This is a genomic window from Lachnoclostridium sp. An169 (assembly GCF_002160525.1).
Taxonomy (GTDB): Bacteria; Bacillota; Clostridia; order Lachnospirales; family Lachnospiraceae; genus Mediterraneibacter; species Mediterraneibacter cottocaccae.
This window is the reverse complement of record NZ_NFKT01000027.1, coordinates 1-55,377: the sequence shown is the minus strand read 5'-3', so window position 1 is coordinate 55,377 and position 55,377 is coordinate 1. Positions and strand designations below refer to the sequence as shown.

Here is a 55,377-nt window from a genome sequence, read left to right as displayed (position 1 = left end):
CCCACGCTGACTTTTGCTCAACCGATACAGCCGGAGGGCTGGATAACAAGAAAAGGCGGTATGCGCCCCGTAGAGGGGTAGCGTACCGCCTTTTCTTGTGGGGGGTTTCCAAAGGGGGCAACGCCCCCATTTGGCACACGACTTTGCGAAGCAAAGTGTAGTGTGTTATACGCTCTGTCGGCGTTGCCGTGAAAATGCCGTTGCCGCCGGGGAGGGGCGGCAGGAAAACAGGGCTGTGCTTGTGTGGCGTGGAGCCGCAAGCGCAGGTCTGTTTTCATCAGCAGACAGGGCGTATATGAAAGCCCCCGTCCCTCGTCCTACGCTCCGACTTGTGGACAAAGTGTCCCGAAGTTGTGGCTACACTCCCGGAAAAGTAACAGGACAGCGGGTAACCGTCAAGGCTGAAATGAACGGGTTTACACCCGGCCTTGACCGCCACCCGCCGTCCCACTGAATGGGTGGACAAGGCGGCCAATCCCTCAAAGTGCTTGTCCGCGCTCTTTCTGATTTTGAGGTATTCAGTTTTTCAAAATTGAATAATCAAAATAAATTTTTTCGATTGAAAAAATTTTATTTGTTATCATCTTCAATGCCATATTTTTTCTTTTGCCGAATCACATAATTACTGATTTTTTCATCATATAGTGGATACTGGTAATCCAACTGGCATGCCACTTCTGACGAAACCTCCCGGAACAATGCCATACATTGTTCAAAGGATTCCCACATATGGGGATAGGAATCCATATTATAAGTGGACATAAGTCGTTCCCACAATTCCTCTGGGACATATTGCTTCATAAATTTATAGTTTTTTCCCAAACTGAAATGAAATCCCTGTTTGATACCAATCAGCCAGGAAATCATGCGAAGCAATTCTTTTCGTACTATATCATTCATATGGTCAATAGCAAAAAGAATTTCTTTGCGGCATAAGCCCTTTACTACATATGTTGTAGTATTCCAAAATTCATTACAGCAATCGTCAAACATTCTTTGAGTAGGCTTCTGCAAGTGGTAGTCTATATCCGTTGGTATTGGCGGCTTTACGATACGGTTGTCTTTATCCAACAGTAACTTTACCAGTTTATCCCATGTAAAATACTCGTCTATCAGTTCCAGCGGCAGCAAAGTTAAATCTATCTTAACATCATCAGTAAACAGCATTAAATATGAAAATCCCTTTTCTACAGCTGGAAATAATTCCATATCTTCCGGCTTTTGCAGAATCAACCTTTCACCAAATATATCTAGCCATTTATCATCACTTGTGAAGCTGTCCATATCCGTAACAAAAAAAGTAATATCAAAATCCTGAAAATCATCAGGCGGAATATTTGTATTTGTTCTAGATCCTTCCAAAGTAACCATGCGAATGCGGTTGTCTGTTTTTGCAAAATTCAAAACAATATCATAAACTTCCTTTTCTGATCTCATTTTTATCTCCTCCAATTATTGAAATAGGTGTGAAACCATTTTAGGGCTTTCCCGCCTTGATTACCCTTTAGCAAAGACGGGCGGGACTGTCAACGGCGGCGCATGAAATGCGCCGTTCATCTTGACCATTGACTGGCTCGGCTGGCTTTGCTATTTATTTTCTAAACTTTTATGCTTGTAGTTTTCGAGTTTCTTTCAGAATTGTTTAAGAATTTTTCAAATAGTATTCATTCAATATATCTGCTAAGGCTTTTGGATTTTCTTCATTGACAACATGGCCTGTATTCTCAATAATTTTCAATTCTGCGCTTCTAATACTTTGTGATAAGTAATCCGCTGATTTCATATTTGCACTGTCTTTCTTTCCGCAAAGAATTAAAGTGGGGCACTTAATATTTTTCACCCTATCACTGAAATCTAAATTCTTCATAGTGTCCCCTAAAGCAAATGTGTTCTTTTTATCAAATGCCATAGTTTCAAAAATAGATTTTGGTAAAAATCTGAAAATTATATTTTGAAAACTAAATGCTACTTTCGGGACTTTATATGGCGTTCCGATTAAAACTAATGTTTTCACTTTTTGCGGGAAATCCAAAGCAAAATTCAGAGCCAAAATACCACCTAATGAAAGACCGCATAAATGAATTTGTCCGTCAAATTCGTTACAATATTTTACAAATGAAGAATATAGATTTTCGTAGCTTGCCTCTTTCCCTTCAAGGATGGAGGATAAATTTGGACATACAATATCTTCGTTGTTTGTCATGTATGAAATTGTTTTTTCCCAACTTGTTGCTTTGTGTCCTGAGCCGTGAACAAATATTTTTGTTGCCATAAGTATCTCCTTTGAATTTTATGTTTTATTTTCCTGCCTGCTCAATCATCTTCTTCGCCAACTGTTGGAACAGGTCGGCAGTTTCTTTGTCCATCGGCGCAAGCTGTCCGATCTGTCCGGCTATCATCGCTGTTACATCGTCAATGGAAAGCGGGTTTTGTTTCTGCTCCGCCATAGTGTCCCGCATGGCTTGGAACATAGCGGCGGTCACAGCTTCTCCCGGCTGTTCCCCGTTGTCAATGTCTTTCTTAATGTCCCGCAGGATAGCAAGGAACACATTTTTGATTTTCTCTATCTCCGCTTCATGTTCCCCCATCTTCTGAGCGTTCAAAAGCTGTAAATCCTGCTTTGCTTCCGCCCGGTGTTCCGGGTGTTCTTTCATCAGGTCGGACAGGGAAGCCGTTGCCATCTCGATAAGCTGGTTTCGTGCCATTATCCCCTTTGCCGCCGTGTCCTGAAAATAAATCCGTATCAAATCTATCAGCTTGGGAAAATTCCTGTGTTCCAGTAAGCGATTGAGTATTTGCACATCAACAGCACCCGTCACAAGCCCCCTCACGGCTCCCTCGGACAAGCCTAATTCAGAAATATCGTAGCTTTTGCGGACGCTCACGGTAGACAAGCCCAGTATGTAGTCTGTCGATACCTTAAATTCCTTTGCCACACCTATGAGAATATCACTGCTGACCGTTCTCGTTTCGCCGCTGACAATGCGGCTCAACTGGGAAGCGGAAACGCCTATCTTCTCCGCAAGTTCCTTTTGTGTGATATGGTTTCCGTTGCATAAATCGGAAATCCGCTGTCCGGGTGTTCCGGGTAAAGCCATAGACACGCACCTCCTCCGCATACTTCCATTATACAGGATGATTGCAAAAATGCAATTTCCAAAGTGTAAACTTCATCAAAATGCAATTCTCGCAAAATTCCGGGGATTGCATTTTTTTCGTGTAGACTTAGGATAGTTCATCGATGGACAGCACCTTGAAAACAGAATGACCGTCCGAAAAGGAATACCCCGGCTGGGGAAGCACCGCAAGGAACCGGACTTCGGGACAAAATGTCCCGAAGCTGCGGGGAGCGTGCCAAAGCTGGAAATCCTTTCGGGGAAAACGGCAACGGAAAGCAAAATGGAGGGAACGCATGAGAAATAACCCCTATAAAGACTTGCCGCCGCTGGAACGCAGGCCGGACGGTTCCCTTTACCGCATGACACCGGCACAGAGGAAACAGGCGGCCAGCCTGATACGCCGGGAGTGCTGTTGCTGTGAGGACGGCAACTGCATTGTCCTTGACGATGGGGACACCTGCACCTGCCCGCAGACGGTTTCTTTCTCGGTCTGCTGTAAGTGGTTCCGCTGGGCGGTCTTGCCGCTGGACGGGACGCTGGAAGCGGAGATTTTCCGGGATAAGGACTTGAAACGCTGTGTGGTCTGCGGCGGTGTGTTCGTCCCCAAATCCAACCGGGCAAAATACTGCCCCGGCTGTGCCGCCAGAGTTCACAGGCGGCAGAAAACAGAAAGTGAACGGAAAAGGAGGTCTGCTGTGGACAGTTAGGAGCGAAAAAAGCCTTGATTTATCAGGCTTTGCAAGCCCCAAACCGGGGCAGGTGGTATAAAGTATCGCCCGCCCCGGAAAACGGGCTTCTAACCGTCCACAAAACGCACTATGACAAATACCATCTATATCCATCAGCCGGAAAAGGCGTTCAGCTTCACCCGGCTCCCGAATTTCCTCTTTGAAGCCCCCACATTCAAGCCCCTGTCCAACGAGGCAAAGGTTCTGTACGCCTTTATCCTGCGCCGGACAGAGTTGTCCCGCAAGAATGGGTGGGCGGATGACTGCGGACGGATTTTCCTGTATTACCCCATCTGCGAGGTGGTTGACCTGCTCCACTGTGGGCGGCAGAAAGCGGTGAACACCCTGCGGGAACTGCAATACGCCGGACTGGTGGAAATCCAGAAGCAGGGCTGTGGAAAACCCAACCGCATTTTCCCAAAATCCTATGAAGCGGTTCCAAACACTGACTTCAAGAAATCCCGTTCTGGTACGCCGGAGGACTGAAAACCGTACCCATGAAGTACGGAAACCGCCCCTCTTGAAGTACGAAAACCGGACGGTATATAGAAATACAAAGATTAAAATGATTTATTTATATCCATTTCATTCCTATCGTATCAGAGATAATTCCGGCGGGATTTTCCCTGTGGAAAACCCCGGATAGGAAAGGAATGGGGAAAGGAGCAGAATGGCACAACACGCAATTTTGCGGTTTGAGAAGCACAAGGGCAACCCGGCAAGGCCGCTGGAAGCCCATCACGAAAGACAGAAAGAACAATACGCCAGCAACCCCGACATTGACACAAGCCGGAGTAAATACAACTTCCATATCGTCAAGCCGGAGGGACGCTATTACCACTTCATTCAGAGCCGTATCGAGCAGGCTGGATGCCGGACGAGGAAAGACAGCACACGGTTTGTCGATACGCTGATAACCGCCAGCCCGGAGTTCTTCAAGGGGAAATCCCCAAAAGAGATACAGGCGTTCTTCCAAAGGGCGGCAGATTTCCTCATTGGCCGGGTAGGACGGGAAAATATCGTGTCGGCGGTGGTACACATGGACGAGAAAACGCCCCACCTGCATTTGACCTTTGTTCCGCTGACAAAGGACAACCGCCTGTGCGCTAAGGAGATTATCGGCAACCGGGCAAACCTGACGAAGTGGCAGGACGATTTTCACGCCTATATGGTGGAGAAATATCCCGACTTGGAGCGTGGGGAAAGTGCCAGCAAGACAGGCCGGAAGCATATCCCCACCCGGATTTTCAAACAGGCGGTTTCCCTCTCCCGGCAGGCAAGAGCCATTGAAGCCGCCCTTGACGGCATTAACCCGCTGAACGCCGGAAAGAAAAAAGAGGAAGCCCTCTCCATGCTGAAAAAGTGGTTCCCGCAGATGGAGAACTTCTCCGGGCAACTGAAAAAGTACAAGGTCACAATCAATGACCTGTTGGCGGAGAATGAGAAGCTGGAAGCAAGGGCAAAGGCCAGCGAAAAAGGAAAGATGAAAGATACGATGGAACGGGCAAAGCTGAAAAGCGAACTGGACAATTTACAGCGGCTGGTTGACCGTATCCCGCCGGATATACTGGCGGAACTGAAACGTCAGCAGCGGCACACGGTAAAGGAAAGGTGATAGATATAAGCAGAAATTTTCGCCGCCTTTGTGCGGCATTGTACCTTGAAAACTGAATATGGAGGACACTGGATGGCAAAAAGCGAAAGCGATATTTTCACACCCCGGACAGGGCAGGTCATACAAGCAGAGAACGGCACGCAGTATTTTGTATGTGGGAACAACCGTATAAAAATCTCCGAACACTTCGCCGCAGGCGGGAAGCCCCTCGGTGATCTGATTGTAGATGTGGTGCGGCATACCGCAGAAAAAGCCGCTTCAACCTGATAGCCCATCATTGATAACACGCCCACGCTTATGATATAATTGCCATAGAGCAAAAGTATTGTAAGCGTGGGTTGTTTCTTTAGAAGGAGGATTTTTAACGGTGAAACAACCTTACAATACTACGATTTACAACACGGCGCTTTATATGAGATTGAGCCGGGACGATGAAAACTATGGTGACAGCGTAAGCATTGAAACACAGCGGACAATCCTGCAACAGTACGCAAAGGAACAGGGGCTTCATGTAGTCGGTGAGTATGTGGACGATGGCTGGTCGGGGACGAACTTTGCTGAGGTTAGATAGCGATACTTTTTACATCTACCATGTTGCGGCGGTCATGGTTGACAACTTGCGTCGGCTCCTGCTCGGTATCAACCTGTCCGACAAAGCTGTAATGGATTTCGATTTTCCGGGTGTTGGTTTCCCGGTCTAATTCATGTATCAAAATACGGTCGATAAACTCATGGACGTTTTCATAGGTCAATTCCTGTATGTCGCTGTATTTCCCGACAATCTGAATAAACCTTGATATATCCCTTTTTCGCTCGGTAACGGTTGCGATCTGCTGTTGTAACTCGTCTATCCTTGCGGCAAGGGATTTCTTTTCGTCCTCATAGCCGGAAGTTAGAAACACAAACCGTTCATCTGTCAGTCTGCCTAATGCGTTGTCCTCATACAGCTTGCGGAAAAGCGTGTCAAGTTCGGTCATACGCGCCTGTGCTTTGAAAAGTTCCTTTTGCTGCTGCGCTAATGCCTTTCTCGCTTCCATGTCGCCGTACTCGGTAGCTTTACAGATAAAGTCCTGTTCGTGTTCCTTAACATACCGCAAAACCCGCCGCATATCTTCCAGCACTAAATCAAGAAGTACGTTTTTGCGGATATAATGAGAGGTACACTCGCTGCCTGTCCTTGCCCTGTTGCGCCATGCGCCGCAAGAATAGGAAAACTTGCGCGGCTCGATATTTACGCCCTGTTGGTAATACATCTTATGTCTGCAACCAGCGCAAAACAGCAAGCCGGAAAAAATATCAATCTCCGCTGCTTTTGTCGGGCGGTGGCGGGTAGCAATCCGCTTTTGCGCAAGTTCAAAGGTTTCCTCGTCAACAAGCGGCTCATGGGTGTTTGGGAAGAAATAGCGTTGTTCTTCTTCGTTCTTCCGGGTCTTTTTCGACTTGTAGGATACCTTGTGAGTTTTCGCGGTTATGGTATGCCCTAAATATTCCTGCCTTGCTAATATGTCATAGAGCGTTTTGTCCGGCCAAGTATAGGGGGCGATCATTGCCCGCTGATACCGCGCCTGTCCTGTACGCTGATAGCGCAACGCTCCAATCGTCAAGACTTTGTTTTCCGCAAGCCATTTTTGGATTTCGCACATACGCACACCGCTAACAAACATAGCGAAAACCTGTTTGACAATCGGCGCGGTTTCCGGGTCGGGTATAAGGTGGTGGCGGTTGTTCGGGTCTGGGATATAGCCGTATGGATATTCCCCGTTGACGCGCTCGCCTTTTTGCGCCTGTGCCTGTTTAACTGCGCGGATTTTCTTGCTTGTGTCGCGGGCGTAAAACTCGTTAAACCAGTTCCGCAAGGGGGTAAACTCGTTATCCTCCCGCGCTGTGTCAACTCCGTCGTTGATCGCGATATAGCGTACTCCGTTTTCGGGAAATACAATCTCTATGAGTTCGCCCGTTTTCAGATAGTTTCTGCCAAGACGGGAAAGGTCTTTGGTAATGACCGTCGCCACTCGTCCGGCTTCCACTTCCTGCAACATCGCTTGCAGCCCCTCGCGCTCAAAACTCACGCCGGAAAATCCGTCGTCCACAAAAAACTTTGTGTTCAAAAAATGGTGTTCGTCCGCATAGCGTTGAAGTATCATTTTTTGGTGCTGTATGCTTCCGCTTTCTCCGGCTTGCATATCCTCTTGACTTAAACGGCAGTAAAGGGCGGTGATTTTATTCGACTGTAACATTAGTCCTCCTTTCCGACAGCCGAATAAACAGGTATAATGTGTTGCTATCATTATACCATATCCCGCCGCCTAATGCACTACTCGGACGCTAAAAATCCCGGATTTCCGGGCTTTTTCTGCAAATCCTTTACAATGAGTTTCTCAATCTTTTTATGGATTGTATCGGTTGCCTTTTCACTCGGCAACGCTTGAACAAGATAGGTGATTTTCCCTATTTTGCGTTCGGTTGTAATTGTCTGTTTTTTATCCATTAGAAAAACCTCCTTTTCCTGTATGGATAAACTATATTCGTCAAAAGGCAAAAACGGGCGGTTGTTAGCTGCAACCTCACGGGAGTTTCACCCCGGCCCATGCTTATGGGTGCGCCGCGCAATACTTTGAGGGTGTTCAACGCGGGAGTATCATTGTGCCGCCTTGTATGTCGTCGCCCACAAGCTGCTAAACCTGTTTTACGGCGCGGTAGTTCTCGCTCGGCTTTTCCCCTACGGGGAAAAGCTGTCATGGCGTACCCGCCGACTGGCTCGGTACAGACGGAATGTACCCGTTTGCCTGTTATGCTGCGCACCAAAGGCCGCTTTCTTTGTCAAAGAACAATAGGCTTTGTCGGCCTGCAAAAGCACATCAACAGCGGATATGCTTTTGCGGAACGACAAATAGCCCATAACGGGAAGCGTGGAAAGGGGACACGCTCCCCGCATGGGCTAAAAGATTATCCTACATGAAAAGCAAGGGTGCGGGTAATAAGGCGCACTTGCAGCCTGTTACGCATTTCCTCGTCCACATAGGAATAGGTATTGCCCGCGTCGTCTTTCAGCGTGCGGGTACAAAGTTTCGCTATGTAACCCTCGTAGTGCTTCAAGATCGCGCACATGGCGGTTGTGTCGCCGTTTGCCGCTGCGGAAATGACAGGGAACGGCAACAGATTTTCAGACTTCCTAACGGTATTCATCATCTGCTTTTCCCTCCAAATACTGTTTGATTTTCGCAAGCGCGGATTTCCTGTGCCGGAAAACCGTCGTGCGTACAACATTCAGCAGTTCGCCAATTTCCGCGTCGCTCATATCCAAGAAGTAGGACAAAAGGATAATGTCGCGTTTCCTTTCGGGCAAAGCGTTAAGGGCTTCGGCAAGCAGTTCATTTTTGACGAGTACATCAAAGCCGGACACTTGAAAACGGAAATAATCGCTTTCGTATTCGTCCGTTGTGAAAAGCTGCGCGAGTTCGCTTTCGCTCAAATCCGAAAAAGTAACTTCGCGTGCTGCGCGTTTCGCAAGAGTGCGGCGGTGGCTTTTCGCTTCGCCGACCAAAGTTTTCTTTGCTAATGCGTCGTACTGATGTTGTATTCTTTCCTTGTCGGAAGAAGATAGCTCCATAGAGTTCACCTCCTTCCCGCGTGGAGTAGAGGACGGGAGTTAAGGGCTTGTCCTCTCTGCCCCTTTCGCTCCGTACCCGTTCGGGAGATGGCTCTTGAGTGCGCTTTTCAGAAAAAAGTTGAAAAAAGCAAAATGCGCCCGTCCGCAAGACGCGGACGGGCGCAAAGGAAATGTAAGCAGTAGCTAAATGTATTGACAGTTCACATTCATAGCCGGAATATCCCGCTTGCGGAGCATAGCTTTTTTTGACCGCAAAGCATTAGGCGGGTTACAGTAAATAAAAATGGACACGGCGATACCTCCCCGATACCGCCGTATCCTTAAAAAAGGGCGACTTTAATACACTACCCGCAATCCATTCTATAATAGGGAACAGCGGCTTTTGCGCAATATTAAATAAAAAAGCCGATAACACATAGGTTTTTTGACCTAATGCGTTATCGGCTCTGCGTCTATGCGTCTGGCACTTTTAATCATTTTTTTTTGAATTTATTATATGTGTTAGCTAACTGTCCACAAGCCGCGTTAATCTCTCTGCCATGAGAAACTCTCATAGTAACTTCAAGTCCTGCTTGCTCTAATTGATGTTTGAATGCAACTATTTCCCGTTTCTGTGGTGCTTTAATTCTTGAATTGCTTGTTGGGTTGTATTGTAACACGTTAATCATAACTTTTTTGCCCCGAAACCATTTTGCAAGTTGTCTTACATCTGAGGGCCGGTCATTTATACCCGGTAAAAGCAAATACGCAAAGACAATTTTGCGATTATGCCTTTCAGAATAGGATAAGGCTTGCTTAACAACATCTTCAATAGCATATATGCGCATGTGAGGAATAATACGATTTCTTGCAGATTGTGTTGCTGCGTGTAAAGATATTGTCAACTGAATTTTAAGATGTTCCTCGCGCAATTTTTTTAATTGATCGACCGGACCAACTGTTGATATGGTAATGCCGTCGGTTGGAAAGTTGAGCCCATATCTATCTCGGAGAATATGGATTGCTTTTATCAAGTTGTCATAATTGAATAAAGGCTCTCCCATACCCATAAAAACGATACGGTTTACTTTTCGACGCAACAATATAATCTGTTGTACGATTTCTGACGATGTTAGATTACGAACAAAGCCATTTCGCCCGGACTCACAAAAAATACAACCAACAGGACAACCGACTTGTGTGCTCACGCAAACAGTTCCACCATCTCGCCGCTTGATAAAAACCGTTTCAATGTATTTGTTGTCTTTCAGTTCGTAAACATACTTTTCAGTATCACTGCTTTTGCAAATATTTTTTACCAACATTGATAGATTTTTTTTGCGTGGTAATTGCTTATATAATTCTTCATATAAGGCTTTTGCTTCATTCTCGCCAATAACTTCCGACATTTCTTTGTAAGTAAATCCGTATGGATCATTCCGTACTTCCGCAGGCGTATATTTAGGTAAACGTTTCATTTTTATATCCTTTCTTCTAAATAATAAAAGTTTGTTTTTCTGTATTTTTGATTACAATCTCTAATTTTTCTACATCAATGATATGCGTCAATTTGCATTTAGGGCAGAAAAGAGGAAAATCTTTTAATACAGTATTATGAAATACTTGAACTCTCGTCTTTCCGTTACAAATCGGACATTTTATCCAATATTTTTTAAGCATTATATTTCACTCGTCCTTTTTACACAAAAAAATGCAGGTCAATCCTCAACATGAGCATTGACCTGCATTTATAATGCACAGAGCAGTACAACAAAACTAAGGCATAGCTTGCACTATGTCTATACTATATCTATACGTCGTTAGTTTTTTGTATAGCATCCGCAAAATAAGCATGACAAAAAAGCCCATGTTGAAAATGGGAAAATCCTTTTTTTCAATGCTTATCTAATACGCATGCTATGCAACATAAACGCCGCCTCCTTTTACATAAATTTTATTTTATCAGAAAATCAGTCTACTGTCAATACACAACAGGAAGTATTTAACCTAATGATATGAATTGTGTGGACATATCCAAAAAGAAAGGTGAACTGTAAAATGTAACAGGGTGAATGAAAATGGCAAAAAGACCCGTACCATTGTACGACTTTAAGGCTTTCGGGGCAGCTATAAAAGCCGCGAGAAATGAATACGGCGAGAGCCGCAAAAAGGTAAGCGACGAGTTATATATTTCCCCGCGCTACCTTGCGAATATCGAGAACAAGGGACAACAGCCGAGTTTACAGGTATTCTATGACCTTGTAACCCGGTATCATATTTCGGTAGATCAATTTTTCTTCCCGAACAGCAATGCGGAGAAATCCACCGGGCGGCGGCAGCTTGACGCGCTGCTGGACGGTATGAGCGATAAAGGCATACGGATTGTAACCGCAACAGCAAGGGAGATAACGGAAGTCGAAAAAGCAGAGGATTAACCTCACAATATGAGAAATCGGGAGATTGCAGCGCATGGCGGCTGCAATCTTTTTTTGCGTCCAAAATCAAAGGAACGCGCAACAAATACCGCCTTTCGGTGGGGGTATGGAGTAGATAGCAAGCACAGCAAACGAGTACCCGTTTGCGGAAAATGCTTGTTGGGATAATCCCAAACCCTTATACCGAAAGGCGGTGCGGAAATGGAAAACCGAAAGAGAAATATACAGATGAAGTTTTACGTTACGGAAGAAGAAAAGCGGCTGATCGACGAGAAGATGAAGCAGCTTCCCATAAAGCAGTATGGGGCATACTTCCGTAAAATGGCGATAGACGGGTATATTCTTGTCGTTGACCGAAGCGACACAAAAGCATATATCCGGGAACTGCAAGCGGTGAGCCGGAACATCAACCAAATTGCAAAACGCGCCAATGCGACGGGGACGGTTTACAGGCAGGATATAGAGGACATTAAAAAGGCGGTGGACGAGATATGGCGGTTACAAAGACGCACCCTATTAAATCAACCTTAAAGGCTGCGATAGACTATATCTTAAATCCCGAAAAGACAGACGGGAAGCTGCTTGCGTCCTCTTTCGGCTGCGGGCTGGAAACCGCCGATATTGAGTTTGCATGGACGCGGGAAGCTGCCGGAGATCGCGGCACACATTTAGGGCGGCACTTGATACAATCCTTTGCGGTGGGAGAAACCACACCGGAAGAAGCGCACAAAATCGGCATGGAACTTGCCGGGGCGGTATTAGGCGGCAAGTATGAGTTTGTTTTGACAACTCACGTCGATAAAGACCATCTGCATAATCACTTGATTTTCAACGCGGTTAGCTTCGTTGACTACAAAAAGTACCATTCCAACAAGCAAAGCTATCACTTTATCCGGCGCACCAGCGACAGGATATGTAAAGAGCATGGGCTATCCGTCGTCGTACCGGGACAGGACAAGGGAAAAAGCTATGCAGAATACACCGCCGAAAAGCAAGGGACAAGCTACAAAGCAAAGCTGAAAACGGCGATAGATACTCTCATTCCCCAAGTGAAAGATTTTGACGAACTGCTGCGCCGCTTGCAGGAAATGGGGTATGAAATCAAACAGGGCAAATACATTTCCTTTCGCGCTGCCGGACAGGAACGGTTTACCCGCACAAAGACGCTCGGCGCGGCCTATACGGAAGAAGCGATAAAGGAGCGTATCAAGGGCGTGTATGTTGCCAAAACAAAAACGCTGCGGGAAGATAAGAAAATCCGGCTTGTCGTCGATCTTGAAAACAGTATCAAAGCCCAACAATCGGCGGGCTATGAACGGTGGGCGAAAATCCATAATCTGAAACAGGCTGCGAAAAGCATGAACTTCTTGACCGAAAACAAGATTGAATATTATAGCGACCTTGAAAGCAAAATTGCGGATATTATGACCGCCCATGACGCGGCGGCAAAGGCGGTTAAGGAAGTGGAACAGCGTATGTCTGATTTGTCGCTGCTTATCAAGCACACCACCACATACCGACAGTTAAAACCGATTTACGATGAATACCGAAAATCGCCGGACAAGGAAAAGTATCTGCGGGGGCATGAAAGCGAAATTATCCTGTTTGAAGCTGCGGCAAGGGCATTAAAGGAAATGCAGATAAAGAAGCTGCCCGATCTCGCCGCGCTGCGCAAGGAGTATAGAAGCTTAAACGACAGGAAAACCAAATTGTATGAAGATTATCGGCAAGCCAAGAAGCAAATGCAGGAATACGGCGTTGTCAAAAAGAACGTCGATAGTATTCTTTACCCGTCCCAAAGCAGGGCGCGGGAGCAGGAGCGATAAGGCGCAAAACATGGGGTGGCAAGTGGAATGTTAAGGGCTGAAAACGCCTGTGTTTCTGCGGCTTCCAGCGCATGAAAACGACATAGACGATAAAGTATATTCAAACCCGCAAAAACGGCTTTCTAATTGTCCACGCAAGGACAAAAAAAGAACAGGGGCGCGGTGCCGGAAATCGGCAACCGCGCCCCTGTTCTCTATGGGCTATTCCTCGTCGGTCAAGATAAACTCCCTTTCGGAAAACTCGCTGTCCGTCATGGCTTGCAGCTTGTTCACCGCTGCGGCGGCAAGCTGGCGCATATCCTCGTCCATGTAGGGCATGGCGGCAAGGATATTTTCAAGCGTTGTTTCCCGGCTGTCCTCGGCGTAGATCGCAACAATGTTTTCTTCCTCAATGGTAAAGCGGGTATTCATGCTATCAAACCTCCAAATCCTTTTTATGCTCTTTCTGTTTATCTTTCGGCTGCTGCGCCGCCTGTTTCTTGTATTCGTCCAGCTTCTTCAAAATGGACGGTTTTTTCTGCGGCTGTTCCCGTTTCTCGGCTTTTACCGCTTTTGCAAGGTCGGTAACGGAAATCGCTTCCCCCGCCTTTGCCCGCTGCTCAAAATCTGCAACGGTGGGCGTTTGCGGCGTATTGTTGATAAGCCCGTCAAAATTGTTGTCGTTCTGCTCTATGGTGTCCTCGACGTGCTTTAAGGGATTATCCCGCTGCGGCTGCTCGGCGGCTATGGCATAAGCCTGTGTGCCATTCCCCATAATGAGATACTTCCCGTCCTCCGACGCATGGTGAAAACCAAATCCCGCCGCTTCGATCTGTTCACGGCTCATATCGGTAATATGAAAATTGCCCCTCGGCGTTCTAACGGTTTCACCCGTCAAAAGGCTGTCGGGGGTCGCTTCCGGCTGCTGCTTTTCAAGCTGCCCGTCCTTGTAGGAATATCCTTGCGCCGCGATTGCTTCAAGGGTCTTGCCCGTAACGTCGCCATAAATCCGCTTGTCTGCGTCAACCAGCATTTGCAAAGTGTCTTGTACGGTGTCGGACAAGGCTTGCTGCTGTTCGGGCGGCAGCTTGTCAAATACGGGGGTCTGCTGCTCCTGCAAAAACTCCGGCACTTGCTGAAAACCGATACTGTCTACATAGTGGGCGGTGTCCTCGTCGTTCTGATGAAGCACAACAATGTCGGAAACGGAAAGGCTATGCCCCTTAAAGTCGGCGGGGTGGTCGATATTAAACCTTTCCCAAATGTCGCCCAGCGTCATATCCTTTGTAAGCGGTGCAGTATAGACGAGTTCATAATTTACCCGGTCAATGGTAAGTCCAGCCGCTTGCAGACGGTCATAAGGCTCAAAGCGCAAGTCCCTTGTTTCGTCCCCGCGCTTTAACTGATAAATGGAAAAGGTATCGCCCTGCTCCTGCTCGGCTTGCCGCTGCTGCTGCAACTCGGTAAAATGCCCCTCAATCTCGGTAATGAGTTCCTTTGCGGTGGTCTGTATTGTTTCAAGGGACGCTTTTAACTCGGTCATTTCCTTGCCGCTGCTCCAACCAGCCACATAGCCGAAAGAGTAATCGGAAGTATCAAGGCCGAAATGCTGGCAAACCGTATAAGCGACGCTTTCCGCTTCTACCTCGCAGGTATGGCGGTCAACGCGGTTTTGCTGCTCCGGCGGGGCGTTTAAGTCTACGTCGTGCAGCTTCGCATGGGCGATTTCGTGAATGGCGGTCTTTACCGCCTGTAATTCACTCACGCCCTCTTTGATTGCAATACGCTTGTCGGTCAAACTGAAATACCCATTTGCGCCGTTTGTGATCTGCTCAAATGCAATCGGGACGGGGGACGCTTTTTCAAGGGCGGCGAAAAAATCCTCGTACTGCTCCACATCGGCAAGCAGCGGTTTAACGGAAAGGTCGGGAAACTCCTTGCCCTCGGTCTGCGAAATATCAAAGACGGTTATAACCTTAAAGGCGGGGACGGTGATTTCCTTTTCTTCCTTTACCACTTTTCCCTCGCGGTCAAGCATGGGCTTTCTCGTTTCGGGGTCGATTTTATCAACCAGCTTTTTCACCTTGTAGGGCGCGGGGGCAAAGATTTTAATGCCTTTCTCGCCTTTCTTTACATGGCGGTCAAACTCCTTTTCCCATTGACGGAAGCCCATTACCAAATTGCCGCCCTGCATAGCAATTAGGATAGTGTTATTCAAACTATAATCATGGAACTTTGACATAGCGGTTAGAAACTCTTTGTAGCGGTCGCTGTCAAAAATCGCCTGTACGCCCTGTTCCAAACGCGCGGTGATCTCCTTTACCTTTTCGGCGGGCTTTTCGGAAGTAAGGATAATGGGGACGACGGGGCGGGGCTGCTGCGGCTCTGCGGCCTGTGCGTCTGCTTGCTGCGTTTCGGCTGCGTCCATATAGGCTTTGTCCTGTTCGCCGCGCTCCGGCTGCGGGTAACTCATAATGCGGTATTCTTCCGGCACTTCGCGCCCCTCAAACTGACGCTCCCACTCGTCGCCGCTTTCCACGATATAGCCGTACTCGGTAAACGCGCCTTTTTCCTGCGCGGCAGCGTTCCTGCCAAAAGTAGAAAGGTCAATGCCGCCTTTCCATTCTTCGGGCATTTGTACCATGCCGGATTGATTTAAGTAATAGTCGCCCAAATCGTGGTAGTTATGTACTTCGGGGATATGGACGTAAAAATCCACGTTGTAGGTGAAGTCAATTACCTGTCCAATATTTGCAAGCCCGTTTTTCTGCTGCAAAGCTGCGTTCAGCTTGCCAACCTCGGCGGGGTCAAGCTGTTCGAGCCGCGCCGCAAGAAAATTGAGTTCGTCCACGTCGGCGGCGCATACCATTTCATAAGGCAAGGCAATATGTTTCTCCGGGTCGTCGGAAAAGCCGCGAATGGAAAAATCCTGCGGGTTATCGGCGGTAATGCCGACGCTCTGCATGGCTTCGTGAAGCTGCTCCTTTGTGGCGGGCATATCCAGCCAATAGCCGCTTGGGTCGCCCGCTTCAAAACGGCTGCGGTTGCCAATCATAATAGAAAACTGTTCGCTCATGTGTTCACGCTCCTTTTCCTGCCCGGTAGTTTCGGGGATAGCTGCCGCCTGTTGCTGCTGCTGCGGGGGTTCTTCGCCCTCTATGGTGTAGTCCGGCATGAGCATACCGTTTACTTTGAAATAGTCGGCGTACTCCTGCGGGATAGGCGGGGAGATTTCCGTAAACAAGCGGTCATACGCTTTGATACGCCCATTCAGATACTTTTCCATAGCTGCCTTGTCGGTGAAAACCTTTCTATCTTGTCCGGCAATCTTCGCTTGGGTTCTGCTTGGGCTGTTGGTGCGCACGCTCCATGTAAGCGTCCATGAATACGGGATAGATTTCTGCGCTTCTTTGTCGTAGCGGGTATTCTCGTAAATGTAGTAATTCATCTGATATACCCGGTTGCTGCGAATATGGCGGTTATGCTCGGTGGTCTGCCACTCGTTAGCGGTGTGCTGCACAACGGTTGTCCTTGTGTATTCAATCGCTTTGTCAAGCAAAAGCGTTTTGCCCGCCTGTTCCTCCCATGCGGCGGCGCGGCTTGAGAGATCGTTAAAAATCGCCTGTTCCGCTGCCGCGCTTTCCTCGCGCATGGCGTGTAGCTGCTCCGGCGGCAAGGAAACATAGGGGGCAATATCCCCGTCCTTTGCTTCAAAATATATCCGGCGTTCTATCCGCATGGTTTCGGCGGTTTCCAATTTGTCATGGTCGTATGAAGAATACGGCATATTGTTTCATCACGTCCTTTCTCGATTTTTAAGGGTTTGGGACTATCCCAACAAGCAAAATGCCCGCGCTCTCTATGGGAAGCGCGGGCATTTCTCGCAAACGGGTACTCGTTTGCTGTGCTTGCTATGTAGTTGTTTTTATCCGTAAACGCCTGTTTCTCTCGCTTTGGGCTTTCTGTCTGCGGCGTATCTTTGCCGCGCAATCGGGGCAGTATTTCGCCCGGTTGCTGCCCGCCGCAAACGTGCTGCCGCATACCGCGCAACGCTTCAAATCGGTTTCCCCGCTGCGGGTGATCTGTTCGCAAAGCTGCCTGTCGGCGGGTAATACCGCTTCGCGGAAATAGCGGCATAACAGCGAATAGCTGATACTCTGCACACACACGCAAGTTTCCCCGTCGTCCAGCAGCAGACAATTCCCGCAATCGTTGTTTGCACAAGCGGCGCGGGTCATTTTCTTTACGGCGCGGTATTGCTTTTCATCAAGCCTTATCATTTTCGGTTCTGCTCGACGCGGAAGTTTACATACTTGCCGCCTGTGTCGGCAAGCAGCACAACTCCGTCAAAGGTCTTTCCCGTCTTGGTCGAGTACATACCTTTGATTTTTACCTTTCCGTCTTTCAAAAGGGCGGCGGCAATCGCCTTTGTGAAAGCCTTTTTGCGCTGCTCAAAAAAGCGGTCATTCTTCCACATCACAAAGCTGCAAGCCCTGTCGGAGCAGTAAAAGTTTTTCTTGCCCTCGTAAACCGCCGCGCCGCAACGGGGGCAAGTGCCGATTGCTTCCCGCTGCGGGGTAAACAGCTTCGCTTTATCCTCGGAAATCGCGGAATAGGTCTTGACAAGCCCCGCTGTCATTTCCTCAATCCCGCGCATGAAGTCGGCGGGGCTGTCGCTGCCCTTTGCAATCCCGGTAAGGCGCGTTTCCCATTCTGCCGTAAGCTGCGGGGACGTAAGGCTGTCGGGCAGGATAGCGGCAAGGTTATACCCGTCCTTTGTGGGGATTAGCTTTTTGCCCTTGCGCTCGGCAAAGCCCGCACTAATGAGTTTTTCAATGATACCCGCCCGCGTTGCGGTAGTGCCTAACCCTTTGCGCTCTGCGTCCTCCGGCGTTTCTTCCTTGCCCGCGTTCTCCATAGCGGACAGAAGCGTATCTTCGGTATATGCTTTCGGGGGCTGCGTGTAACACTCGGAGATCTCCGCTGCCGGATTGTCAAAGGTCTGCCCCTCGGCAAGCGGCGGCAAAACGGTTTCCGGCTCTGCGTCCTCGTCCTGTTCCTCGGACGCGGCGCGGGACAGCTTTTCAATCTCACGCCACCCCTCGCAAAGCGTCGTCTTTCCCTTTGCGGTAAAGGTATAACCGCCGCAAGAGATAACCGCCGTAACCGCTTCATATTCATAGGGCGCGGCTGCGGCGCAAAGCAGCTTCGCGCATACAAGGGTCATAAGTTTTGTTTCGCTGTCGGTAAGGGAAGAAAAGCCCGTTTTCAAAAACTCGGCTGTCGGCAAAATAGCGTGGTGGTCGGTTACTTTGCTGTTGTCGCAAACCCTTGTAAGGTCTGCTTGCAGCTTCACGTCCCGCATAAAGGGAAGCAGCGAACAAAGCCCGGTAATGAGTTCCTTTGTGCTGTCCTGCATATCGGAAGTGATATATTTGCTGTCGGTGCGGGGATAGGTCAAAAGCCGCTTTTCATAGAGGGCTTGCGCATAATCAAGGGTCTGTTTCGCCGTAAACCCGTACAGGCGGTTGGCTTCGCGCTGCAACGCGGTAAGGTCAAACAGCTTCGGCGGTGCAACGGTCTTTTTCTCTTTTTTGAGGGAAGTACAAACGGCTTGCGATTTCTCGCAAGCCGCTTTCATCTGCTGCGCTGCCGCTTCGTCGTTCAACCTTTCGGACAAAGCCGAAACACCGCCCGCGTCCAGACGGACAACATGATATTTTTCTTTCTTAAAGCTGCTGATCGCATAGTCGCGGTTTACCAGCATGGTAAGGGTGGGCGTCTGCACTCTGCCGACATTCAGCGTTTTGTGATAGAGGATAGAGAAAAGGCGGGTCGCGTTAATCCCGACAAGCCAATCTGCCTTTGCTCTGCAAAGCGCGGATTGATAGAGGTTGTCATAGCTGCGCCCGTCTTTGAGGTTTGAAAAGCCCTCGCGGATTGCGCTTTCTTCCATACTGCTAATCCAAAGGCGGGAAAAGGGCTTTTTGCAATTTGCCTGTTCATAGACAAAGCGAAAAATGAGTTCTCCCTCGCGCCCGCTGTCGCACGCATTGACAATCTCGGAAACGTCGCTGCGGTGCATAAGGTCTTTGAGTACGGAAAACTGCTGCTCCTTGCCGTTGGCAACGGTAAACTGCCAATCCTGCGGGACAATGGGGAGATCGTCATACTTCCATTTTCGGTACTGCTCGTTGTAGGTCGCCGCGTCCGCAAGGCTAATCAAATGCCCGATACACCAGGACACAAGGTAGCCGCCGCCCTCAAAATATCCTCTGCGCTTTTCATTCGCGCCAAGTACGGCGGCAATCGCCGCCCCGACGCTCGGTTTCTCTGCAATTACAAGTTTCATACTTTCTCGTCCTCCTGCTCGGTTTCTAATTCTTCCTCGTCCTCGTCGTCCTCGTCAAAATCGAGATCGTCAAGGTTGCTGCTGCCTTTTGCCGCGTCCTTTTTGGGCTTCATAATCTTAAAGTAATAGAACGCGCCGCCGCCCACTGCGGCAAGAAGCAGCACGACAAGCAGAATAGCACCGCCCATGCCGCCGCCTTTATCTTCCTCCGGCTCCGGCTGCTCGGTTTCTTCCGGCTCCGGCTCGGCTTCCTTGCCCGCGCACTCGCTCATATTGACGCTGCAAACGGGGCAATCGGTGTTGACGCTTCCGGCAACGCATTTTTCAGTACAGCTACAAGCGGGGGCTTCGGTCTGTTCGTCCTCCATAAGCTGCAAAAGGTCTTTTTCATCAACTTGATTGAGGAAATGGACGGTGTTTTCTCCGTCCTCGGCGCGGTCAATGATGATGTAAAAATAGTTTCCGTTTTTCGTAACGACGGTAATAAACTGCTTATCGCCGGACGCTTCGCCCGTTATGTCGTCCACAAGGCTCATGTTGCCCTCCGGCGTTAAGGGCTGCGGCTCATAGCCGCCCGTCGTTTCTTCCGGCTCGGTTTCGGTTACGGGGGTAGGCGGCTCGTCGCTCACATCACCGCCGCCCGCAAAAGCGGTAACAGAAAAGCCGCCCATGAGTACAAGGGCGGCAAGCAAAGCGGTAACGCTGCGGAACAGTTTTTTATGCTTCATCTTCGGTTTCCTCCTGTTCGTCGGTATAGTCTGTGTCCGGCTGCGGCAAAATGATTTCGCCGTTGGCATAGGCGGAGAGGAACGCGGCAAGCTGCGCCCCGTCAAGGTGTACCGCTTTCACCATTTGAACGATCTGCGCGTTTTCTTCCTCGATTTTCTGCGCTTCAAGGTCTTTCAGCCTTTTTTGGTATTCAAGGACTTTCGCCCTCGTTTTCTCAATATCCCTTTCGATACGGTCAAGTTTCGTGTTTGCCATAGAAATAAACTCCTTTCAAAGTCAGTTGTAATGTAGCCGCCCATAGGCGTAAAAATGGGATTGCCAATAGCTTGTATCAAGTTTTGCGTATTGTATCGGGTCGCCACAATGCAGCATGACGGGGCTTCCGTCCCCGTCCTCGCCAACGTAGATACCCACATGAGATACCCCCGGTGTGTCATATGTACCCGTAAAGAAAACCAAATCCCCCGGCTGCGGGTTGGAAACGCGGGTTGAAATGTTGTAAAGCCCCTGCGCCCCAAGTCTGCCCGTATTGTATAAGCCGCTGTTCGTCAGCACATAGCTAACAAAACCGCTGCAATCAAAAGAGGTTTCCGGGCTGCTGCCGCCCCACACATAAGGAAAACCGACATACTTTTCCGCTTCCTCAATGAGCCGCGCAAACTGTTCATCTTCCAGATAGGCGGGCGGGATTTCATAATCCGCTGGCGGGTTTTCATAGTATTTTGAAATATAGCCGGATTGCGGGAAAAGATCGGGTCTGTTTCCCAGCGACGACATATACATAGCGTACATGGATAGCTGTTCCTCGCCCATAATGTAAACGGGAACATGGGAGAGGTTGAAGTTTTCCAAATCCACATTGAGAATGTAATAGTTATAGGCTACTTCAACGTCGTATTCGTTGCCTTCGCTGTCCGTCCGCGTTTCGGTGCGGTAGCGTACCTCGACTTCCTCCGTAACCGTCAAGATATACTGTTTATCAAAGAGCATTTCAAGGGTGCTTTGCGCTTCATCGAGAGTAAACACGCCCTCATGCCAAGCGGAGAGGATAGAGATTAGCACATACGGGTCATGCTCGATCTCGTCAGCCGTTACCCGGTATTCGTCATAGCCGGGGTATTCGCTTTCGATGTTATCCAGCATATCCTGTAACTCGGCTTCCATAGCGACATACGCGCTTTCTGCGCCTGTAATATCCGCGTCCTCGGAGAGATAGGACGACGCAATCAAGCCGCTGCCGCTGTTGCCGCCGAACAGGGAACAAGAGGACAAGCCGCCGAAAAACAGAAGCACGATAAAGGCAATCCCGCCCACAATCAAACAGCCTTTCCAATGCCGGACGACAAAGAACGTCGCCCGTTTGGTTTCCTGCGCCGTTTTCTTCGCCGCCTTTGCGGTGGCTTCGGCGGTCTTTTTCACCTTGCCGCCCGTTTTCAACGCCTTTGCATACTGCTTTTTAATGCGCTGTTTTTGCCAAAAACGGGAAATCGGGTTGGAGTGCGCAAGGGCGGGGTTATCATGCAGCGCCTTTTGGTAGAGGAAATCGGCGTTTGCCTTTGCTGCCTTTTTCTCGGCTGCTGCCGCCGCCCGGTAAGGTTTCAGCTTATGGCTGCGTATGCCGCGTTTTACTGCCCGCGTCGTCATGCCGCCCGCTTTCTCGCCCACAAGTTCTATCCTGTGTCCGCTTTCCACACCGACGTTTTCTTTCTCCACCTCATAGATTTTTCCATGTACGGCGGCGTCCAATTCCTGCGCCGGACGGGATAACGGGTTATGACGCAACTTGCCGTTTGGGGGCTTATCCGTTTTTTCAAAAGCAAGGCGCGTCTTTGCTTTGCCTTTGGCTTCGTCAAAAACGCGCTCTTTTGTGATTTTGGTCTGTTTGGGGATAGCTGCCCGCGCTTTGTCTAAACGGTCAGCCGCCGTATCGGATTTTTTGATTGCCTTTTGCAGGTCCGGCGTTGCCCGTTCCGCTTCGGAAAACTGCAAGCGGGACGTATGGGTTTTAAGCTGTGCTGCGTCAAGGGTCTTTTTCTCCGCGCCCTTTTCAAAGTGGCGGCTAACCTCTGTGCTGATACGTTGGGTTGTCTTTTCTGCTGCTCCCGCTACGGGGGCTGAATAGTTTTCCTCCGGCGGTCTTTCGCTGATACTCGTTGTTTCGCCCGTCGTAAGGTTTTCCGCAATCGCCCCGTCGCGGGTCATTTTCTGCGTTACCTTGTCGGGGGCTTTTAATTCCTTGCTCAATGTTCATCACCTCCAATACGCTGTTTTGCAAGGGTGCAGTATTCGGGGTTGATCTCTATACCCACATAGCGGCGGGAAAGGCTTTTTGCCGCCGCTGCGGTCGTGCCGCTGCCTAAAAACGGGTCAAGCACAATCCCGCCGACAGGACAGCCCGACAAAATGCACGTTTCCGCAAGTTTGGGCGGGAACGCTGCAAAATGCCCGCCGCGATAGGAAGCTGTGTTGATCTGCCAAACGTTGCGGCGGCTGCGGACGGGGGAAATCATTTCGTCGGTGTATGCGCCTTTCCTGCGGGGACGGTTGATTTTCTGCGGCTGGTTTTGCCCCGGAACGGTAGCGGCATATTTGTTGCCTTTCCCAACTCCGCTTTTCAGCCGTACCGCCGTTGTGGGGGCTATCGGCTCGGCTACTGCTTGCCAATCATAGTAATATTTCTTTGACTTGGTAAGCAGAAACACATATTCATAGCAGCGCGTCGGTCTGTCCCGCGTGCTTTCCGGCATGGCGTTTCCCTTGTGCCAAATGATAGAACTGCGCAAATACCAACCGTCGCCCCGCAAGGCAAGGGCTACAAGCCACGGAATACCGATTAGGTCTTTCGGCTTGCAGCCGGGGGCGCGGTGGTTTACCGCCACTTGCTGCCCGTTCCTGCCTTTGGGGTATTTCGGGTCTTGGTGGTCGGCTTTGCTGCCTGTGCCGCAATAAGTGTCCGCGATATTCAGCCAACAAGTACCCTCCGGCGTAAGCACCCGCTTTACCTCATGGAAAACCGCCGTAATGCGGGAAACATATTCCTCCGGCGTTGCTTCCCGCCCGATCTGCCCGTCTGTGCCGTAATCGCGCAAAGCATAGTAGGGCGGGGACGTTACGCAACAATCCAAACAGTTATCCGGCAAGGTTTGAAGCACCTGCAAGCTGTCGCCGCAATAGATTTTATCCGTTTCTATCCTCATGCCGACACCTCGCCGGGCTTGGTCGTCATTACGCGGTAGAGTTCCGTATCTTTCGGGAAACGGTCAATAAAGGGCAAAATCACGTTGCCATAGAAGATAAGTCCCTCGCCCGCTTCGGAATGGGTTACATAGGTCATTTGCTGCTGCGAAATGTTAAGCTGCTTGGCAAGGATTTCCCGGTCGCCCTGGGCTTGGTTGAGCATATAGACAAAATCGCTGTTTTCAAAAACGTTTGAAACTTCTCTGCTCGTCAAAAGGTCTTTGACGTTCTGCGTGATACCTGTCGGAATACCGCCCCACTTGCGAAAACGCTTCCAAATCTCGACGGAATAGGCGGCGGTCTGTTCCTCTTTCAAGAGCAAATGAAACTCGTCGATGTAATACCGCGTCGCCTTGCCCTCGCTGCGGTTTACCGTTACTCTGTTCCATACTTGGTCTTGGACGATAAGCATACCGACTTTTTTAAGCTGCGTACCGAGTTCCTTAATATCAAAGCAGACAAGGCGATTATGAATGTCAACGTTTGTCCTGTGGTTAAAAATGTTCAAGCTGCCGTTTACATAGAGTTCCAATGCCGCCGCGATACGCTGCGCTTCCTTTTCCGGCTGCTTCTTGATTTCGTCGTAGAGGTCGCCCAAAATCGGCATATTTTCAGGCTTCGGGTCGGCAAGGTAGTTGCGGTACACGCTGATAACAGCGCGGTCAATCAAGGTCTTTTCAACAGCTTCCAGCCCGTTTTTACCGCCCATAATCAACTCACAAAAGGAAAGGATAAAATCGCTCTTTAAGGCTATGGGCGTGTCGCCCTCGCTGTAATTGAGGTTAATATCCATAGGGTTAATGTACTGCGTGCTGTTCTGCGAAACCTTGATAACCTGTCCTTTCAAACGTCCGACAAGGGGGTAATATTCGGCTTCGGGGTCGCAAATGATAATATCATCTGCCGTAATAAGAAAAGCGTTTGTGATTTCGCGTTTTGCAGAAAAACTTTTGCCGCTGCCCGGTGTGCCGAGTATCAAGCCGTTGGGGTTTTTCAGCTTCTTTCGGTCGCACAAAATCATGTTGTTGGAAAGGGCGTTTAAGCCGTAATACAATGCTTCGCCGCTTTGGAACAGCTCTTGCACCGTAAAGGGAACGAAAACGGCGGTGCTGCTGGTCGTCAAGCCGCGCTGGATATGGATAAGGTTTTCCCCCAACGGGATAGAGGACATAAGCCCCTGTTCCTGCCGGTAGTCAAGGCGGGTCAAAATGCAGTTGTATTTCTGTGCGATTGCCGCCGCCCCAAATACTTCGTTATCCAATTTCTGCTTGGTATCTGCAAGGTTTAAGACAAGCAGCGTGAGCAGAAACATTCTTTCGTTGCGGCTCTGCAAATCGCGGAGTAGGTTTTTTGCTTCCCCGCCGTAGGTGGCAAGGTCGGACGGAATAATATCCATGTCATAACCGCTGCGGATTGCTTTCTTTTGTTCTTCAATCTTCATGCGGTCAAGGTCGGTGATCTTGCGCTTAATCGTCTTGATTGCTTCGTTGTGGTCGATACTCTGAATGTGCAGATTGACGATAATCCCGTTTTCCGCGTCCATGAAGTCGGCAAGCATACGGTCGGAGAGTTCCGGCGCGACGATCTGCAAAAAGGAAACCGCACCAAACTTGCCGCCCATTTGAAACATTCGCCCGTCGCCAAATCGGAAAGAGGACGGGGCGATAAAGTCCTTGACGGAAAGCCCGCTTGCGGGTAGCCATTCCCACGCAAAGTTAAAGCGTTCCCCGTCCGGGTGAAAAATCCCATGCAGCACTTCAAGACGCTGTTTCCCGTCCAATACCCGCGCCGCCGCGCCGATCACCTTAAAATGGTTGAGGGTGTCCGTTTCAATGCGGGCAAGACGCGCCCGCGCCGATCTAATGTCCTTTGCTTCAACGGTAAAGGTGAGAAACTTGGTTTTGATAAGCCCGTTGTTTCCGCGTTCAAGCTGCGTCCTAAGCATTTCGGTGTATTCTGCTCTGATACTGTCGAAGTCGTCATTCTGCGGTGCAATCGTGATACTGTTCTTAAAATCGTCCTTGTTCGCATGGCGGCTGATTAGGGAAAGCTGCACGCTGATAGAAGCGTCGAACGAGTTATACATATCGCAAAGGGCTTCAAAAATGGCGGTTTTGTCGTCCGGCTGCGCAAGCTGATAATTTATATCCTCAAACTCAATGCACTTGGAATACCGCCCGTTTGCAAGGCGGCAAATCCCGTCCTTATACATTCGCTCAAACGGTATGCTGTCCTGCGCCGTATGGGGCTTCCCGTCGCCCTTTGCCTGTCGGATAAGGGTATCTATCTGTTTTCTTTCCTGTCGGGAAAGTTTACGCTTTTCGTTTTGGGTGTTTTTCTTTTCCTTTGACAATCGCCCGTACCTCCTTATCTAATTGCTCTTGCCGCGCAAGGGCGGCATAAAAATTGTTGGTCTGATAAGGTCGCTCTTTGGGGCGAAGAAACTTCACTTCCACAAATTGCCGAATAATCACTTCCAGCGGTTGCCCGTTTTTCTCGTACATGGCAAGCAAAAACATAGGCAGCATGGCAAGCACCATGCACAATGCCGCTGCGCTCGTTCCAACGCTGCCTTTTACCAAAAAGAACAGCGGCAGTCCGATTGCCACCGCCGCGCTGAAACAAATTAGCTGTCGTTTCGTAAGGTTGAACATTACCTTGCTTTTGATTTTTGTTAAGTCCTTTGGGACGGTTACATACGCCATTTCATACCTCCTTTCTGCCCGGAATGTAATCTTCAAAGCGGGGAACAGCATAGAAAAGCCGCTTGTTGTTTACCCATCGTTGCAAATGGCGGGTAACAGGCGGGGCGGTTGGACGCTCGTAAATCATCACATACGGGTCAAAGCCCATAGCCCGCAAGGTGTTCACGCGGTATAAATCCTGTTCGTGAGTGCTGCCGTAGTTGGTAAGAACATACACGCGCCGCTGGCGGCTGCTTTTAATGGCTGTCAAATCCAAAAAACGTTGGAAATACCCGGTCAAGTCCTCGTCGGGATTATCCCATGCAAAATGTACCGCTTTTATCCGTACCCGATTTAACAGGCTGACATTATCCCTGTTCACAAGGCGAATATCCAGCCCTTGCGAAAAATCCACCCATGCGCGGCTTCGTATAAGCTGCTCAATGAGATTTTCATGGTCGGGACAGGCAAGCAGATTAGCGTCCATGATTTTTATTTCCGGCTGCCATTTCCAAAACTCGGACAAATCCGCAACCTTAACGCTTTTGCGCCCCTCTTTACCGCTGACAATGCAAAACCCGCAATTTCTCGGACAACCCCGGCTTAAAAAGCCGTAGGCAATCCCGAAAAACTGCGGGTAGATAGAATAATCCGGGTAACTGTGTTCCACTTCCGGCGGCAAGCGGTTTTTCGTGTCGTAGCCCGTACCGCCGAAAATAACCTGTTCCGCGTTGGTAACGGTTATCGTGTCTTTGGAATAGGTGTCCGTAAAGACGCGGCTTTTATATACAAGGTCGTACCGCCCCTTTGCGTTCCACCATTCCACCGTATGCCCCTTTGCTTTATGATACGCGGATAGCTTCATCAAGCAGAGGTTGGGGAAATTATGGCTGTCAACGTCGATTAAGCCGATTTTCAAATCATAACTCACCCCCTTAATGTGCCGAAAAGACGCTCTTTGCAAGGCTCCCCGTTTTGAAAAGGGTAAAGCACAAGAGGACGGTATAGCCCATGCAAGCCCAGATCGCGCCGGAAATGTCGTCGGTTGCTGCGATTGTCTGTATCAAGACCGCATAAATGCCCACGCACACCAAAATCAAAAACGCCTGAAAACCAAGCGCAAGCAAAGATTTTAAGTAATTCTGTCCCATGCTGCCCCATTCGTGATTTACCATTGTTGCCATAGGGATAGGGGCAACGCTCGTTACAAGATATATTTCAATCATGCGCCCATACACCACAAGCATAATGCAGATTGACAGGGCTTTCATGGTAAGCCCTACAAAGAGGGATTGAAACCATAACCCCAAAAGACCGCCCACGCTCATAGCGTCGAGTTTTGCTTCAATGTCGGTAATGACGGTGGTAACGTCTATGCTTGTATCGGATATGATAACCCCCGCGCTCTGATTGACGACGCTCTGCGTAACGTCGAAAACTCCCATGACGATGTTCCAAGTGTTTGTTACCAGCAGCACCGCAACAAAGGTCTTAAAAATCCATTTGAAGAAAATCCAAGTGTCGAGATCGTGCAGATTGTTTTTTTCAATTACAATCTGGATTAGTTCGTAGCACATGACAAAGGTAATGATAACGCCCGCAATCGGTACAATGACATTTTCCGAAAGGCTGCGTATCATGTTGAATATGCCCGCGTTCCACCCGGCGGGGGTCGTGCCGACTTGCGTTGCGATTTCTCCAACCTCTGTATTTACGCTGTCAAACAAGCCGGAGAGGTTCGATAAAATCCCGTCTGTCAAAATGCCACGAAACCAATCTTCAATCATCTGCCATATCAAAAGTTAATCCCTCCTTTCCCGCGCCCTCCCGTTTCCGAGAGGGCGCGGCGGGTGGTATTTGTTTTAGGCATTATCCAAAAAGTTTGGAAAGAAGCGGAACAAGGGTGCCGCCGATCAAAGCGACGCCGCCGCCCGCCATGAGCTGCTTCATGCCCTGGCTTTTTACTGATGTGCGATAAAGAAGTAATAGAAGTGTAAAAAATTTTGCCGTTCCTATCCGGCACTTGCGCATTGTGTCGGATAGGTCGGGCGGTTATTCGGGCAAGTCCACCTTGCCAACAAAAGAATAATAAATCTCAATGTCCTGTCTGCGGGTCTTGTTCTCGTCATAGCTGCACTCATGCACAACGATTTTCTCTACAAACTCCCGCAGCAGAGTAGGGGTAAGTTCTTCAAAGCTGGTATGCCGCCGGACAACATTCATAAACTTTTCTGCGTTCACGGTGGCTTCCTGTGCTTTGGAAAGCTCCGCTTGAATAGCAGCGGCTCTTTCTTTCAGCTCCCGTTGCTCTGCTTCATAGTCTGCCGACAGCTCTGTGAAACGCTCGTCTGATATGCGCCCGGTCACGCTGTCCTCATACAGCCGCTTGAAGATAGCGGATAACTCGGCTATGCGTTTCTCGGAGGCTTCCAGTTCCTTTTTCTTGGCGGCGTTCCTGCGTTTGCCCCCGTCCTCGTTCTGCTCAATCAAGAGTTTCATAAACCGGGCTTCATGCTTTGCCGCATAGCTGGTCACTTTCCGCAGATTGGAGAGTACACCAGCGGTCAAGAGGTCGGTGCGGATAAAGTGCGCCGTACAGTCATGGGTGCGTTTCTTGTAGTTGCCGCAGATATAACAGTCCTGCTTGCGCTTGTCCGTCTGGTATCGCTGCTGATACATCACGCTGCCGCAGTCCGCACAGAACAGTATGCCGGAGAACAAACCCACTTCATCATAGCGGTTTGGGCGTTTGCGCTGTTTGCGAAGCTCCTGCACCCGTTCCCATGTTTGGGTGTCTATGATAGGCTCGTGGTGGTTCTCGAAAATCACTTGCTTTTCCGGGGGATTTTCTACACTGTGCTTGACTTTGTAAGAAAGTTTTTCTGTCTTGAAATTTACCAGACAGCCTGTGTATTCCCGGTTTTCAAGGATATGCACTACGGTATTGGTCGCCCACTTGCACTCATAGCCGGGGTGGTAGCGGCGGGTGCTGCCCGTCCTGCGGTATTCAAGCGTTCCCGGCGTGGGGATTTGCTGCTCTGTGAGCATACGGGCTATCTTGGTCGGACCATTCCCGGCAAGACAGAGGTTGTATATCTGCTTGACTACGGGTGCAGCTTCCTCGTCAATAATGAAATTTTCATCCTCGTCCATGAGGTAGCCATACACAGGCTTGCTTGTGATGGGCTTGCCATTCATGCCTTTTGAGCGTTTTACTGCTTTGATTTTCTTGCTCGTATCTCTCACCAGCCATTCGTTAAAGATATTCCGCAGCGGGGCAAAGTCATTGTCGCCCTGTGCGCTGTCCACTCCGTCATTGATAGCGATGAAGCGGACACCTTTCTGTGGGAAAATCATTTCCGTGTACATTCCCACTTGCAGGTAGTTTCGCCCTAACCTCGACATATCCTTTACGATAACTGTCCCGACTTTTCCGGCTTCAATGTCCGCAAGCATGGCTTGAAAACCGGGTCTTTGAAAGTTCGCACCAGAATAACCGTCGTCCGTGTACCAGCGCAGATTGGAAAAGCCGTTCTGCTTTGCATAGGTTTCAAGGATACGCTTCTGATTGGAAATGGAATTGCTTTCGCCTTGCAGCTCGTCCTCATGGGATAGTCTTGGGTAAAGGGCGGTAATTGGTTGTTGGTTGGTCTGTCTTAACATAAAATCCTCCGTTTCCGACAGCCAGCCCCACTATTCCGTACCTTGATTGTACCACATGGGGCGGCTGTCTGTATAGCGGCAAAAGCGTCAAATCTGCTTCTTTATGGTCGGTCAAATCGCCGTTTTTTGTGTAGCAGCTTCCGCTTCCAGCACTTTCATCATCTTGTCGGCTGCGGTGTCGGTTGCGCCCTGCTTGAAGAAGCCGGAAACGGTAAGGACGGAGTTGCCCATGCGGATTTCCGTCACACAGTCCGGGCGGCGGTCTGTTTTGGTGGTGCTTGTCTGTTTCGTTTCTGTCATAGGCTCTCCTTTCGCTGCTTCATCAGTTGCTTTAAGCGTTCCAGCTTTTCCTGTGCGGTTTCCTTTCGGAAGTTGCTGCCCGTGAAGCGGACGGGGGCGCACATGGAAGTCAGCCTGTCATAGATACGGGCGTGGGGCGTGTCCTGCGGGTGCTGCAATTCCTCCAGCGTGAGGTTGGTCGTGGCGATCAGCGGCTTGCCGCTTCGGTAACGGCTGTCAATCACGCTGTAAACCTGTTCCAGCCCGTATTCTGTTCCTCGCTCCATACCGAAATCATCAAGTATCAGCAGAGGGTAGCTGCAAAGGCGGGAAATATATTCGTTCCTGCCCTCAAAGCTGGCGGCAAGGTCACCCAGTATCGTTGCAAAGTTTGTCATGCAGACGGCAACCTCTTTTTCCATAAGGGCGTTGGCGATACAGGCGGCAAGGTAGCTTTTTCCCGTCCCCACGCCGCCCCAAAACAGGTAGCCGATATTTTCAGCCTGCATGGTTTCCCAGCTCTCCACATAAAAGCGGGCGGTTTCGGTCTGCGGGTTTCTGCCGTTGTCATGCTCAAATGTCCAGTTCCGCATAGCAGGGTCGGTAAAGCCCCGGCGTTTCAAGTCCTCCACTTTTTCAAGGTGCTTCTGTCGGCTTTCGGCGGCTTGCTGCTTTTCACGGGCTGCCCGCTGGCAGTCGCACTCTGCCGGGTGGCGGTCACGCCCGAAACAAGTCTTTCCCTCTGCAAAATAGGCTTCTTTGGGCGTATGGCACTTACCGCAGTATAAAAGCCCGTCCTCGCCTGTGTAGTCCTCCGCTTCGGCGGTAGTGGCTGTAATGTCCGTAATCATAGCTTCAATTCCGTTTTTCATAAGCTCTCGCCCTCCTTGCATGAATAATCGGGTATGCCCTGTTTCGGGGCAGCCTTGCCTTTGGCAGCGTCCTCCTGCGCCCACTTGTAAATGGTGGCTGCATGGCTGTGGTACTGTTTCCCGGTGGAAGCGATATGGCAGGAAAGCCGGTCAATATAATACTCCCACTTGTCGGGCAACTCTGTTTTTAGCCCGGAAAGCTCTGTATCGGTCAGTATCACATTGTTGTATCTGCCATAAGCGGCGGGGGCGGGGTGTCCCGTTTCTCCCTCTCTCTCTTTTTCTATCTCTATCTCTTTCTCTAACTCTATCTCTATCTCTGGTGGACGAATGTCGGACAAATGTCCGCCTTTTGTCCGGGGCGGTAAAAGTGCCTTGTTTTCCAGTCTTGCAGCCCGTTTCCGCTCGGCTTCGGTAGAGGACTGTCCTATCATCAGCTCAATGTCGGTCATATAGAAAGCCCCGCTGTCAAGCTGCTCCACAAGCCCCAACTGCCGGAAAATCTCTAAAGCCCTCTCAACCGTCCCTATCTGGTGGCGGGTCAGTGTCGCTATCATCTGCGCTGTGTAGGGGATATGCTCGTCAAGCTGCAATTTCCCGCCGTTTTTCAGCGATTTTAAGTACAGCTTCAAGAGGATATTGGAGTATAAAATCCCGTCTTTCATATCTTCCAGCAGCACAATGGAGTCGCTGTCAAAAAAGTTCTCTTTCAGCTTGAGGTAGTAATACTTGCGGTTATCTGCCATTGTCCCTGTCCTCCTTTTTCCGGCGTTTGGAGTAGTAGTGGGGGCAGAGTATGATAACCGCCCGGAAGCTCTGCTTGCAGCTATGGGTACAGCCCCGGCAGAGGTCATTGTATGTGATACGATCGCAGGTGGAATTCCCGACTTTCACTTGCCGCAGGAAAAAAGACCATTCCAGCCGCCGTTTCTTGCTCATTCTTGGCATGGGTGCGCTCCTTTCTGCCGTTTCCGCTGGTGTGGCGGTATCGGCGGTAATTCTGTATCATCTCGGTATCATTTTCGGGTTTTTTCTGCCCTATAAGCCCGTTAAAAAATCCTTTGGTATTTGCGGATAGGGTACGGGGCAGCCCCCTTGTTCTGTATAGGTTCGGGTACATTTTGGGGCGGTTTTTATCGTTCCTGTTCCTGCCTTTTCACAGGCTTGCGCTCCCGGTGTAAAATCTGGTCGATATTGCCCTTGACAGTCTGTAAGCGGCGGTATTCCTCCCGTTTTGCCCGGTAATCGTTGTAGCCGCTGTTTTTCTCTTGGATAAGGGTTTCAATCTCTGCTTGCAGGGCTTTATAGCTCGGCAGCTTGGAAATGCCGTTTTCCCTGAAATAGCGGGCGGCTGCGTCTGCTATGATAAAGTCGCTTTCGTACTTCTGACGGTAGGCTGCTTTTGCTTTGGCGTTTTTCTGCTGTTTCAGCCCGTCCCGGACAGGGCGGGTCTTGGAATAGGCAAGCACCTGCCGTTGCAGCTCCTTTTTCCCGTTCAGCGTCTTTTCCATCTGCTTCAGCTCTGTAAGGCTTTCCCGCATGGCGGTATAGGCGGCAGAACAGGCTTCGTCCAGTTCCTCCGGGGAAGAAAAGCCGTACTGCTGATAGGCGGTAACGGTAGCTGCCATTTGCTTTAGGTTGTGCTTTGCCGCCCAGCGGTCATAGCCCACGCCCTTGCCCTCGGCTCGCTTGGCTTCCCGGTCAACCATGCGCTGCAAGGTGTTGTCTGCCGGGGTGGTTTTTGTGGTTTTTTCCCCTTGTGACAGCTTTTTAACCGCGGCAGGGTATTCGAGTATGGCTTTGCTCTGTTCGGCGGCTCTGTGGGCGTTCTGCGTAAGCAGGACAAGGACAGCAGCCTTGTCAAAATCGTCCCCCAGCTTCCGGGCTGTGATAGGCTTTGTCCTGTCCGGCGTGAGGTAGGAAAGCCGCCCCCGGCTCTCCTTGACGGTCACACCCTCCCGCAGCAAAAGGGAAGAAAATTCGTCAAAGCTGCCAGCTTGGGAAAGTGCCTGCCGTATCGTCCGGCGCAGCTTCGCCTTGTCCGTTTCAAACTTGGTGGGCTTGGTCGGCTGTCCTGCGGCTTCTCTGACAGCGTTCTCTTTATCAAGGGCAAGCTGTCCTTTCTTTGCCGCCCAGTATTCCCGTTCGGTTATCCGTTCCTTGCTGCCGCTTAGGAGGTCGATTTGGTAAAGCCCCTCCCGGTGGCACATCTCCATGACTTCACTCTTGAAATATTCCATAGCGGCGTTGGTGCAGCGGTGCTTGCAGCCCTCCCGTGTGTCGGCTGGTCTGTCCATGTAGGGCAGAAGCGGGACTTCATAAATCCGCAGGGAGTTGATGACGATATGCACATGGATATTGCCGCTGTGGTTATGCCCGTCCGGGTGGGTGCAGACTAAGGCTTGGTGTCCGGGGAAATGCTCTTTACAGAACTGCTCGCCCAGCTCCTGCGCCCGGTCTACGGTCAAGCCGTTGTCTGTCCCGTCCCGTGGGTCAAAGCTGATGATATAGTGGTGGCTTTTCACATCTTCCCGTTTTTGGTTTTTCTCATAGCGGAGATTAGCCCGCATACAGGCAACAGCGAAATCCTCGCCCCCACAGTTGAGGGAAGAAATGCGGTAATCCTCCCTCGGTATCAGCCGCCCGTTTTCATCAAGGGTGGGCTTCATGGTAAACTCGTCATGCTCAAATGTGAGATAGGCTTCCGCTGCGCCATAGTCCGCATTTTTAGAGCTGATATGTTTGAATGTTGCCAACAGCGTCACCCACTTTCTGCAAGACTTCAAACTTTAGGGCAGCAAGGTCGGAAACCGCCGCCCGTACCTCCCCGGCAAGCTGCGGGTAGGGGCTGTGCCACTCGTTCAGCGTCCGGGCTATCTGGTTTAAGTTGCCGCCGATCCTGCCGTATTCGGCGGTCAGCTTCCCGACAGCGGCAAGCAACTCGTCATTGACGGGGGAAACGGTTATGATGGGGCGTATGGCTGCCCCGGTTATGGCTTGCCGGATAAACTCGGCTTGGCTCATGTTGTAAGCAGAAAGCCTTTCCGCAAACTCGGCGTATTCTTCCTCGGTCATGCGTGTCTTGACTACCCGGCTGCGGTGCGGCGTGTTATATCGTTTTCGCATGGTAAAACCTCCTTCGGCTGTGCGTGGTGTCCTCTCACTAATAGGAGAAAAACAGGGTGTAAAGCGGAACTGTTTTTGAAAAATCCGAAAAATTATTTTGAGGGATTTTCCAGCGGCGTAAGCCGCATAAGCAGGGTTTGGGGAAGGCACTCCCCAACAAGATTCCCGCAGGGGCAAAATGAGCGATAAGCGAATTTTGGTACTGCGGTAGAATCTTGCTCTGAAAAACTCCGGCGTTCCCCGGCTTCCGTACTTTCCGCTAACAAGACGTTTCAAAAGGGCTTTGCTACCCGCTATTCCGGCATATCTTGAAAATTTTCCTTTCACTACCTACAACACCACGCAAAGCAAAATGGACGGAGATTTTTAGAATTTCCCCTTATTCCCTACAACACCACGCAAGCCGAAAAAGGCGGACAATGGCAGTATTTTTTTCTTTGATACCCTCCACGGATAAGTAAGGGATTTTGCCAACTGCGGCGGCAATTTTCCCTTTTGTTTTTTCATACTGGGGATTTTCAAAAATGCCAAACAGGAACGAAAAAAAGCAGCAAATCTGTTGAATAGATTTACTGCTTTCTGGTTGCCGGCGAAGCGGCGGTTATTCAGTTGTAGGCGGTAGGGCTATCTCCCAAAGCGGAACTTGAAAATAGCTGTGAGAAGCGTCTGGGTGATGTAGTCCTCTGTATCTTGGTCTACCCGTCCATTCACACGGGCGGCACATTGTATGCGGCGGCGGTAATACTGCAATACAGTTCCCACCGCTTCCGGCTCCCCGCTGGTGGCTTGGACGATTGTTTCATAGGGGAGAAGCCTATTATTTCTCATATGCCATTCCCTCCATTTCCGCTTGGAGCTGCCGTAGGACTTTTCGGATATGGTAGCCCGCTGTGCTGCGGCTGCGCCCGTACTGTCTGCCAATTTCGTGCTGTGGAATACGCTTGAAAAAGGACAGGTAAATCATTTCCCGCTCCCGTTCGTCCAGCCGTGACAGGGCTTCCGCAAGTAAGCCGCTGCTGAAAATGACCGTATCGCCGCAAAGGGTAAGTATGTATTCCTCGTCCGGCTCCGGGGCTTGGAAATATTCATCTGTCGTGCCTAAAGGGTAGTGCTTTTCGTCTGTGAGGTATTCAAGGGATATTTCTCTTTTGTGCTTCCTGCTCCGTGTCCTCGCTGCGTTGATCGTTGCATTTCGGATAACGACTTTGCAAAAGGCATGGAAAGTGTACTCGATATGTTCCCGATATTCTTCTGTACAGGTCATGGAAAATCCCCCTTTCCTCCCAAAAGGGCTGTCGCTCCTTGACTGCCTAACTGCAAAACCGGGCGGGGCTGTCAACGGCGGGCGAAGCCCGTTCATCTTGACCGTTGACTGGCTCGGCCAGGTTTGCTATTTATCCGGCAAACTTGAATTTATTTTAAGCTATCACGTTTTACCTTTTTAAGCCTTACTATCATTACCATAGGAATTTCTTTGTTGTTTTTGAAACATTCTTCATAAAATCCATCAATGACAAATCCAGCTCTAAAACAAAGGTTAAAAATATCTTGTATGGAACGATGATAATAAATCTGCTCCTCCGGTTGCCCTTCAATCGCTATACCATAGTAACTGTGCGGTGTCATATATTTTTCAGTCAACGTGATAAAACAAGGGTGTTGCGTTGCAAAGACAAAAATTCCGCTTTCCTCCAACAGTTCATAAACAGCCATAAGAAGTGGTTCAATATCCGTAATATCCATAATTGCCATATTAGAAACTGCTTTCGTAAAGGCTCGATTTCTTTTTAATTCTAATATACTTTCTCTATTGGTCGCATCCGCTACACAAAATTCAATTTGTTTTGCATATTGTGATTGCCGTCTTTTAGCCAATTCTATCATTTTTTTGCTGTAATCAAAAGCGACAATCGAAGCGCCTCTTTGTGCAAGATACGAAGAATAATTTCCATTGCCACACGCAATATCCAAAATGTAATCCGCAGGATTAGGAGATAGAAGTTCCGTTACTTTGGGACGCACTACCTCTCTGTGAAATTCATTAGATTTGTCACCCATTGCATTATCCCAAAATTGTGCGTTTTTCTCCCAGATTTTTTTACTTTCCTCTGTTCCCATGTTCTCTCCCACTCCCAAAATTTGCCTTTTTGCTTCCATTAAATCTTCCTTACTATATTCCATTGTTACCCTCCATAACTTCTGATTGTTGCCGTCTTGACTATTATGTATCTTTTCTTTCCAAAATGGTATAGGCTTTTATTTTTATAATGCTGCAAAACTTTTCTTCTGTAAGGTATTCAAAGGATATTTCCCTTTGCCGCCGCTATTGGAAAGCCAAAAGCAGCGGCTTTTTTACGCGATATGACCGAAAAGTCTAGAAAGCAGGATATGTCATCATTTGTCATTTCTTCTCAATGTAATAACTGCATGGCATATCAAGCCAAATACAAGAGAAAAACAGCCACCGCCAAATAGTGATGCTCCCCACCCTGCACCCGACATTGTCATAAAACCGCCAACAAAGAAAATACCAATGCCAAGAAATATCCCGACACCATAAAAAAGTCCAATTGCCATATCATACTTATTAAATTGTCGTTTCTCTTTTTTTTCACATGTTTCCATTTTTGTTATTACCTCCTTCGCAAAATCGTCCATGTGGACTCCAAAAAGAAAACAAATTTTTTTCAACGTATTTAAATCGGGTTCATTAACATCTCTCTCCCAATTCGATAGCGCCTGCCGGGTAACATTCAATTCCCCAGCCAGTTCTTCCTGTGTCATTCCCGATTGTGTTCGCAGATGACGTATTTGCTTTCCTGTTGTAATATCCGTCTGTTTCTGGTTCAAAATGGTTCCTCCTCTCTGATGCTGATTTTATCAATATACGATACATTTATGCAGACAACACCACGGATCGGCTTTTGGCTGGACAATTCCAATCAAACACCACAGCAGACAGCAGAAACCATTCTGAACACCAGGAAGCCGGTATGATTGTTACATATAAGGGGAAGAAAAATTTCTTTTAAGTACTTGCTTTCCTAAAACTGATGTGATATAATAGCTTCATTCCAGAAAAGGAGTAAAAAATATGCGGCAAGGTATTCTTAAATAAAACTATAATCAAATAGTGGGAACAAAGAATTATGATAGCTCCTTTTGTGGGGGCTTGGTTTTTTGTACCCAATTTAAGAATACTTTTGCCTTATCAATTTTGACATATTCAAAAAACAGCAATCACAAATAGGTGTATGCTGTATATGTGTATGTCCGCAAATTAGAATCCCCAGTGGTAAAAGTATTTTACTGCTGGGGATTTTTATGCCCTTTGGGGCTGTAAAGGGAGGACAATCACATGAAAATAATCAATATCGGCATTCTGGCCCATGTAGACGCAGGAAAAACTACATTGACAGAAAGTCTGCTATACACCAGTGGAGCGATTGCGGAACAGGGAAACGTGGATAAAGGGACCACAAGAACAGACACTATGATTTTGGAACGGCAACGGGGAATTACCATTCAGACAGCGGTTACTTCTTTTTATTGGAATGATTATAAAATCAATATCGTGGACACTCCCGGTCATATGGATTTTTTAACCGAAGCATACCGCTCTTTATCTGTCCTTGACGGAGCTGTTTTAGTCATTTCAGCAAAAGACGGCGTACAGGCACAAACCCGTATATTATTCCATGCGCTTCAGAAAATGGACATTCCGACAATTATCTTTATAAATAAGATAGACCAAAATGGGATCGACCTGCAGTGTGTTTACCAAAGCATTAAAGATAAACTTACCAGTGATATGATTGTCATGCAGGAGGTTTCCCTGTCGCCAAAGATAACCATGACCGATATTTCTGATTTAGACAAATGGGATATGATTATTTCCGGAAGCGATGAACTATTAGAACGATATGTTGCAGAGGATTCTTTGGATATACAGGAATTACAATATGAAAAGTGCAAAAGAACCAGATGCTGCTCTTTGTTTCCTGTTTATCATGGGAGTGCAAAAGACAATTTAGGAACAGAAAAACTGATTGAAGCGATTATAGAAACTTTCATTACAGAAACGGACGATATTCAGTCTGAATTATGTGGATATGTTTTTAAGGTTGAGTATACAGAGCGGAAAAAACGGCTTTCTTATTTACGCCTGTATCATGGGACGCTCCATTTACGGGATACCCTGCTGCTGTCAAAAAAGGAAAAAATAAAGATTACAGAAATGTGTATTCCGTCAAATGGTGAAATCGTCCCGGCTGACCATGCCTGTCCGGGAGAAATTGTTATTTTAGCTGATGATACTTTGAAACTGAACGATATCCTGGGAAATGAAAAACTCCTGCCTCACAAAACACGGATTGATAATCCCATGCCATTACTTCGGACAACGGTAGAGCCGCAAAAGCCGGAGCAAAGGGAAGCCCTGTTAAATGCCCTCGCAGAGATTGCTGATACAGACCCTCTTTTGCATTTTGACATTGATACTGTTACCCATGAGATTATGTTATCTTTTTTGGGAAAAGTACAGTTAGAAGTTATTTGTTCGCTATTAGAAGAAAAATATCATGTGGGCGTGGCTATGAAAGAGCCTTCGGTTATTTATCTGGAAAGACCGCAAAAAAAAGCGAGCTGCACGATTCATATTGAAGTGCCGCCGAATCCGTTTTGGGCATCTATTGGTTTGACTGTAACACCGCTTCCTGTTGGAAGCGGAACACAATATAAAAGCGAGGTATCTCTCGGCTATTTAAACCAAAGTTTTCAAAATGCCGTCATGGAGGGTGTGCGTTATGGAATGGAGCAGGGCTTATATGGCTGGGGAGTGACAGACTGCCAAATTTGTTTTGATTATGGAGTTTATTACAGCCCGGTCAGCACCCCCGCTGATTTTCGTTTTCTTGCGCCTGTCGTGTTGGAGCAGGCATTGAAAAAAGCAGGGACACAACTGTTGGAACCATACCTTTCCTTTACCCTTTTTGCACCGCAGGAATATCTTTCACGGGCTTATAATGATGCACCAAAGTATTGCGCAATCATTGAATCAACCAGACTTGAAAAAGATGAAGTTATTTTTAAGGGTGAAATCCCTGCCCGTTGTATCGGTGAATATAGGAATGATCTGAATTTTTATACAAATGGAAGAAGTGTCTGCATTACAGAATTAAAAGGGTATCAGGAAACTTCCGGCGAGCCTGTATTTCAGCCACGCCGCCCGAACAGCCGTTTAGACAAGATCCGGCATATGTTTCAGAAGATAATGTAACGTCTTGCGCAATGCAAGCGTTCATTGCTGGCTATTGCGAAATATCCCAGAAGGCCGGCTCCCAAGGAGGAAACGTCAATGATCCTGCCTTCAGTGATTATACCTCTATATTTTGTCTGGTGCATTAAGGAAACCTCAGACACGGTAAATATGTCCTATAACTTCTGATGGAGGGGGAACTCCTCCTTCCGTTATATCTATATAGATTTATTAGATTGGACTTTGTAACTATTAACCAGTAGTCGTTCTTGACTACACCATTATTATACTAGGAGAATGTAACTTCATGTTTGCTAAAAATTCAAAGGCATATTCTGTCTACCTGCTGTTCCGATTTGTCTGTTCCCTGGCGGTTTCTATGTCCACAGTGCTTTCCATCGTGTACCACCTGGAGGTGGTGCAGCTGGATGCTTTCCAGCTTGTCCTGGTAGGGACGGTTCTGGAGACCTCCTGCTTTCTGTTCGAGATACCCACCGGTGTGGTGGCGGATTTGTATAGCCGTCGGCGCTCGGTGCTGATTGGAATGTTCCTCTACGGCCTGGGCTTTCTGATGGAGGGTGCGCTACCGTGGTTCGCGCCGGTTCTGCTGGCCCAGGTTGTCTGGGGTTGCGGTGATACCTTCATCACCGGCGCTCTGGAGGCGTGGATTGCCTCGGAGGAAGAGGACAAACCCATAGACAAGGTGTTCCTGCGGGGCAGTCAAATGGGGCAAATCGGCGGCGTTCTGGGCGTGGTGCTGGGCACACTGCTGGGAAACATAAACCTGCAAATGCCTGTCATCTTGGGGGGCAGTTTGTGCTTGTTGTTGGGGCTGGTGATGGTTCGCATCATGCCAGAAACCAACTTCTCCCCTGCTATTGAGGAACGGCAGGGCTTGCTTAAAGACTTTGTCTGCCTGTTCAAGCTCAACCTGGGCTTTGTGAAAGGCGCACCTGTGTTGCTGGCGCTCTTAGCAATCACACTATGCGGGGGACTTGCCAGTGAAGGCTTTGACCGGCTCTCCACCGCTCATTTTCTGGATGACACGGTAATACCCGTTATCGGGCCGCTGAACAGCGTCACTTGGTTCGGTGTTATCAGTCTTATCGGCAACGGCTTAGGTATTCTGGCTTCTCAGTTGCTCATCGCCCGCATGGAGAAAAAAGGGACTGTCAGCCGAACCAGTGTGGTCATGTCCACCAGCGCCGGGTATATCCTGTGCCTGGTTCTCTTCGCGGTGGGGCGGAGCTTTTGGTTCATGTTGTTGGTGTTCCTGCTGGCGGGGCTTATGCGCACCATCAAGGAGCCTGTGCTGGCCGCCTGGATGAACGACCATGTGGATGAGAAAATGCGCGCCACAGTCTTTTCCACCAGCGGACAGCTGGACTCTTTCGGGCAGATCATCGGCGGGCCTATTGTGGGGCTGGTAGCCCAGCAGGTGTCCATACCCTGGGGGCTGGTCTGTACCGCTTTCCTGCTGTTGCCCGCGCTGTTCTTAGTGCCGGTGGCGGGAAAGAAGCGGGATTGATATGGCATAGTTAAGTTTACTGACGAGCGGGAGATTACTTCCGCTCGTCTTCATTTAGTAGCGCAAAATTTGAGGACTCTTTATTTCCTTATTCGGTATAGCGGAGGCGGCTGTCAATTCGACATAATTTTCTTGTGATACTTTACCGTACATGAGCATTGGCTCCGGGATTGTCGTTGCCGTAACCCTCCATTAAGTTAATGGCACCCCAAATGCCAAGACCTGCGCCAAGCGCGATAACCAAAGTCTGCAATACACCAACTGCGCTGTTAAAGAAATCCATATAAACCTCGCTTTCTGCCGTTGTGCGGCTCAAAAAATGTTATGGAAAATGAAAAATGCCGCCGTTATTCTTCGGCGGCTGCGTCCTCGTCGGACAAATCTATTTCGTATATGTCAAAGGCTTCATCGGGCTTTACGATTGCCGGACGGGTAGACATATACCGTTCCACGTCAAAAGCGTTTCTTTTGTCGAAGTCGGAAAGGTATTTGTAGTTCGGGTGTTTCGTGATGTCGTATTTGTCGCTTAAAAAGGGACGCACACCGCGTAGCTGCAAAATACATTTCCCACCGTCCATAACTGCTATTTCGTCCTGTGTCATCAGCTCCTTTCCTAATTTTTGATAATTCAGTCCATGAGAAACCTGCGTGCCGCGATTTTCGGAAGTGTTGAAACTGTCGATTGTTTCCCGTCCCAAGTTATCCGAAATCTCTTTTGCATTTTTCCCACGTCCTCCCAAAAACAAGGTGCTGTCGGCATTATCAAGTATGATTTCTGCCGCGTCCCTGTAAATGGCTTTTAGCTGGCTCTGCGATTGCAGAATGATAGAAGCGGACATTTCCCTACTGCGGATTGTAGCAATCAATTTATCGAAGCGGGGTATCTGTCCGATGTTCGCAAACTCGTCAAGCAAAAAGCGGACGTGAACAGGCAATTTGCCGTTGTATTCGTCGTCTGCTTTATCACAAAGCAAGTTGAAAAGCTGTGATTGCAAAATAGCGATAACAAAATTAAAAGTGTCGTCGGTATCGCTCATTATGAGGAAAAGCGCGGTTTTCCGGTCGCCCAATGTGTCAAGTTCCAATTCATCATAGGACATGAGTTCCCGGAGTTCCTCTATATCAAAAGGGGCAAGCCGCGCACCGCAAGAAATAAGGATTGACTTTGCCGTTTTGCCCGAAACGAGTTGTCAAGGACTTTTTAATCAAATTCACAAAAAAGCTACAAAAAAGTGCCAGAAGCACTTTCATGCTCCTGACACTCAGGCGGGTGGGGTTACTTTTCCCCGGCAAGGATTTTTTCGCAAACTGTCTGGTATTCCGGCAACCGCTCAAGAAAGGGTTGCCAGCGCCGCTTTATCTCGGCCAATTCCAGAGGGTCGGCGGTCTGTTCAGTGTGGTCGTTGCCGGTCATCTGCAACACATCCATCGACACTTCGGAAAACAGTATCCGGGCAAGCTGCTCGGCGGTATAGATGATTACATTCTCCGCAATATACCGCTTCTCCGCGCCGATTTTCAGAAGCAGATAGCCCAGCTTGTCAGACCAGAACCATTCCAGATACGGGCTTTCCCGGATGTAGTCGGCAAACACCGCGTAAACCCTCTCAATCTCTTTCTTTTCCGTTTCTTCGTACAGCATTTTCATGTCCTCCTTGGCTAAAGTTTTGGTGTGTACCATCATCAGTTTAACACAAGGCGGCTGGCTTTATCAGCCGGTCACATCTGCTGTATCTCGTTTTTGAGCATACGCTTGATTTTGTCGCTCATGGTTTCAGTGCTGGTCTGGCTGAAATGGACGCGCACCTTGTAGGTGGTCTTGCCGATTTTCTTTACCAGCGCGGGGGCGTCCTCCGGCGCTCTGGTAGTGGTGGTGTCTGCGGTCTGCATGGTACGGGTTTCTTCGCTCATGGCGCTCCTTTCTCCGGGCGGGGCTGTGCCGTCCGGCACAAAATTACTCATGCTTACGGTTTACAATGTCTTTCGCCGCCTGCTTGGTGGCCCCGGCGTTTTCCTCCCGGAAGTTTTTCCCGGCAAAGAGGATCGGGGCGCACCGTTCCAGAATACGGTCATAGATACGAGCGTGGGCCAGGTCAGGCGGGTTTTTGAGTTCGGCCAGCTTCAGGTTGGTGGTGATGATCATGGGCCTGCGGCTGCGGTAGCGGCTGTCAATGACGAAAAACATCTGCTCCATCGCATACTCGGTGCTGCGTTCCACACCCAAATCGTCAATGATAAGCAGCTCGTACTCGTCAAAGCTGGCGATAAAGTCGGCCCTGTCCTCGGAAAACATCCCTGTCAGGCGGTTCAGGATGGTGGGAAAGTTCGTCATCAGCACCGGCACATCCCGGTCAAGCAGGGCGTTGGCGATACAACCGGCGAAAAAGGACTTGCCGGTTCCCACATCCCCAAACAGCAGCAGGCCGGTGTTGTTCTTGTAAGCCTCTTTCCAGTTCTCCACATAGGCGCGGGCCTTGTCCATTAGGGGATTTTGGCCGTTGTCGTTGGCGAAGGTGTAGTCGTACAGATAGCGGTCTTGCAGACCCTGAGCCTTCCGGCGCTTGATACGCTCCATGCGGCGCTGCCGTTCCTCGGCGGCCTTGCGCTGTTCCTCGGCCTCCCGCTGGCACTGGCAGATACAGCGGGGCATGAAGTAGCCCGGTTTTCCAAAACATGGCACAACAGTCTGCCTCTGGCCGCCGCACTTCTTACAGTGAATGAGACCGTCTGCCGGGTCTATGTACTCGTCCCCGGCCAGCTCCACACCGGCGGCTGCCTTGTCGATCAGCGCCCGGATTTCTGCGGTAATCTCAATCATACGGTTTCATCCTCCTTTACGCTGTAATCCCGGTTTCGAGAGGGCGGGGACGCTTTCCTGGCGTCCTCGCTGGCCCAGCGCCGGATGGTGGCGGCATGGCTCTGATACCGCTTGCCGGTAGAAGCCATGTACTCGGACAGCTTTTCGATGTACTGGCCCCATACCGTGGGAAAGCTGGCCTGTAGGTCTGCCAGTTCTTCGTCCGTCAGGAAAACATTCTGGTAACGGCCATAGGCGCGGGCGGTGCGCCCCGTTTCGGGGCGTCCCTTCTCTATCTCTCTCTTTATCTCTATCTCTTTCTCTAACTCTATCTCTATCTCTGGTGGACGAATGTCGGACAAATGTCCGCCGTTTGTCCGAGGCGCAGAAAGAGCCTTGTTTTGAAGCCTCGCCGCCCGCTTTCGCTCGGCCTCGGTGGAGGACTGGCCGATCAGCAGCTCGATATTGCTCATGTAAAAAGTGCCGCTGTCCAGCACTTCCACAAGACCCAGCTTCAGGAAGATTTGCAAGGCCCTCTCCACAGTGCCGATCTGCTGGCGGGTGATGGTGGCGATCATCTGCGCCGTGTAGGGGATATTCTCGTCAAGCTGGAGCCGCCCGCCGTGTTTCAGGGATTTCAGATACAGCTTGAGCAGGATGTTGGAGTACAGCACACCGTCCTGCATACTTTCCAGCAGCACGATGGAGTCATCGTCAAAATAGTTCTCTTTGAGTTTCAGGTAGTAATATTTTCGATTGTCTGACATGGGTTCCTCCTTGGGGTTCGTTTTGGGCTTCTGTACGCATTTAGAGGGCCGTTTTGGGGGCCAGAGGATAAATCTATCAGGCCCCCGCCGACACCCTCGGAAAAAGCCTTGATTTACAAGGGGTTTTTGCCCTCTAATTGTCCACGCTGTACCCTTCTCCGGCGCTCGCACTCAGCCTTTTGACGCCGGTGGACTTTCGGCGCACATTCCGGGCAGTATTTGGCCCGGTTGGAGCCGGGGGTGAACAGCGCCCCGCAGACGGCGCACCGCTTGGCGTCCAGGCGGTGGAACAGGGCCGTTTCCAGTTCCCTGTCCAGCGGCAGCACCGCCGCCCGGAACCACCGGCACAGTAGGGAGTAGGAAATGGACTGGACGCAGACACATTCCTCCCCATCATCCAGCGCGATACAGTTGCCGCCGTCATAGTTGCAGCACTCATGTACCAGCCGCCGCGCTCTGCGGTACTGGCGGTAGTCCATGACGGGGATGGGTTCAGGCTTGCTTTTCTTCATGCTGGCACTTCCCGCACCCGCCGCAGTTGCCGCAGCTGTGGCAGGCATGGGCCTCCGGCTCCGGGCCGGTGGGCGCGTCTGCCGGTTCCGGCTGCAAGAGGGCAAGGGGCAGGCGGATATTCAGGTGGACAGTGACGGGTAAAATAATCTGCTTCATAAGGCAATCTCCTTCCATGAGTGAATGTTGACAGTTCTGTGCAAAGGGGTGTTGTGAAACGCGACGCACCTGAAAGGGGTCGCCAAAACGCCGTACCCTTTACCGCTCTGGCCCTCGGTCGCGGGGCTTGTCCCGTTCCTGCCGGGCCAGTTGGTCGGCGGCCTTGCGGAGCCGTTCCACGGCTTTCAGTTCCTCCCGCATGGCCTTCATGTCCATGCTGTCCACCTGCTTCTGGGCAGTCAGCAGGTCGATCTCGCGCTGCCATTCCTTCGGGGAAAGTTCCTCGCCGCTGGCTTTCAGTTCTTTCAGATACCGGGCCGCCGCGTCATAGAGGATCAGTTCCCGGCTGTGGCGCTGCTCGAACAGTTCCCGCTTCTCCGGCTTTACCCTGGCAAGCTGCTTATGGACAGCCTTGTACTCGTTGTACTGCGCCCACATCTCCCCGCGCTCAGTGAGGACAGCGATCCGGCGCTCGGCCTTGACGATCCCTCGCCGCAGGTCATAGTAGCGGGTGTTCATATCTGCGATTTTTTCATGGAGCTGCTGCATGGACTGGATGCCGTTTGCCTGCAAAAAGCTGAACAGGGCGGCGCTCTCCTGCAAAGCCCGGATTTTGCCGGTGCGGGTGTCAGGCCGCTTGAGCTGCTGCTGGGCCTCCCACAAGTCAATCATGCTGGGCTGCTGGCCCTCCGGCTTCTCGGCCTCAGCCTTAGACCAGTTGTAGAGGCGGGTAATGCGGGCCTTGATTTCCTTGAGCAGCTTGTTGTCGGCGGCGATCTGCCGGTTGACTTCCCCTTTGTCGGTGCGGATGCCGCGCTTCTCCATCTGGCTGGCCGCTGGCCCCAGGTGGACAGAGGGGATTTTATCAATTCCCTGTCGCTTGTAGCTGCGGTGGTCTACCAGGGCAGGCTGACCGGCGGCCTCCAATGCCCGGTTGGTATAGGCCGCCCATGCTGCCCGCCAAATCTCCACATTCCCTTTGTCGTTCCAGTCGGTGGTGTCCTCCCGGTGGTTCTTCCAGCCGCCTTTCCCGTCCGGGATGCGCTGGCCGTTCTCGTCCAGGTCATATGCCTTGCGGCACTTCGCGCCCCATGCGCCATTTTCTTTCAGGGGCCGGACGGTCAGCATGATATGGACATGGGGGTTGCCGGTTCCCTTGTCGTGGATGGCGAAGTCGGCGCACATCCCCTTGTCCACAAAGTTGTCCTTCACATAGGCCCGGACAAGGGCAAGCTGCTGTTCCCTGGACAATTCGCGGGGCAAAGCCGCCTCGATCTCGCGGGCAAGCTGGCTGTCCCTGGCTTTCTCGATCTGCTCCACACTGTTCCAGAGGGTGTAGCGGTCTGCAAACTCTGGCGGGGCGTGGGCGGGCAGCATGATTTCCGCATGGACAACGCCGCCTTTGCGGGTGTAATCGTGGGTCTGGCCGTCCCATTCATTCGTCAGTTTGGTTCCGCTGCGGTAGGCGGCTGCGGCAACAGCGGAACGGCCCTCGCTGCGCTTGATGATACTGACGGGGATATGACAAAAATCTATGGGTGGCACCTCCTTTCGGCGGGGATATTTCAGGCTCCGTGGAGCCGAACAGACGCGAAGCGGGTGTTTGGCTGCGCGGGGCGCACAAGGGGTTTGGGGAGTGTAGCTCCCCATCGCGGACGAAGTACGCAACAGCCCCCGGCAGGGCGCACGACACCGGCAACGGTGTATAAGTGCGCCCTTGTAAACAAGGGACTTACGGCTTGTCCCCGGATTTCGGCAGTTTTGCGGACAGTTCCGCCGCCCCCGGAAGATGGGACAGGGCAATCAGGAACGCTTTGACCTCTATGCCGGGAAGGTCAGGGGCCAGAGGGAAAATGCCCTCCAAAATGGCCCCGCGCTCAATCAGGCGGCGGGTGCGGGCCTTGCGTTCCTCGTTGCGCTGCTTGTTCTCCAAAATCTTCTGGCGGTTCTCAAGCTGCCGGATTTCCTTCAGGACTTCTTCGCGCTCGTCTTTTTTCTGTTTCGCTTGGGTGGTGCTGTCTTTGTGCATATCGCTTTCTCCTTTGGCGGCTTCATCCAGCCGCGCTTGATATAATATTTCTGTAACTTGATAATGGCGTTGCGAACCGTGACAATGGCCGCTGATGTCGTGAAGCCTTCGGCCTCGGCAATCTCCTTAAACTGCTTGCCCTCCCAAAACCGGGCATGAAGGCAGATCGCCTGCCGCGGCGTCAGGGTGGCAAGGGCCTCACGGAGCCGTTCCATCATCAGGGCGCGGGCGGCCTCCTGTTCCCGTTCCGTTTCTTTCTCCATCAGAATATCTTCCGGGGAGATGACTTGTTCCTGGAAATGGTTTTCTATGCCGGGGGAAGCGTCCAGAGAATAACAGTGATAGTGCTGCTTGGCGTCATTTGCGTTCTCTGCGCGGCTTTCCTCCACAATGGCCTCTGCAACCTCGTCCGGCACTTCCACAAAAGTGTCCTTCTTGCAAATCGGGTAGTAGTATTTTTTCAGGTTGATGGTTTTCATAGGCCGCTTGTCCATTTCCGGCGTATGAAGTACCGGCGCAGCCGCCGGAGCGCCGCATGGATGGACTTCCCGGCCTGGGATGGGGTAATGCCCTCCATCGCGGCAATGTCCTTCACTTTCATCCCCAGCATATACCGGGCATGGACACGGCGGGCCTGCGCTGGGGTCAGAGAGGAAATCGCCTCATAGAGCCGCCGGAGCAGTTCGGCATATTCGGCCTGCGCCTCCTTTTCCATCAGGCAATCTTCCGGCGAAGGCTGCGCCCAGCCGATGGCGGCGTTCTCAATCCCATCATCGCAGTCAAGGGAGTAAAACGCCTTGTAGCGGTACATCTTCCTCTCCCTGGCGGCCTCGGCCCGCTTGTCCAGCAGGAACGCCTCAACGATTTCATCCGACACCTCCACAAAAGTGTCCTCGGTGCAGAACGGGTAATATTGCTTGAGGTTGATGGTCTGCATAGGCCCGCCCTCACTCTGCCGGGAAAAGGCCGTCATAGCAGCGGCGCATATTCCGCAGGCCCCGCCGGATGGCAACGCTGACCTTGCTGCTGTCTACGCCCTCCCTCCGGGCAATTTTGGGCTGGTTGATACCGGCGATGTAGTAGTCCCAGACGCGGCGGGCTTGGGTGGGAGTGGCATGGGCCAGAGCCTCCGGCAAGGCGGCCAGCAGCCGCAGATGGGCGGCCCGTTCCTCGCGCTCCAAAAGGATTTCCTCCGGCGATCTGCCGTGTTCCAGCGCATAGTTCTCCGTCCAGCTATATGCGTCCAGAGAGTAGTAGGCGCGGTGGTAGACCTTCCGGCGCTCATAGTTGTTCATCTCGCGCTGGGCCTGTCGCATGACCTCCCAAACCTCATCGCTGACCTCCACAAATTCATCGTGCCGGTAGTGGGGATAAATCCACCGCAGATTGATTGTTTTCATAGGCTTACCTCCTGAAAATGGGAGAGGCGGGCAGCTTGTCCGCTGTCCGCCTCCCGCTGGGATAAGGGAAACAATCCCTTTCACTTGGTAGCCCGAAAAGGGGTCATTCGTTAGGGTAGTTCGCAAAGAATTTCAAAAATTTTTTCCGAACCGCGTCAATGCTCTCATAGACGGATACTTTGGAGCAGCCGCACACCGTCCCGATCTCCGCAAGGGTCAGTCCGTCCAGGGCATAGAGCAGGAACCGGCGGCGCTGGGCCTCGGTGCAGGTGTCCAGGACGGCCATCAGCTCGCCCAGCGTTTCCATGCGGCAAAGGTATTCCTCCGGCGTTTCGCCGTAGATACCCACGCCCTCGGTGGCAACTATGTACTCGTCAAACTCCCGGCCATCCCAATGCCGCCGTTGTTCGTGCAGCAGGTTTTCCGTCTTGTGGTCGGCCCGGTCAAGAAATTCATAGACTTCCAGCGTGACCTCCACGGTCACAGCTTGTCCGTTGTAATGGATGGTGACTTCCATCTGCCTTTCCTCCGTTCAGATTTTTGTGAGAAAATCTGAACGGGGCGGCGGGGAACGGCACCGGGGGCAAGGTTCGGGCCATGTTGGCCCGATGTTCCGGCCCCATAGGTATGAAAAAGCGCCCGGACAGCAGAAAGCTATTCGAGCGCAAAAAACGCGGTATTCAGTTACATTATGACAATTTTCGCACTGGCTGCCAGACGGGGCCTGTTCAGTGGCCGGGATTTTTTTGACGATAGTGCAAATATCGTCTGAATTTGTCGGCGGTCAGTGTGCTTCATGGCGGCTCCCTCCTAAAGCCGCCGTCACCGTTGAAACCGGGTCGTCACTCTTTGGGCATAAGGAACGGCGGCCTTGATGTTACTCAAAACCGCCGCAGTACCCCGAAAATCCATTATGGGCGTACAAAACTGCCTGCCCTGCAACGGTTTTTTCTTTCCCCGTCTGGCGGGGCAGGATAGCTTCAATATGCTGTTTTAAATTTCCACTTTTGCTTTTGCAATAAGATATTCTTCTTTTATGGATATAAGATAGCGTTGACGATAAGCTGTTATTTGGGTGCTATCAGAAGTAACAGCATATCCCTCCCTTAAGTTTTCAACTACTCCTTGTTGCTGCAACTCCCGGATCGCTTTTCTGACAGTTTCTGGGCTACATCCTGCTTTTTTTGCGAGTTCCGCGTAAGAGGGGAGTTTTTCTCCCTGTGCATATTCTCCATGTAAAATACGAAAGAAAATCTCATTTGCAAGGCGCAAATATATTTTTTCTCGAACATCAATATCCCAGCCCATAGAATTGTCCCCTATATTTGTGATTGATACAGACCTGTAAGCCATAAATACACTTCATCCAATGAGCCGCGATTGATACTATATATCCTCCGTTTTTCTACTTGACGACAGCAAATTAAGCCACTCTTTAGCAACAGGGAAAGATGATAAGAAATCGAGGCAGGTGTTATCTGAAAATATCCTGCAATCTCTCCCGCAGAGTGGGGTTTTTGGTTTAGCCGCATTAAAATTTCCCGTCTGGTTTGATTTGATAGTGCATGGAATTTTTTGTCCAGTGCATTTTCGCGTTCATTGCTCATGACACATCTCCATTGTTACCGATAATAGAATATTACCATTATGGAAACATAAAGTCAATAGAAAACGCCCTTGTATCCATAGGGCGTTTTCTCTCTATTCGTCTGCTTTATGCTCCGGGGAGATTATCAATCCAACGGTTCTTAATTTGCGATCCGGCTCTAGTTTGTTATCTTGCAGCGGATATAAGATTTGAGCAATATCCGATACTACTTTTTCCAGTTCTTCATCCGTCAAATAAACATGGGAAAGGCTAAGACCAGACCGATCCATCTTTATATCAATTCCCGGTGTTTCGCAATATTCTTGAAAAATCTTGGCGAAGGTTAAAAAATACTGAAAGAACATCTGCATATAAATGGCGCCGGAATTTTCTCCGAGAACTGATGGAGGATCAGACGGGTCAAAAGTTAATGCGTAAGTCTTTTCAACCGTTCCGCGTATTGGTGTTTCATTAACAATTTTCAATAGTCCATCATCGGTCATTCGTTTTAAATTACGATAAAGTGTAGTTTGAGGAATATCCGAGCATTTTTCAGCCAGATACTTCGCGGTAACTTCCCCCCGACGCATTATTTCTATCAGCAGGCGGCTCTTGGCCGGATTTGAAATACATTCCATAATCTTCTCATTCAAATTCTTGCTGCCCATGTTCAACCTCCTTTTGTGAAAATATTACCACCGTGGAAACAAAAAGTCAAGGGAGGGTATTGCTTTTTTATTTCCATTATGGTAATATAACCTGTGCGGGAATAATAAGGTGAAAATACCGATGCCCCGCAAATACAGATACGAATTATAACAGTAGGAGGTAAATTGGTATGTCTTTGTTGCAGGAAATGTTTCCACTTCTTATTCCCATCTTTGTGATTGATGTGATCCTTGCCGTGGCCGCTGTCCGGCATATTCTCCGGCATCCGCATTATCGCTTTGGGAACAGGGCCATGTGGCTTGTAATCTCTCTGATTATTCTTATGTTTGGCCCGATTATCTATTTTGTTTTTGGGAGAGGTGAGGAAAAATGAATGTGCTTTCTATACGCAATCTATCTAAAAGTTTCGGGCAGCAGCAAATTATAAAAGATCTGAATATGTCTGTTCCAGAGGGTAGCGTTTTTGGCTTCATTGGGCAAAACGGCGCAGGAAAAACAACAACAATGAAAATGGTCTTGGGGCTTTTGCAGCCCGATCAGGGAGAAATCCTTGTGTGTAATAAGCCAGTTAATTTTGGACAGACTAAAACAAATCAGTATATTGGATATTTGCCGGATGTGCCGGAATTTTATAATTATATGACTGCCATGCAGTATCTTACACTGTGCGGAGAAATTGTTGGCCTTCCCAAAGAAATCATTTCTCAAAAAGGGAAAAAGCTGCTTTCCCTTGTCGGTCTTGATGGTGTAGGAAAGCGCGTTGGCGGTTATTCGCGTGGTATGAAACAGCGTCTTGGAATTGCACAGGCGTTATTGGCTGATCCTAAACTGCTGATTTGCGATGAGCCTACCAGCGCCCTTGACCCGGTAGGAAGAAAAGAAATCTTGGATATTCTTTACAAAATTCGTGGGACAACAACAGTTTTATTTTCAACACATATTTTATCCGATGTTGAGCGCATTTGCGATCATGTGGCACTCTTGAATGACGGTAATATCGCTGTTGGCGGAACACTATCAGAAATTAAGGCGCTGCACAGCCATGACAGTCTGTTGATTGAATTTTCAACCGAGGCTGATTTGCAGCATTTCAAAGAATGCATGACAGGCCAATCACTTCTGAACGGATCAGAAGAAAAGGGGCGGGAAATTGTAATACACAGCCGGGAGATGAAAAAGGCCCAGCATACCATCTTCTCCACTTTGGCCGAAGCAGATATTGCGCCGATTAAGGTGGAACTTATGGAGCCGTCGCTTGAAAGCCTGTTTTTGGAGGTGATAAAATGAAAGGCTATATTGCGTTTGTAAAAAAAGAGTTTGTAGAAAATCTTAAAAACTATCGCTTTTTAATCCTGTTTGCAATCTTTGCGATTTTCGGAATGTCCAGTGCTTTCCTGGCAAAATTCACGCCGGAAATTATAGCTGCATTTGGAGCCGGATTAGAAATCACCGAGGAACCTGTCGCCCTTGACGCATGGCAGCAATTCTTTAAAAACATATCTGGCATTGGATTTAGCGCATTTATCATTCTGTTTGGAAGCTGTATGTCCAGTGAGTATTCCAAAGGTACATTGCTCCTGCTGGTGACAAAAGGACTGGCAAGGCCATCTGTGATTATGGCAAAGTACACGGTAGCAGCAGTATCTATGACGGTTAGTTTTTGGGTGAGTTTTGTAGGGGCCTATGGATATACATATTACCTTTGGCCGGATGCTTCGCTTTCAAATGTCGTACCGTCTGCGTTTTTTATGTGGATGATTGGATTTCTCTATCTTAGCATCCTCATACTCGGTTGTGTTCTATTCAAGCAGACTTTTACAAGCATCCTGTTTACTGGCGGGATTGTAGCCCTGTTCTCTGTTTTAAGTGTTGTAAAACCGTTGTCTGCCTTTAACCCGGTTGTCCTCACTTCACGAAATGTTGACCTGATTTCAGGAGAAATTACCATGACGGAGTTTCTTATTCCATTTATTATTTCAGTGGTTTTATCTGTGATATTTTTAGCGGCAGCAATCAGGGCATTTAATAAAAAACAATTATAACCTCCGTATAACAAGGTCCCGGATTTTTCCGAGACCTTGTATGTTATTCGTTAATGATTTCATTCAAAATCATTTCCTCCACCTGCGCTTTCAGCGTGTTCATCAACCCCACCCAGCGCATGGGGTCACGGGCTTTCAGTTCCTCGGTGACGCCCGCCGCCTCCATCATGCGGGGCAGCATGGCGTCCATCCGTTCACGCGCCGCCCGGTCAATCTCCAACAGGTGCGGGTATAGCTTTTCGCTCAAAATCAAGCTGCTGTAAAGACCGGGCCGGTGTTCCTTCAGGTAGCGTTGCCGCATACGGCCATACTTGCCGATGGGAGCCTCCGGCTGCTCGGAAAGTTTCAGGTCGGGGATGTAGTAATCTCCACAGCGGGTGTAAGCTAATTCGTTCATGTTCGTCCTCCTTTGCACTGTGATGGTTAAACTGCGGCACTGGCCGATACGGTGGCCTTGCGCGGCTCCTGCCTGGGTAACTGGCTGACGGGGATAAAAACGCCTTTTTCCATATCCTCGGCCCGGATCGCGGCCTTTGCTGCCTCCACCTGGGCCTTGCGCTTGGCATTGTAGCGTTCTTCCCATTCCTTCTGCTTGCCGTTTGCCTTGCGGCGTAAGTAGTTCTGGTGAAGCCTGTCCTTGCGTTCCTCCTTCTTCCGCAGTTCTTCCTGTTCCTCCGGGGTCAGGGGAACCGGCTGCAAGGCAGGCGGGATATACCGGCCCACAAAATTGAAGTAGATTTCAACCTCCTGCGTGGTGTCCTGGCTGCCTTTGCGGGCGCGTTCATGGACAAGGATTTTCTCTACAAACTCGTTGAGCATGGTGTTTGTCAGCGTGTCGAAATTCTCGTACTTGTCAATCAGGGCGATAAACTTCTCCGCAGATTTCCGGCTCTGCTCATAGCCGGTAACGGCCTTTTCCAGTTCCGCGATTTCCGCATTGAGTGCGTCCTGCTCTTTGGCATACTGTGCGTCCAGGGCCTCATACCGGGCGTCCGGCAGTTTACCCAGGGCGTTGTCCTCATAGATTTTGCAGATCAGCTTTTCCAGTTCTCCGGCCCGCTTTTGGGCGGCGGCCAGCCGTTTTCGCTTCTTGGAGATGTCGGCAGTCTGCTGGGCGGCCTGCGTTTCCTGGACGGTGCGGATAAACTCGGCCCGGTCATTTTTGGAATACTCCGCGATGGCCCGGAGCATATCGGTTATCAGGGTCAGGACGGCCTCGGCCCGGATGCGGTGCTGTGTGCCGCAGAGCGTCCCGCATGGGACTTTGGTGTACTGGCTGCAAGTAAACTGCGGATCGCGTTTTCCGTTGTAGGTTCGGTGAACATACATCTTGCCGCCGCAGTCGGCGCAGTACATCAGGCCGGTCAGAGGGTGGGCCTCGCCCCAGCCATCCGGGTAGCGCCTGACATTTGCCCGGATGCGCTGCACATTGTCAAAGGTTTCCTGGTCGATGATGGCCTCATGGGTATTCTCGAAAATCGTCCACTCGCTTTCGTCAACATAGTGGCTTTTCTTGTCCTTAAAGTGCTTGCGGGTCTTGAAATTGATGGTGTGGCCCAGGTATTCCCGCTTTTTCAGGATGTTTACAATGGTGGATGATCCCCAGCCATAGGGGTCTTTGACCGGCTTCGTCCTGTTTACTCCTTCGTGAAAGCGGGCCAGATGGACAGCGGGGATTTCAACCTTTGCCTCGGACAGCAGCTTGGAGATTTGATAGGGGCCGTAGCCCTCCATCGTCAGGGAAAAGATACGGCGTACTACTTCGGCGGCTTCTTCGTCCACAAGCCAGTGTTCCCGTTTTTCGTCCCACAGATAGCCGTAAATAACGGTGCCGGTCAGGTGCTTGCCGCTCATGCCCTTGGACTTGAACACGGAGCGGATTTTCCGGCTGGTATCGCGGGCGTAAAACTCGTTCATGATGTTGCGGAAGGGCGTAAAATCATCATCACCTTTCAGACTGTCCACACCGTCGTTGATGGCGATCAGCCGGACACCGCGCTGCCGCAAAATCTCCATGACCTGACCGACTTTCAGATAGTCACGCCCCAGGCGGCTCATATCTTTTACGACGATGGCCTCCACCCGTCCGGCCTCGACTTCCTCCATCATCGCCAGAAAGCCGGGGCGGTCAAAACGGGTTCCCGATACGCCGTCATCGGTGAAGTGGGTGGGGTTCGGCAGACCATTCCGGCGGGCATAGTCCTCTAACATCTTTTTCTGATTGGAGATGGAATTGCTCTCGCCCTGTAACTCATCATCACGGCTCAAACGCTCATACAGAGGGGTGATTTTCTCGTTTCTCATGGCTGTACCTCCTGAAATGAAAATGCTCTAAGTGACTGCTTCACTAACCATGACAAAAACCATGATTAAGAAGTCACTTAGAGCATACATCTCC

Annotated in this window: 62 protein-coding genes and 3 pseudogenes; 13 read left to right on the top strand and 52 right to left on the bottom strand. The window is 49.9% G+C overall.

The genetic code is table 11. The features are described 5' to 3' along the window. Positions 1-570: 570 nt before the first annotated feature. From ant(6) to B5F07_RS16695, 3 genes are all read right to left on the bottom strand, one after another. On the bottom strand, positions 571-1,437 hold the full coding sequence (gene ant(6), locus B5F07_RS16705) for an aminoglycoside 6-adenylyltransferase (RefSeq protein ID WP_087162348.1): 867 nt from the start codon (positions 1,435-1,437) through the stop codon (positions 571-573). Between the two features lie 205 nt (positions 1,438-1,642). After that, on the bottom strand, positions 1,643-2,272 hold the full coding sequence (locus B5F07_RS16700; RefSeq protein ID WP_002584987.1) for an alpha/beta fold hydrolase: 630 nt from the start codon (positions 2,270-2,272) through the stop codon (positions 1,643-1,645). Between the two features lie 25 nt (positions 2,273-2,297). Beyond that, positions 2,298-3,098, bottom strand: coding sequence for a helix-turn-helix domain-containing protein (locus B5F07_RS16695; protein WP_002584986.1), 801 nt, complete (start codon positions 3,096-3,098; stop codon positions 2,298-2,300). Positions 3,099-3,412: 314 nt separating this feature from the next. Here B5F07_RS16695 and B5F07_RS16690 point away from each other — a divergent pair, with 314 nt between their 5' ends. From B5F07_RS16690 to B5F07_RS16665, 5 genes and pseudogenes are all read left to right on the top strand, one after another. After that, a complete protein-coding gene (locus tag B5F07_RS16690; protein WP_002584985.1) occupies positions 3,413-3,826 on the top strand; it encodes a cysteine-rich VLP domain-containing protein in 414 nt (137 codons plus the stop codon). Between the two features lie 111 nt (positions 3,827-3,937). Beyond that, positions 3,938-4,333 (top strand): replication initiator protein A, encoded by a 396-nt coding sequence (locus B5F07_RS16685; protein ID WP_002584984.1) that lies wholly within the window; start codon positions 3,938-3,940, stop codon positions 4,331-4,333. 184 nt (positions 4,334-4,517) lie between these two features. Then, entirely contained in the window at positions 4,518-5,462 is a 945-nt protein-coding gene (mobV, locus tag B5F07_RS16675) for a MobV family relaxase (RefSeq protein ID WP_002584983.1), read from the top strand. Positions 5,463-5,534: 72 nt separating this feature from the next. Then, positions 5,535-5,729 carry a hypothetical protein gene (locus B5F07_RS16670; RefSeq protein ID WP_002334813.1) on the top strand — a complete coding sequence of 65 codons (195 nt, stop codon included), beginning with the start codon at positions 5,535-5,537 and terminating at the stop codon, positions 5,727-5,729. Positions 5,730-5,874: 145 nt separating this feature from the next. Then, a pseudogene (locus B5F07_RS16665) lies at positions 5,875-6,018 on the top strand (recombinase family protein); the annotation flags it as partial. Positions 6,019-6,025: 7 nt separating this feature from the next. Here B5F07_RS16665 and B5F07_RS16660 read toward each other — a convergent pair. The 6 genes from B5F07_RS16660 to B5F07_RS16630 all read right to left on the bottom strand — a co-directional run bounded on the left by B5F07_RS16660 (position 6,026) and on the right by B5F07_RS16630 (position 10,731). Further along, complete coding sequence (locus B5F07_RS16660; RefSeq protein ID WP_002604471.1) at positions 6,026-7,699, bottom strand: recombinase family protein; 1,674 nt, start codon at positions 7,697-7,699, stop codon at positions 6,026-6,028. Between the two features lie 77 nt (positions 7,700-7,776). Then, complete coding sequence (locus B5F07_RS16655) at positions 7,777-7,950, bottom strand: transposon-encoded TnpW family protein (RefSeq protein ID WP_002604472.1); 174 nt, start codon at positions 7,948-7,950, stop codon at positions 7,777-7,779. A 458-nt stretch (positions 7,951-8,408) separates the two neighbouring features. Further along, entirely contained in the window at positions 8,409-8,651 is a 243-nt protein-coding gene (locus tag B5F07_RS16645; RefSeq protein ID WP_002604473.1) for a helix-turn-helix domain-containing protein, read from the bottom strand. After that, complete coding sequence (locus tag B5F07_RS16640) at positions 8,635-9,072, bottom strand: sigma-70 family RNA polymerase sigma factor (RefSeq protein ID WP_002604474.1); 438 nt, start codon at positions 9,070-9,072, stop codon at positions 8,635-8,637. The genes B5F07_RS16645 and B5F07_RS16640 overlap by 17 nt, the downstream gene beginning before the upstream one ends. A gap of 473 nt (positions 9,073-9,545) precedes the next feature. Continuing rightward, positions 9,546-10,529 (bottom strand): 23S rRNA (adenine(2503)-C(2))-methyltransferase RlmN, encoded by a 984-nt coding sequence (gene rlmN, locus B5F07_RS16635; protein ID WP_002584956.1) that lies wholly within the window; start codon positions 10,527-10,529, stop codon positions 9,546-9,548. 16 nt (positions 10,530-10,545) lie between these two features. Then, the gene (locus tag B5F07_RS16630; RefSeq protein ID WP_003431289.1) at positions 10,546-10,731 is read right to left on the bottom strand and encodes a cysteine-rich KTR domain-containing protein; all 186 of its coding nucleotides are present in this window, start codon (positions 10,729-10,731) and stop codon (positions 10,546-10,548) included. A 398-nt stretch (positions 10,732-11,129) separates the two neighbouring features. On the opposite strand from B5F07_RS16630, the gene B5F07_RS16625 reads away from it, so the two are divergent. The 3 genes from B5F07_RS16625 (at position 11,130) to B5F07_RS16615 (ending at position 13,312) form a co-directional block, all read left to right on the top strand. Next, on the top strand, positions 11,130-11,486 hold the full coding sequence (locus B5F07_RS16625) for a helix-turn-helix transcriptional regulator (RefSeq protein ID WP_002584957.1): 357 nt from the start codon (positions 11,130-11,132) through the stop codon (positions 11,484-11,486). A gap of 201 nt (positions 11,487-11,687) precedes the next feature. Then, positions 11,688-12,017 (top strand): plasmid mobilization protein, encoded by a 330-nt coding sequence (locus B5F07_RS16620; protein WP_002584958.1) that lies wholly within the window; start codon positions 11,688-11,690, stop codon positions 12,015-12,017. After that, on the top strand, positions 11,978-13,312 hold the full coding sequence (locus B5F07_RS16615) for a relaxase/mobilization nuclease domain-containing protein (protein ID WP_021749504.1): 1,335 nt from the start codon (positions 11,978-11,980) through the stop codon (positions 13,310-13,312). The genes B5F07_RS16620 and B5F07_RS16615 overlap by 40 nt, the downstream gene beginning before the upstream one ends. Positions 13,313-13,513: 201 nt before the next feature. Here B5F07_RS16615 and B5F07_RS16610 read toward each other — a convergent pair whose 3' ends face one another. The 24 genes from B5F07_RS16610 to B5F07_RS16485 form a co-directional block, all read right to left on the bottom strand. Continuing rightward, a complete protein-coding gene (locus B5F07_RS16610) occupies positions 13,514-13,723 on the bottom strand; it encodes a transposon-transfer assisting family protein (RefSeq protein ID WP_002584960.1) in 210 nt (69 codons plus the stop codon). A gap of 4 nt (positions 13,724-13,727) precedes the next feature. Further along, positions 13,728-17,078 (bottom strand): YodL domain-containing protein, encoded by a 3,351-nt coding sequence (locus B5F07_RS16605; RefSeq protein ID WP_021749503.1) that lies wholly within the window; start codon positions 17,076-17,078, stop codon positions 13,728-13,730. A gap of 124 nt (positions 17,079-17,202) precedes the next feature. Further along, positions 17,203-17,571, bottom strand: coding sequence for a cysteine-rich VLP domain-containing protein (locus B5F07_RS16600; protein ID WP_002584962.1), 369 nt, complete (start codon positions 17,569-17,571; stop codon positions 17,203-17,205). Next, on the bottom strand, positions 17,568-19,643 hold the full coding sequence (locus B5F07_RS16595) for a type IA DNA topoisomerase (RefSeq protein WP_021749501.1): 2,076 nt from the start codon (positions 19,641-19,643) through the stop codon (positions 17,568-17,570). The genes B5F07_RS16600 and B5F07_RS16595 overlap by 4 nt, the downstream gene beginning before the upstream one ends. Then, entirely contained in the window at positions 19,640-20,371 is a 732-nt protein-coding gene (locus B5F07_RS16590; RefSeq protein ID WP_021749500.1) for a DUF4366 domain-containing protein, read from the bottom strand. The genes B5F07_RS16595 and B5F07_RS16590 overlap by 4 nt, the downstream gene beginning before the upstream one ends. Continuing rightward, entirely contained in the window at positions 20,361-20,627 is a 267-nt protein-coding gene (locus B5F07_RS16585; protein ID WP_007709576.1) for a DUF4315 family protein, read from the bottom strand. The genes B5F07_RS16590 and B5F07_RS16585 overlap by 11 nt, the downstream gene beginning before the upstream one ends. Positions 20,628-20,648: 21 nt before the next feature. Next, entirely contained in the window at positions 20,649-22,616 is a 1,968-nt protein-coding gene (locus B5F07_RS16580) for a C40 family peptidase (protein WP_021749499.1), read from the bottom strand. Then, a complete protein-coding gene (locus B5F07_RS16575) occupies positions 22,613-23,569 on the bottom strand; it encodes a DNA-methyltransferase (RefSeq protein ID WP_021749498.1) in 957 nt (318 codons plus the stop codon). The genes B5F07_RS16580 and B5F07_RS16575 overlap by 4 nt, the downstream gene beginning before the upstream one ends. Next, positions 23,566-25,962 (bottom strand): VirB4-like conjugal transfer ATPase, CD1110 family, encoded by a 2,397-nt coding sequence (locus B5F07_RS16570; RefSeq protein WP_036630487.1) that lies wholly within the window; start codon positions 25,960-25,962, stop codon positions 23,566-23,568. The genes B5F07_RS16575 and B5F07_RS16570 overlap by 4 nt, the downstream gene beginning before the upstream one ends. Then, entirely contained in the window at positions 25,922-26,314 is a 393-nt protein-coding gene (locus tag B5F07_RS16565; protein WP_006774460.1) for a PrgI family protein, read from the bottom strand. The genes B5F07_RS16570 and B5F07_RS16565 overlap by 41 nt, the downstream gene beginning before the upstream one ends. A 1-nt stretch (position 26,315) precedes the next feature. Further along, on the bottom strand, positions 26,316-27,212 hold the full coding sequence (locus B5F07_RS16560) for a radical SAM protein (protein WP_181974208.1): 897 nt from the start codon (positions 27,210-27,212) through the stop codon (positions 26,316-26,318). A 16-nt stretch (positions 27,213-27,228) separates the two neighbouring features. Further along, positions 27,229-28,080 carry a VirB6/TrbL-like conjugal transfer protein, CD1112 family gene (locus tag B5F07_RS16555; protein ID WP_021749495.1) on the bottom strand — a complete coding sequence of 284 codons (852 nt, stop codon included), beginning with the start codon at positions 28,078-28,080 and terminating at the stop codon, positions 27,229-27,231. A gap of 82 nt (positions 28,081-28,162) precedes the next feature. Next, entirely contained in the window at positions 28,163-28,324 is a 162-nt protein-coding gene (locus B5F07_RS23720) for a Maff2 family mobile element protein (RefSeq protein ID WP_083490985.1), read from the bottom strand. A 21-nt stretch (positions 28,325-28,345) separates the two neighbouring features. Continuing rightward, the gene (locus B5F07_RS16545; protein ID WP_002569232.1) at positions 28,346-29,956 is read right to left on the bottom strand and encodes a recombinase family protein; all 1,611 of its coding nucleotides are present in this window, start codon (positions 29,954-29,956) and stop codon (positions 28,346-28,348) included. 111 nt (positions 29,957-30,067) lie between these two features. Then, complete coding sequence (locus tag B5F07_RS16540; protein WP_002569233.1) at positions 30,068-30,256, bottom strand: transposon-encoded TnpW family protein; 189 nt, start codon at positions 30,254-30,256, stop codon at positions 30,068-30,070. Further along, positions 30,253-31,107 (bottom strand): ATP-binding protein, encoded by an 855-nt coding sequence (locus B5F07_RS16535; RefSeq protein WP_002569234.1) that lies wholly within the window; start codon positions 31,105-31,107, stop codon positions 30,253-30,255. The genes B5F07_RS16540 and B5F07_RS16535 overlap by 4 nt, the downstream gene beginning before the upstream one ends. Next, a complete protein-coding gene (locus tag B5F07_RS16530; RefSeq protein WP_002569235.1) occupies positions 31,104-31,853 on the bottom strand; it encodes a phage replisome organizer N-terminal domain-containing protein in 750 nt (249 codons plus the stop codon). The genes B5F07_RS16535 and B5F07_RS16530 overlap by 4 nt, the downstream gene beginning before the upstream one ends. Further along, positions 31,843-32,055, bottom strand: coding sequence for a hypothetical protein (locus tag B5F07_RS16525; protein WP_002569236.1), 213 nt, complete (start codon positions 32,053-32,055; stop codon positions 31,843-31,845). Before B5F07_RS16525 ends, B5F07_RS16530 begins: the two co-directional genes overlap by 11 nt. 185 nt (positions 32,056-32,240) lie before the next feature. Beyond that, a complete protein-coding gene (locus B5F07_RS16515) occupies positions 32,241-33,863 on the bottom strand; it encodes a relaxase/mobilization nuclease domain-containing protein (RefSeq protein ID WP_002569237.1) in 1,623 nt (540 codons plus the stop codon). Then, positions 33,835-34,233, bottom strand: a complete 399-nt coding sequence (locus tag B5F07_RS16510) for a plasmid mobilization protein (protein ID WP_002569238.1) — start codon at positions 34,231-34,233, stop codon at positions 33,835-33,837. The genes B5F07_RS16515 and B5F07_RS16510 overlap by 29 nt, the downstream gene beginning before the upstream one ends. 624 nt (positions 34,234-34,857) lie before the next feature. Then, complete coding sequence (locus B5F07_RS16505) at positions 34,858-35,061, bottom strand: helix-turn-helix domain-containing protein (RefSeq protein ID WP_003505336.1); 204 nt, start codon at positions 35,059-35,061, stop codon at positions 34,858-34,860. Continuing rightward, on the bottom strand, positions 35,051-35,497 hold the full coding sequence (locus tag B5F07_RS16500; RefSeq protein ID WP_003505338.1) for an RNA polymerase sigma factor: 447 nt from the start codon (positions 35,495-35,497) through the stop codon (positions 35,051-35,053). Before B5F07_RS16500 ends, B5F07_RS16505 begins: the two co-directional genes overlap by 11 nt. Before the next feature lie 149 nt (positions 35,498-35,646). Further along, a complete protein-coding gene (locus B5F07_RS16490; protein WP_003505400.1) occupies positions 35,647-36,414 on the bottom strand; it encodes a class I SAM-dependent methyltransferase in 768 nt (255 codons plus the stop codon). A 213-nt stretch (positions 36,415-36,627) separates the two neighbouring features. After that, a complete protein-coding gene (locus tag B5F07_RS16485; RefSeq protein ID WP_003505401.1) occupies positions 36,628-37,083 on the bottom strand; it encodes an XRE family transcriptional regulator in 456 nt (151 codons plus the stop codon). A gap of 508 nt (positions 37,084-37,591) precedes the next feature. On the opposite strand from B5F07_RS16485, the gene tet(32) reads away from it, so the two are divergent. Next, positions 37,592-39,511: a tetracycline resistance ribosomal protection protein Tet(32) gene (gene tet(32) / locus B5F07_RS16480; protein ID WP_003505402.1), complete on the top strand. Its 1,920-nt coding sequence runs from the start codon at positions 37,592-37,594 to the stop codon at positions 39,509-39,511. A 286-nt stretch (positions 39,512-39,797) separates the two neighbouring features. Next, on the top strand, positions 39,798-41,018 hold the full coding sequence (gene tet(40) / locus B5F07_RS16475; protein WP_024407615.1) for a tetracycline efflux MFS transporter Tet(40): 1,221 nt from the start codon (positions 39,798-39,800) through the stop codon (positions 41,016-41,018). Positions 41,019-41,172: 154 nt separating this feature from the next. On the opposite strand, the pseudogene B5F07_RS16470 reads toward tet(40), so the two are convergent. The 17 genes and pseudogenes from B5F07_RS16470 to B5F07_RS16395 all read right to left on the bottom strand — a co-directional run. After that, positions 41,173-41,301, bottom strand: a pseudogene (locus B5F07_RS16470) (Maff2 family mobile element protein); the annotation flags it as partial. 64 nt (positions 41,302-41,365) lie between these two features. Continuing rightward, a pseudogene (locus tag B5F07_RS16465) lies at positions 41,366-42,205 on the bottom strand (VirD4-like conjugal transfer protein, CD1115 family); the annotation flags it as partial. 89 nt (positions 42,206-42,294) lie between these two features. Further along, a complete protein-coding gene (locus B5F07_RS16460; protein WP_087162345.1) occupies positions 42,295-42,660 on the bottom strand; it encodes a hypothetical protein in 366 nt (121 codons plus the stop codon). 77 nt (positions 42,661-42,737) lie between these two features. Further along, complete coding sequence (locus tag B5F07_RS16455) at positions 42,738-42,908, bottom strand: transposon-encoded TnpW family protein (RefSeq protein WP_430472372.1); 171 nt, start codon at positions 42,906-42,908, stop codon at positions 42,738-42,740. Between the two features lie 64 nt (positions 42,909-42,972). Next, positions 42,973-43,836 carry an ATP-binding protein gene (locus B5F07_RS16450; RefSeq protein ID WP_087162344.1) on the bottom strand — a complete coding sequence of 288 codons (864 nt, stop codon included), beginning with the start codon at positions 43,834-43,836 and terminating at the stop codon, positions 42,973-42,975. Next, positions 43,833-44,582 (bottom strand): phage replisome organizer N-terminal domain-containing protein, encoded by a 750-nt coding sequence (locus tag B5F07_RS16445; protein ID WP_087162343.1) that lies wholly within the window; start codon positions 44,580-44,582, stop codon positions 43,833-43,835. The genes B5F07_RS16450 and B5F07_RS16445 overlap by 4 nt, the downstream gene beginning before the upstream one ends. 113 nt (positions 44,583-44,695) lie before the next feature. Beyond that, positions 44,696-45,094, bottom strand: a complete 399-nt coding sequence (locus B5F07_RS16440; protein ID WP_050006189.1) for a cysteine-rich VLP domain-containing protein — start codon at positions 45,092-45,094, stop codon at positions 44,696-44,698. Continuing rightward, the gene (locus tag B5F07_RS22865) at positions 45,075-45,251 is read right to left on the bottom strand and encodes a hypothetical protein (protein ID WP_204248861.1); all 177 of its coding nucleotides are present in this window, start codon (positions 45,249-45,251) and stop codon (positions 45,075-45,077) included. The genes B5F07_RS16440 and B5F07_RS22865 overlap by 20 nt, the downstream gene beginning before the upstream one ends. Positions 45,252-45,350: 99 nt before the next feature. Beyond that, positions 45,351-46,796 (bottom strand): MobQ family relaxase, encoded by a 1,446-nt coding sequence (gene mobQ, locus B5F07_RS16435; RefSeq protein WP_087162342.1) that lies wholly within the window; start codon positions 46,794-46,796, stop codon positions 45,351-45,353. A gap of 187 nt (positions 46,797-46,983) precedes the next feature. Beyond that, on the bottom strand, positions 46,984-47,280 hold the full coding sequence (locus tag B5F07_RS16430) for a DUF3847 domain-containing protein (protein ID WP_087162341.1): 297 nt from the start codon (positions 47,278-47,280) through the stop codon (positions 46,984-46,986). Beyond that, positions 47,220-47,759 (bottom strand): RNA polymerase sigma factor, encoded by a 540-nt coding sequence (locus B5F07_RS16425; RefSeq protein WP_087162340.1) that lies wholly within the window; start codon positions 47,757-47,759, stop codon positions 47,220-47,222. The genes B5F07_RS16430 and B5F07_RS16425 overlap by 61 nt, the downstream gene beginning before the upstream one ends. Further along, on the bottom strand, positions 47,756-48,217 hold the full coding sequence (locus tag B5F07_RS16420) for an RNA polymerase sigma factor (RefSeq protein ID WP_087162339.1): 462 nt from the start codon (positions 48,215-48,217) through the stop codon (positions 47,756-47,758). Before B5F07_RS16420 ends, B5F07_RS16425 begins: the two co-directional genes overlap by 4 nt. 10 nt (positions 48,218-48,227) lie before the next feature. After that, positions 48,228-48,680 (bottom strand): RNA polymerase subunit sigma-24, encoded by a 453-nt coding sequence (locus B5F07_RS16415; protein ID WP_087162338.1) that lies wholly within the window; start codon positions 48,678-48,680, stop codon positions 48,228-48,230. 103 nt (positions 48,681-48,783) lie between these two features. Then, on the bottom strand, positions 48,784-49,197 hold the full coding sequence (locus B5F07_RS16410) for an RNA polymerase sigma factor (RefSeq protein ID WP_087162337.1): 414 nt from the start codon (positions 49,195-49,197) through the stop codon (positions 48,784-48,786). A gap of 476 nt (positions 49,198-49,673) precedes the next feature. Continuing rightward, positions 49,674-49,988: a GntR family transcriptional regulator gene (locus B5F07_RS16405; RefSeq protein ID WP_162613156.1), complete on the bottom strand. Its 315-nt coding sequence runs from the start codon at positions 49,986-49,988 to the stop codon at positions 49,674-49,676. Between the two features lie 11 nt (positions 49,989-49,999). After that, complete coding sequence (locus tag B5F07_RS16400) at positions 50,000-50,287, bottom strand: metalloregulator ArsR/SmtB family transcription factor (RefSeq protein WP_087162335.1); 288 nt, start codon at positions 50,285-50,287, stop codon at positions 50,000-50,002. Positions 50,288-50,381: 94 nt separating this feature from the next. Further along, positions 50,382-50,936 (bottom strand): helix-turn-helix domain-containing protein, encoded by a 555-nt coding sequence (locus tag B5F07_RS16395; RefSeq protein WP_242964599.1) that lies wholly within the window; start codon positions 50,934-50,936, stop codon positions 50,382-50,384. A 170-nt stretch (positions 50,937-51,106) separates the two neighbouring features. Between B5F07_RS16395 and B5F07_RS16390 the strand changes: the two genes are divergently transcribed. From B5F07_RS16390 to B5F07_RS16380, 3 genes are read left to right on the top strand one after another with little or no spacing between them, the layout of a single operon-like run. Beyond that, the gene (locus tag B5F07_RS16390) at positions 51,107-51,310 is read left to right on the top strand and encodes a PLD nuclease N-terminal domain-containing protein (RefSeq protein ID WP_087162334.1); all 204 of its coding nucleotides are present in this window, start codon (positions 51,107-51,109) and stop codon (positions 51,308-51,310) included. Further along, positions 51,307-52,224, top strand: coding sequence for an ABC transporter ATP-binding protein (locus B5F07_RS16385; protein ID WP_087162333.1), 918 nt, complete (start codon positions 51,307-51,309; stop codon positions 52,222-52,224). The genes B5F07_RS16390 and B5F07_RS16385 overlap by 4 nt, the downstream gene beginning before the upstream one ends. After that, on the top strand, positions 52,221-52,979 hold the full coding sequence (locus B5F07_RS16380; protein ID WP_072849230.1) for an ABC transporter permease: 759 nt from the start codon (positions 52,221-52,223) through the stop codon (positions 52,977-52,979). Before B5F07_RS16385 ends, B5F07_RS16380 begins: the two co-directional genes overlap by 4 nt. Positions 52,980-53,022: 43 nt before the next feature. Here B5F07_RS16380 and B5F07_RS16375 read toward each other — a convergent pair whose 3' ends face one another. Together B5F07_RS16375 and B5F07_RS16370 are read right to left on the bottom strand one after the other, a co-directional pair. Then, the gene (locus B5F07_RS16375) at positions 53,023-53,376 is read right to left on the bottom strand and encodes a TnpV protein (RefSeq protein ID WP_087162332.1); all 354 of its coding nucleotides are present in this window, start codon (positions 53,374-53,376) and stop codon (positions 53,023-53,025) included. Between the two features lie 26 nt (positions 53,377-53,402). Continuing rightward, positions 53,403-55,283, bottom strand: coding sequence for a recombinase family protein (locus B5F07_RS16370; RefSeq protein WP_087162331.1), 1,881 nt, complete (start codon positions 55,281-55,283; stop codon positions 53,403-53,405). Positions 55,284-55,377: the final 94 nt, after the last annotated feature.

Coding starts and splice junctions, on each gene's coding strand:
- B5F07_RS16690 (WP_002584985.1), top strand. CDS start 3,413: ATGAGAAATAACCCCTATAAAGACTTGCCGCCGCTGGAACGCAGGCCG.
- B5F07_RS16670 (WP_002334813.1), top strand. CDS start 5,535: ATGGCAAAAAGCGAAAGCGATATTTTCACACCCCGGACAGGGCAGGTC.
- B5F07_RS16525 (WP_002569236.1), bottom strand. CDS start 32,055: ATGCCAAGAATGAGCAAGAAACGGCGGCTGGAATGGTCTTTTTTCCTG.
- B5F07_RS16410 (WP_087162337.1), bottom strand. CDS start 49,197: ATGGAAGTCACCATCCATTACAACGGACAAGCTGTGACCGTGGAGGTC.
- B5F07_RS16610 (WP_002584960.1), bottom strand. CDS start 13,723: ATGAATACCCGCTTTACCATTGAGGAAGAAAACATTGTTGCGATCTAC.
- B5F07_RS16545 (WP_002569232.1), bottom strand. CDS start 29,956: ATGTTAAGACAGACCAACCAACAACCAATTACCGCCCTTTACCCAAGA.
- B5F07_RS16500 (WP_003505338.1), bottom strand. CDS start 35,497: ATGACCTGTACAGAAGAATATCGGGAACATATCGAGTACACTTTCCAT.
- B5F07_RS16510 (WP_002569238.1), bottom strand. CDS start 34,233: ATGCGAAAACGATATAACACGCCGCACCGCAGCCGGGTAGTCAAGACA.
- B5F07_RS16425 (WP_087162340.1), bottom strand. CDS start 47,759: ATGAAAACCATCAACCTGAAAAAATACTACTACCCGATTTGCAAGAAG.
- B5F07_RS16535 (WP_002569234.1), bottom strand. CDS start 31,107: ATGAAAAACGGAATTGAAGCTATGATTACGGACATTACAGCCACTACC.
- B5F07_RS16420 (WP_087162339.1), bottom strand. CDS start 48,217: ATGCAGACCATCAACCTCAAGCAATATTACCCGTTCTGCACCGAGGAC.
- B5F07_RS16645 (WP_002604473.1), bottom strand. CDS start 8,651: ATGATGAATACCGTTAGGAAGTCTGAAAATCTGTTGCCGTTCCCTGTC.
- B5F07_RS16555 (WP_021749495.1), bottom strand. CDS start 28,080: ATGATTGAAGATTGGTTTCGTGGCATTTTGACAGACGGGATTTTATCG.
- B5F07_RS16640 (WP_002604474.1), bottom strand. CDS start 9,072: ATGGAGCTATCTTCTTCCGACAAGGAAAGAATACAACATCAGTACGAC.
- B5F07_RS16385 (WP_087162333.1), top strand. CDS start 51,307: ATGAATGTGCTTTCTATACGCAATCTATCTAAAAGTTTCGGGCAGCAG.
- B5F07_RS16490 (WP_003505400.1), bottom strand. CDS start 36,414: ATGGAATATAGTAAGGAAGATTTAATGGAAGCAAAAAGGCAAATTTTG.
- B5F07_RS16685 (WP_002584984.1), top strand. CDS start 3,938: ATGACAAATACCATCTATATCCATCAGCCGGAAAAGGCGTTCAGCTTC.
- B5F07_RS16530 (WP_002569235.1), bottom strand. CDS start 31,853: ATGGCAGATAACCGCAAGTATTACTACCTCAAGCTGAAAGAGAACTTT.
- B5F07_RS16400 (WP_087162335.1), bottom strand. CDS start 50,287: ATGAGCAATGAACGCGAAAATGCACTGGACAAAAAATTCCATGCACTA.
- B5F07_RS16565 (WP_006774460.1), bottom strand. CDS start 26,314: ATGGCGTATGTAACCGTCCCAAAGGACTTAACAAAAATCAAAAGCAAG.
- B5F07_RS16450 (WP_087162344.1), bottom strand. CDS start 43,836: ATGATTGAGATTACCGCAGAAATCCGGGCGCTGATCGACAAGGCAGCC.
- B5F07_RS16430 (WP_087162341.1), bottom strand. CDS start 47,280: ATGCACAAAGACAGCACCACCCAAGCGAAACAGAAAAAAGACGAGCGC.
- B5F07_RS16585 (WP_007709576.1), bottom strand. CDS start 20,627: ATGGCAAACACGAAACTTGACCGTATCGAAAGGGATATTGAGAAAACG.
- B5F07_RS16505 (WP_003505336.1), bottom strand. CDS start 35,061: ATGAGAAATAATAGGCTTCTCCCCTATGAAACAATCGTCCAAGCCACC.
- B5F07_RS16700 (WP_002584987.1), bottom strand. CDS start 2,272: ATGGCAACAAAAATATTTGTTCACGGCTCAGGACACAAAGCAACAAGT.
- rlmN (WP_002584956.1), bottom strand. CDS start 10,529: ATGAAACGTTTACCTAAATATACGCCTGCGGAAGTACGGAATGATCCA.
- B5F07_RS16620 (WP_002584958.1), top strand. CDS start 11,688: ATGGAAAACCGAAAGAGAAATATACAGATGAAGTTTTACGTTACGGAA.
- B5F07_RS16575 (WP_021749498.1), bottom strand. CDS start 23,569: ATGAGGATAGAAACGGATAAAATCTATTGCGGCGACAGCTTGCAGGTG.
- B5F07_RS16370 (WP_087162331.1), bottom strand. CDS start 55,283: ATGAGAAACGAGAAAATCACCCCTCTGTATGAGCGTTTGAGCCGTGAT.
- B5F07_RS16655 (WP_002604472.1), bottom strand. CDS start 7,950: ATGGATAAAAAACAGACAATTACAACCGAACGCAAAATAGGGAAAATC.
- B5F07_RS16600 (WP_002584962.1), bottom strand. CDS start 17,571: ATGATAAGGCTTGATGAAAAGCAATACCGCGCCGTAAAGAAAATGACC.
- B5F07_RS16660 (WP_002604471.1), bottom strand. CDS start 7,699: ATGTTACAGTCGAATAAAATCACCGCCCTTTACTGCCGTTTAAGTCAA.
- B5F07_RS16605 (WP_021749503.1), bottom strand. CDS start 17,078: ATGCCGTATTCTTCATACGACCATGACAAATTGGAAACCGCCGAAACC.
- B5F07_RS16540 (WP_002569233.1), bottom strand. CDS start 30,256: ATGACAGAAACGAAACAGACAAGCACCACCAAAACAGACCGCCGCCCG.
- B5F07_RS16395 (WP_242964599.1), bottom strand. CDS start 50,936: ATGGGCAGCAAGAATTTGAATGAGAAGATTATGGAATGTATTTCAAAT.
- B5F07_RS16390 (WP_087162334.1), top strand. CDS start 51,107: ATGTCTTTGTTGCAGGAAATGTTTCCACTTCTTATTCCCATCTTTGTG.
- B5F07_RS16460 (WP_087162345.1), bottom strand. CDS start 42,660: ATGCTGTACGAAGAAACGGAAAAGAAAGAGATTGAGAGGGTTTACGCG.
- B5F07_RS16630 (WP_003431289.1), bottom strand. CDS start 10,731: ATGCTTAAAAAATATTGGATAAAATGTCCGATTTGTAACGGAAAGACG.
- B5F07_RS16405 (WP_162613156.1), bottom strand. CDS start 49,988: ATGGGCTGGGATATTGATGTTCGAGAAAAAATATATTTGCGCCTTGCA.
- B5F07_RS16445 (WP_087162343.1), bottom strand. CDS start 44,582: ATGTCAGACAATCGAAAATATTACTACCTGAAACTCAAAGAGAACTAT.
- B5F07_RS16595 (WP_021749501.1), bottom strand. CDS start 19,643: ATGAAACTTGTAATTGCAGAGAAACCGAGCGTCGGGGCGGCGATTGCC.
- B5F07_RS16455 (WP_430472372.1), bottom strand. CDS start 42,908: ATGCAGACCGCAGACACCACCACTACCAGAGCGCCGGAGGACGCCCCC.
- B5F07_RS16615 (WP_021749504.1), top strand. CDS start 11,978: ATGGCGGTTACAAAGACGCACCCTATTAAATCAACCTTAAAGGCTGCG.
- B5F07_RS16590 (WP_021749500.1), bottom strand. CDS start 20,371: ATGAAGCATAAAAAACTGTTCCGCAGCGTTACCGCTTTGCTTGCCGCC.
- mobV (WP_002584983.1), top strand. CDS start 4,518: ATGGCACAACACGCAATTTTGCGGTTTGAGAAGCACAAGGGCAACCCG.
- B5F07_RS16440 (WP_050006189.1), bottom strand. CDS start 45,094: ATGAAGAAAAGCAAGCCTGAACCCATCCCCGTCATGGACTACCGCCAG.
- B5F07_RS16375 (WP_087162332.1), bottom strand. CDS start 53,376: ATGAACGAATTAGCTTACACCCGCTGTGGAGATTACTACATCCCCGAC.
- B5F07_RS22865 (WP_204248861.1), bottom strand. CDS start 45,251: ATGAAGCAGATTATTTTACCCGTCACTGTCCACCTGAATATCCGCCTG.
- B5F07_RS16695 (WP_002584986.1), bottom strand. CDS start 3,098: ATGGCTTTACCCGGAACACCCGGACAGCGGATTTCCGATTTATGCAAC.
- B5F07_RS23720 (WP_083490985.1), bottom strand. CDS start 28,324: ATGCGCAAGTGCCGGATAGGAACGGCAAAATTTTTTACACTTCTATTA.
- B5F07_RS16415 (WP_087162338.1), bottom strand. CDS start 48,680: ATGAAAACAATCAATCTGCGGTGGATTTATCCCCACTACCGGCACGAT.
- B5F07_RS16625 (WP_002584957.1), top strand. CDS start 11,130: ATGGCAAAAAGACCCGTACCATTGTACGACTTTAAGGCTTTCGGGGCA.
- B5F07_RS16380 (WP_072849230.1), top strand. CDS start 52,221: ATGAAAGGCTATATTGCGTTTGTAAAAAAAGAGTTTGTAGAAAATCTT.